42 protein-coding genes and 7 pseudogenes (1 of these 49 cut by a window edge) are annotated in these 50148 nt (G+C 45.2%); 27 read left to right on the forward strand and 22 right to left on the reverse strand.

Features of this window, described 5'->3' with window-relative positions; translation table 11 throughout:
- The 7 genes from benD to FTU50_RS04145 all read right to left on the reverse strand — a co-directional run.
- A protein-coding gene (benD, locus tag FTU50_RS04115; RefSeq protein ID WP_005178084.1) for a benzoate diol dehydrogenase BenD crosses the window boundary here: on the reverse strand, window positions 1–181 show its start. Its footprint begins 605 nt before the window's first position; only the first 181 of its 786 coding nucleotides appear in the window; the start codon lies at window positions 179–181; the stop codon falls past the left edge of the window.
- A 17-nt stretch (window positions 182–198) separates the two neighbouring features.
- Entirely contained in the window at window positions 199–1215 is a 1017-nt protein-coding gene (gene benC / locus FTU50_RS04120) for a benzoate 1,2-dioxygenase electron transfer component BenC (RefSeq protein ID WP_005178083.1), read from the reverse strand.
- Window positions 1216–1310: 95 nt separating this feature from the next.
- Window positions 1311–1802 carry a benzoate 1,2-dioxygenase small subunit gene (gene benB / locus FTU50_RS04125; protein WP_005178081.1) on the reverse strand — a complete coding sequence of 164 codons (492 nt, stop codon included), beginning with the start codon at window positions 1800–1802 and terminating at the stop codon, window positions 1311–1313.
- Entirely contained in the window at window positions 1799–3184 is a 1386-nt protein-coding gene (gene benA / locus FTU50_RS04130; protein ID WP_005178080.1) for a benzoate 1,2-dioxygenase large subunit, read from the reverse strand. Before benA ends, benB begins: the two co-directional genes overlap by 4 nt.
- A gap of 75 nt (window positions 3185–3259) precedes the next feature.
- Window positions 3260–4180 carry a catechol 1,2-dioxygenase gene (gene catA, locus FTU50_RS04135; RefSeq protein WP_005178079.1) on the reverse strand — a complete coding sequence of 307 codons (921 nt, stop codon included), beginning with the start codon at window positions 4178–4180 and terminating at the stop codon, window positions 3260–3262.
- A gap of 166 nt (window positions 4181–4346) precedes the next feature.
- Window positions 4347–4637 carry a muconolactone Delta-isomerase gene (gene catC, locus FTU50_RS04140; RefSeq protein WP_005178078.1) on the reverse strand — a complete coding sequence of 97 codons (291 nt, stop codon included), beginning with the start codon at window positions 4635–4637 and terminating at the stop codon, window positions 4347–4349.
- 11 nt (window positions 4638–4648) lie between these two features.
- Complete coding sequence (locus FTU50_RS04145; RefSeq protein WP_016658119.1) at window positions 4649–5758, reverse strand: muconate/chloromuconate family cycloisomerase; 1110 nt, start codon at window positions 5756–5758, stop codon at window positions 4649–4651.
- A 118-nt stretch (window positions 5759–5876) separates the two neighbouring features.
- On the opposite strand from FTU50_RS04145, the gene FTU50_RS04150 reads away from it, so the two are divergent.
- From FTU50_RS04150 to FTU50_RS04175, 6 genes are all read left to right on the forward strand, one after another.
- Complete coding sequence (locus tag FTU50_RS04150; RefSeq protein WP_104473128.1) at window positions 5877–6791, forward strand: LysR family transcriptional regulator; 915 nt, start codon at window positions 5877–5879, stop codon at window positions 6789–6791.
- A 291-nt stretch (window positions 6792–7082) separates the two neighbouring features.
- Window positions 7083–8465 carry an aromatic acid/H+ symport family MFS transporter gene (locus FTU50_RS04155; protein ID WP_005178072.1) on the forward strand — a complete coding sequence of 461 codons (1383 nt, stop codon included), beginning with the start codon at window positions 7083–7085 and terminating at the stop codon, window positions 8463–8465.
- 106 nt (window positions 8466–8571) lie between these two features.
- Window positions 8572–9882, forward strand: coding sequence for a DcaP family trimeric outer membrane transporter (locus tag FTU50_RS04160; RefSeq protein ID WP_104505451.1), 1311 nt, complete (start codon window positions 8572–8574; stop codon window positions 9880–9882).
- Window positions 9883–10256: 374 nt separating this feature from the next.
- Complete coding sequence (locus FTU50_RS04165) at window positions 10257–11279, forward strand: ferredoxin reductase (RefSeq protein WP_180054437.1); 1023 nt, start codon at window positions 10257–10259, stop codon at window positions 11277–11279.
- Window positions 11280–11296: 17 nt separating this feature from the next.
- Window positions 11297–12460, forward strand: a complete 1164-nt coding sequence (locus FTU50_RS04170) for a fatty acid desaturase (RefSeq protein ID WP_373685465.1) — start codon at window positions 11297–11299, stop codon at window positions 12458–12460.
- Between the two features lie 316 nt (window positions 12461–12776).
- The gene (locus tag FTU50_RS04175; protein WP_257222789.1) at window positions 12777–14180 is read left to right on the forward strand and encodes an iron-containing redox enzyme family protein; all 1404 of its coding nucleotides are present in this window, start codon (window positions 12777–12779) and stop codon (window positions 14178–14180) included.
- Between the two features lie 98 nt (window positions 14181–14278).
- On the opposite strand, the gene FTU50_RS04180 is transcribed toward FTU50_RS04175, so the two are convergent.
- From FTU50_RS04180 to FTU50_RS04190, 3 genes and pseudogenes are all read right to left on the reverse strand, one after another.
- Window positions 14279–14443 carry a hypothetical protein gene (locus tag FTU50_RS04180; RefSeq protein ID WP_016658124.1) on the reverse strand — a complete coding sequence of 55 codons (165 nt, stop codon included), beginning with the start codon at window positions 14441–14443 and terminating at the stop codon, window positions 14279–14281.
- Window positions 14444–14524: 81 nt separating this feature from the next.
- Window positions 14525–15406, reverse strand: coding sequence for an SDR family oxidoreductase (locus tag FTU50_RS04185; protein WP_228127888.1), 882 nt, complete (start codon window positions 15404–15406; stop codon window positions 14525–14527).
- A 90-nt stretch (window positions 15407–15496) separates the two neighbouring features.
- A pseudogene (locus FTU50_RS04190) lies at window positions 15497–15735 on the reverse strand (DUF2171 domain-containing protein).
- Window positions 15736–16394: 659 nt separating this feature from the next.
- Between FTU50_RS04190 and FTU50_RS04195 the strand changes: the two are divergent.
- Window positions 16395–17636, forward strand: coding sequence for an MFS transporter (locus tag FTU50_RS04195; RefSeq protein ID WP_180054441.1), 1242 nt, complete (start codon window positions 16395–16397; stop codon window positions 17634–17636).
- A gap of 438 nt (window positions 17637–18074) precedes the next feature.
- Window positions 18075–18335, forward strand: a pseudogene (locus FTU50_RS04200) (KGG domain-containing protein); the annotation flags it as partial.
- 230 nt (window positions 18336–18565) lie between these two features.
- On the opposite strand, the gene cynS reads toward FTU50_RS04200, so the two are convergent.
- Complete coding sequence (gene cynS, locus FTU50_RS04205) at window positions 18566–19015, reverse strand: cyanase (RefSeq protein ID WP_127801684.1); 450 nt, start codon at window positions 19013–19015, stop codon at window positions 18566–18568.
- Window positions 19016–19308: 293 nt separating this feature from the next.
- Here cynS and FTU50_RS04210 point away from each other — a divergent pair, with 293 nt between their 5' ends.
- Window positions 19309–20118: a formate/nitrite transporter family protein gene (locus FTU50_RS04210; RefSeq protein ID WP_005178046.1), complete on the forward strand. Its 810-nt coding sequence runs from the start codon at window positions 19309–19311 to the stop codon at window positions 20116–20118.
- 62 nt (window positions 20119–20180) lie between these two features.
- Window positions 20181–21935, forward strand: coding sequence for a bifunctional protein-serine/threonine kinase/phosphatase (locus FTU50_RS04215; RefSeq protein ID WP_180054445.1), 1755 nt, complete (start codon window positions 20181–20183; stop codon window positions 21933–21935).
- A 541-nt stretch (window positions 21936–22476) separates the two neighbouring features.
- Here the strand turns inward: FTU50_RS04215 and FTU50_RS04220 are convergent.
- From FTU50_RS04220 to FTU50_RS04240, 5 genes and pseudogenes are all read right to left on the reverse strand, one after another.
- Window positions 22477–23577, reverse strand: coding sequence for an ABC transporter permease (locus FTU50_RS04220; protein ID WP_180054447.1), 1101 nt, complete (start codon window positions 23575–23577; stop codon window positions 22477–22479).
- Entirely contained in the window at window positions 23574–24704 is a 1131-nt protein-coding gene (locus FTU50_RS04225; RefSeq protein ID WP_127800765.1) for an ABC transporter permease, read from the reverse strand. Before FTU50_RS04225 ends, FTU50_RS04220 begins: the two co-directional genes overlap by 4 nt.
- The gene (locus tag FTU50_RS04230) at window positions 24704–25834 is read right to left on the reverse strand and encodes an HlyD family secretion protein (protein WP_180054449.1); all 1131 of its coding nucleotides are present in this window, start codon (window positions 25832–25834) and stop codon (window positions 24704–24706) included. The genes FTU50_RS04225 and FTU50_RS04230 overlap by 1 nt, the downstream gene beginning before the upstream one ends.
- Before the next feature lie 11 nt (window positions 25835–25845).
- Window positions 25846–27327 (reverse strand): TolC family protein, encoded by a 1482-nt coding sequence (locus FTU50_RS04235; RefSeq protein WP_180045792.1) that lies wholly within the window; start codon window positions 27325–27327, stop codon window positions 25846–25848.
- A 171-nt stretch (window positions 27328–27498) separates the two neighbouring features.
- Window positions 27499–27987, reverse strand: a pseudogene (locus FTU50_RS04240) (IS3 family transposase); the annotation flags it as partial.
- A gap of 27 nt (window positions 27988–28014) precedes the next feature.
- Here FTU50_RS04240 and FTU50_RS04245 point away from each other — a divergent pair.
- Window positions 28015–28499, forward strand: a pseudogene (locus tag FTU50_RS04245) (IS3 family transposase); the annotation flags it as partial.
- Between the two features lie 14 nt (window positions 28500–28513).
- Here the strand turns inward: FTU50_RS04245 and FTU50_RS04250 are convergent.
- Window positions 28514–28612, reverse strand: a pseudogene (locus tag FTU50_RS04250) (IS1 family transposase); the annotation flags it as partial.
- Window positions 28613–28666: 54 nt separating this feature from the next.
- On the opposite strand from FTU50_RS04250, the pseudogene FTU50_RS15705 reads away from it, so the two are divergent.
- Window positions 28667–28804, forward strand: a pseudogene (locus FTU50_RS15705) (IS982 family transposase); the annotation flags it as partial.
- A gap of 78 nt (window positions 28805–28882) precedes the next feature.
- Here the strand turns inward: FTU50_RS15705 and FTU50_RS04255 are convergent.
- Together FTU50_RS04255 and FTU50_RS04260 are read right to left on the reverse strand one after the other, a co-directional pair.
- The gene (locus FTU50_RS04255; protein ID WP_005177911.1) at window positions 28883–29491 is read right to left on the reverse strand and encodes a MarC family protein; all 609 of its coding nucleotides are present in this window, start codon (window positions 29489–29491) and stop codon (window positions 28883–28885) included.
- Between the two features lie 12 nt (window positions 29492–29503).
- A complete protein-coding gene (locus FTU50_RS04260) occupies window positions 29504–31540 on the reverse strand; it encodes a choline transporter (RefSeq protein ID WP_180045794.1) in 2037 nt (678 codons plus the stop codon).
- A 231-nt stretch (window positions 31541–31771) separates the two neighbouring features.
- Between FTU50_RS04260 and betI the strand changes: the two genes are divergently transcribed.
- From betI to FTU50_RS04280, 4 genes are all read left to right on the forward strand, one after another.
- Window positions 31772–32356, forward strand: a complete 585-nt coding sequence (betI, locus tag FTU50_RS04265; protein WP_168406553.1) for a transcriptional regulator BetI — start codon at window positions 31772–31774, stop codon at window positions 32354–32356.
- A 17-nt stretch (window positions 32357–32373) separates the two neighbouring features.
- Window positions 32374–33849, forward strand: a complete 1476-nt coding sequence (gene betB, locus FTU50_RS04270) for a betaine-aldehyde dehydrogenase (protein WP_180045796.1) — start codon at window positions 32374–32376, stop codon at window positions 33847–33849.
- A gap of 16 nt (window positions 33850–33865) precedes the next feature.
- Window positions 33866–35533: a choline dehydrogenase gene (gene betA, locus FTU50_RS04275; RefSeq protein WP_104484587.1), complete on the forward strand. Its 1668-nt coding sequence runs from the start codon at window positions 33866–33868 to the stop codon at window positions 35531–35533.
- A gap of 157 nt (window positions 35534–35690) precedes the next feature.
- Window positions 35691–36464 carry a hypothetical protein gene (locus tag FTU50_RS04280; protein WP_152342388.1) on the forward strand — a complete coding sequence of 258 codons (774 nt, stop codon included), beginning with the start codon at window positions 35691–35693 and terminating at the stop codon, window positions 36462–36464.
- Between the two features lie 23 nt (window positions 36465–36487).
- Here FTU50_RS04280 and FTU50_RS04285 read toward each other — a convergent pair whose 3' ends face one another.
- Together FTU50_RS04285 and FTU50_RS04290 are read right to left on the reverse strand one after the other, a co-directional pair.
- Window positions 36488–37879 carry an ATP-binding protein gene (locus FTU50_RS04285; RefSeq protein ID WP_180054451.1) on the reverse strand — a complete coding sequence of 464 codons (1392 nt, stop codon included), beginning with the start codon at window positions 37877–37879 and terminating at the stop codon, window positions 36488–36490.
- Window positions 37880–37881: 2 nt separating this feature from the next.
- The gene (locus FTU50_RS04290) at window positions 37882–38553 is read right to left on the reverse strand and encodes a response regulator transcription factor (protein WP_016658141.1); all 672 of its coding nucleotides are present in this window, start codon (window positions 38551–38553) and stop codon (window positions 37882–37884) included.
- A 109-nt stretch (window positions 38554–38662) separates the two neighbouring features.
- Here FTU50_RS04290 and dsbD point away from each other — a divergent pair, with 109 nt between their 5' ends.
- From dsbD to FTU50_RS04315, 6 genes are all read left to right on the forward strand, one after another.
- Entirely contained in the window at window positions 38663–40645 is a 1983-nt protein-coding gene (gene dsbD, locus FTU50_RS04295; protein WP_180054453.1) for a protein-disulfide reductase DsbD, read from the forward strand.
- Window positions 40642–41484, forward strand: a complete 843-nt coding sequence (locus FTU50_RS04300) for a TlpA disulfide reductase family protein (protein ID WP_180045802.1) — start codon at window positions 40642–40644, stop codon at window positions 41482–41484. The genes dsbD and FTU50_RS04300 overlap by 4 nt, the downstream gene beginning before the upstream one ends.
- A 12-nt stretch (window positions 41485–41496) precedes the next feature.
- On the forward strand, window positions 41497–42237 hold the full coding sequence (gene dsbG / locus FTU50_RS04305; RefSeq protein ID WP_075175219.1) for a thiol:disulfide interchange protein DsbG: 741 nt from the start codon (window positions 41497–41499) through the stop codon (window positions 42235–42237).
- Window positions 42238–42510: 273 nt separating this feature from the next.
- Window positions 42511–42813, forward strand: a complete 303-nt coding sequence (locus FTU50_RS15500) for an Abi family protein (protein WP_252726282.1) — start codon at window positions 42511–42513, stop codon at window positions 42811–42813.
- A 35-nt stretch (window positions 42814–42848) separates the two neighbouring features.
- The gene (locus FTU50_RS15505; protein WP_373685467.1) at window positions 42849–43325 is read left to right on the forward strand and encodes an Abi family protein; all 477 of its coding nucleotides are present in this window, start codon (window positions 42849–42851) and stop codon (window positions 43323–43325) included.
- A 104-nt stretch (window positions 43326–43429) separates the two neighbouring features.
- A complete protein-coding gene (locus FTU50_RS04315; protein ID WP_180054455.1) occupies window positions 43430–43594 on the forward strand; it encodes a hypothetical protein in 165 nt (54 codons plus the stop codon).
- Between the two features lie 197 nt (window positions 43595–43791).
- Here the strand turns inward: FTU50_RS04315 and FTU50_RS04320 are convergent, their stop codons facing one another.
- A complete protein-coding gene (locus FTU50_RS04320) occupies window positions 43792–44799 on the reverse strand; it encodes an OmpA family protein (RefSeq protein ID WP_180054457.1) in 1008 nt (335 codons plus the stop codon).
- Window positions 44800–45458: 659 nt separating this feature from the next.
- On the opposite strand from FTU50_RS04320, the gene FTU50_RS04325 reads away from it, so the two are divergent.
- The 5 genes and pseudogenes from FTU50_RS04325 to FTU50_RS04345 form a co-directional block, all read left to right on the forward strand.
- Entirely contained in the window at window positions 45459–46445 is a 987-nt protein-coding gene (locus tag FTU50_RS04325; protein WP_016658148.1) for a DUF1852 domain-containing protein, read from the forward strand.
- A 28-nt stretch (window positions 46446–46473) separates the two neighbouring features.
- On the forward strand, window positions 46474–47502 hold the full coding sequence (locus FTU50_RS04330; RefSeq protein ID WP_180054459.1) for a methionine synthase: 1029 nt from the start codon (window positions 46474–46476) through the stop codon (window positions 47500–47502).
- 114 nt (window positions 47503–47616) lie between these two features.
- A complete protein-coding gene (locus tag FTU50_RS04335) occupies window positions 47617–48108 on the forward strand; it encodes a flavin reductase (RefSeq protein ID WP_180054461.1) in 492 nt (163 codons plus the stop codon).
- Window positions 48109–48149: 41 nt separating this feature from the next.
- Complete coding sequence (locus tag FTU50_RS04340) at window positions 48150–48950, forward strand: sulfite exporter TauE/SafE family protein (RefSeq protein WP_180054463.1); 801 nt, start codon at window positions 48150–48152, stop codon at window positions 48948–48950.
- A gap of 352 nt (window positions 48951–49302) precedes the next feature.
- Window positions 49303–50022, forward strand: a pseudogene (locus tag FTU50_RS04345) (TonB-dependent receptor plug domain-containing protein); the annotation flags it as partial.
- Between the last annotated feature and the right edge of the window lie 126 nt (window positions 50023–50148).

Consider the following 50148-nt stretch of genomic DNA (forward strand, 5'->3'; position numbering starts at 1 on the left):
TGACCGCATCACCACCGGCGGCCTGAATCTCTGCCAGCACTTCTGCGACATATTCAGAACGGTCGGCCATGACCACCTGGGCGCCTTCGGCTGCCACTTGCAGGGCAACCCCGCGACCGATGCCTTGGGCAGCACCAGTCACAATCACCACTTTATTTAAAAATCTTTGACGATCAGACATTGCGGGATTACTCGATTTTAGTTAGCAGAGAATTTTTCGAACAGGAAGTTGGCCGGTTTTACACCTTCACCATCTAACCAGCCGCGTACCGCTTCAACCATTGGCACTGGACCACACAGGTACACATCAACATCGCCGCCATTGAGCCATTCGTTGTCAATATGACCAGTCACATAGCCTTTACGCTCATGTGCAGATTCCGGATTCGCTACAACAGTGCGGTATTCGAACCATGGGAATTTGGCTTGCAGTTCGTTCAGTTTTTCCAGCGCAACCAGGTCAAAGTCATTGGTTACACCAAATACCAGACGCACTGGCTGATCTGAACCTTTTTCTTCCAGTACTTGCAGCATTGACATGAACGGAGCAATACCTGTACCACCCGCAAGCATCAGTACCGGGCGCACCACGTTACGTAAGTAGAAGCTACCAAATGGACCGGTAAAGGTCATTTTGTCGCCAGCTTTGGCATTTTTGCTTAAGAATTCACTCATTTTGCCGTTTGGTACGTTACGTACTACGAAACCGGTTAAACGGTTGCCCGGTTTAGAGCTGAATGAATAAGAACGGGTTTCAGCTGTTCCTGGAATACCGACATTGACATATTGACCGGCCAGGAAGTGGATATCAGGCTGACCTTCGTCAAGCTGGATATCAAAGGTAATGGTTGAGTCAGACAGGTTCTCAACGCGAGATAAAGTACCTTCGAACGCGTGAATTTCAGTTTTACATACATCTGAAGATGCCTGAATCTGGAACACCGCATCTGAAGTCGGGCGGCATTGGCAGGCAAGGATATAACCTTCTTCTGCTTCTTCAGGTGTTAATGCATCTTCAATATAGGTTTCTTCAGGCATGTCATACGTACCTGATTCACAAAACGCTCGACAGGTACCACATGCACCGTCACGGCAATCCAGAGGGATATTGATCTTTTGACGGTAAGCTGCATCGGATAGAGTTTCACCTTGTGCAACTGTAATGAAACGAGTAACACCGTCTTCAAATTGAAGTGCAACATTGTGGTTTGACATGGCTGGAATCCTATAAAAATCTTTGAAACATTTTCAACCTTCAGCCAAGTTTCCGTTTGGCTGAAGGCCACATCAGTAAGCTAAAACAGCAGGGCTTACAGATGGTAAATATCAATTACTTGGTTGATGTAGTCGTTCTTCAGAACCACATACTTGTTCACGATTTTTGGTTCTTCGCCAGAGAAATCGATCACATAACGTGACATGCCGAAGTAGCTGTAGTTGGTTTTGTAACGGAAACTTAAAGTGTTCCAGTTAAAACGCACTGTGACTAAATCACCGTTTTGCTCAACCACTTCAATATTGCTGATGTTGTGGCTGGTACGGGTATCCGGCATGGTGGCAGAAGAGCGTTCAGTTTTAATACGGAACACACGGTCTTCAAGGCCTTGACGGTCCGGGTAGTAGATCAGTGAAATTTCAGACTGTGGATCTTCAGTCAGTTTGTCATCGTCATCCCAGGCTGGCATCCAGAATTCTGCATTTGGCGCATAGCACTGTAACCAGTCGTCCCATTGCTCATCGTCTAAAAAACGTGCTTCACGGTAGAGGAATTGAGCAATATTTTCTAAAGTAATCGCGCTCATGCGTTTTCTCCTTCAGTTGCAGCAAGCTCTTTCTCGTCAGCAATCGCTTTTTTCATAAGTTTGAGCCAGAATTCGTGTTGAGCAAGGTATAAACCTTCATCTTCAGTTTTAATGCCTGAAAGTTTTGGTTTTAAACCAATTTCGTTAGCCGCATCATCCGGACCTTGGATCCAGTGTTTGGCACCACGACTCATGTCGTTCCATTCCAGGGCAATACCGGCATAACCCGCTTGACATGCACGGAACTCTTCCAAGTCATCTGGAGTTGCCATACCTGAAGCGTTGAAGAAGTCTTCATACTGACGGATACGACGTGCACGTGCATCAGCGTCTTCACCGACAGGAGCGATACAGTAAATGGTCACTTCAGTTTTGGTTGGAGACAATGGACGAAGTACACGAATCTGTGAACCGAACTGGTCCATGAAGTAGACGTTTGGATAGATACACAGGTTACGAGAACGCTCGATCATCCATTTCGCCATTGGCGCACCGAATTTCTCGGTATATTCATCTTTTTTGGCAAAGTTTGGACGGTCTTCCGGGTTGGCCCATTGTGTCCAAAGCAGCATGTGACCATTTTCGAATCCGTATGAACCGCCGCCTTGTTTACCCCAAGCACCCGCGCTCATGGCACGAATGTTGTCGCCACCTTGCTTTTCTTTACGTTGTTGAGTGGTTGCAGCATAGTTCCAGTGTACTGCAGACACGTGGTAACCATCGGCACCGTTTTCAGCAGTCAGCTTCCAGTTACCTTCATAGGTATAGGTTGATGAGCCGCGTAATACTTCCAGACCCTGGTCAGACTGACCCACGATCATGTCAATAATTTTGGTGGCTTCGCCAAGATATTCTTCTAGTGGTGGAACATCCGGGTTTAAGCTACCGAACAAGAAACCTTTGTAGTTTTCAAAACGGGCAACTTTTTTCAGGTCGTGTGAACCGTCTTGGTTGAAGCAGTCTGAATAACCTGCATCTGCCGGATCTTTTACTTTTAAAAGTTTGCCTGAGTTGTTAAATGTCCAGCCGTGGAAAGGGCAGGTATAAGTCGCTTTGTTACCGCGTTTGTAACGGCAAAGCTGCGCACCACGGTGTGAACAGGCATTGATCATGGCATTCAGTTCACCGTTACGGTTACGTGCAATGATGATCGGCTGGCGGCCCATGTGAGTGGTGTAATAATCGTTGTTATTTGGAATTTGGCTTTCATGTGCCAAGTACACCCAGTTTCCCTCGAAAATATATTTCATTTCAAGGTCAAAAATGGCCTGGTCTGTAAATACTGAACGATGTAGCTTAAATTCACCTGTTTCATAGTTTTCAACAAGTAATTCGTCAATACGATCTAAATGGCTGGTGTTAATTACTGGAATACGAGGCATGTCCGTTCTCCGACTTTCCAAATTTGGGTAAGTCACCGAAATGTCTGGGAGTAGACATTTCGGTTCCCTGTATGATTAAGCGCTTGCGCGGCGGCGTTCAACTTCAGTAGAAGGAGCACCTTCTTTATCTTTCTGAAGAACTACATCAAAACGGATGTATTTGAACGGACCTTTCAAGCCACGACGCGCGATTTCAGCTTCATCAGTCACATCTTCAGCAACGGCTACCAGACCTTCACGTGTACCGAATGCGAAGTCGTCCCATAAGTATTTGTCACCCTCAATGTTGAATTGAGTTGTCAATTTACGGTGACCCGGTGCAGAGATGAAGTAGTGCACGTGTGCAGGACGTTGACCGTGACGCGCGATCTGGTTCAATACGCCTTGTAAAGGACCTTCTGGGTTCAGGCCATAACCTACAGGCATGGTAGTTTGTGCAACGTAGTTACCTTGGTCGTCTGCTAAAATGCTGCGACGCAGGTTGAAGTGTGATTGCGACTTGTCAAAGAAAGAGTAGTTACCATGGCTGTTGGCGTGCCACATTTCTACCTTCGCGCCTGGCAGGATGTTGCCATCAGTGTCAGTCACTTGACCTTCAATGATTAATGTTGCGATTTGACCTTCTTCAGAACCGTCGTCCATACGTGCAAAACCTACTGATTCAGGTGCGCCTGCAACATATAAAGGACCTTCAATTGTACGTGGCGTACCGCCAGTCAGGCCTGCTTTGGCATCTGCTTCGTCAGCACGAAGATCAAGGAAGTGTTCCAGACCAACTGCAGAACCCATTAATGCAAATTCATCTGCTTTGGCGATGTCAATAATGGTTTCAATACCTTTCCATACTTCAGACTGGCTTAAATCCAGGTCTTCAATCGCTTGGAAAAGATCAGTTACAAGACGTACCACAACCTGTTGAACGCGTGGATTTACCGGACCCTCTGCAGTGTCGACGTTACAAGCCTTAACTACGTTTTCAATTGTTTGACGATCCATACAATTACTCCTTGAATGTATGTATATAGTTGTCGTGGCTGCCTGAATGCTTGTTTGGCTGGCTGATCTGGCTGGCCACAATCCTTGTTTATTTACCCTTTGGATTTCTAAAGTCGCTACCCCGATAGCGGCTTTAAATTCTTAAAATACCGATATGAACTGTGAATCAGGTGTCATCATCACGGACAGAAGATGGGTGGCGGTTAAGCGCCATCACTTCAATATTCATGTATGGATACAACGGCAGACCTTGCAGCAGGTTGTGCAGTTCTTCGTTGCTCTCAACATCAAAAATACTGATGTTTGAATACTGGCCTGTAATGCGCCAGATATGACGCCATTTACCTTGGCGCTGTAATTCCTGCGAATATGCCTTTTCAACGGCTTTAATTTCATTAGCGCGTTCAGCTGGCATATCGAGTGGAATATTGACATCCATGCGTACGTGGAAAAGCATGTCTAGCTCCTTTATTGACGACGTAAGCGGTCAAGCTTGTCTTCATCCAGTTCAATACCTAAACCGGCAGTGGTTGGTAACACCAATTCAAAGTTTTGATATTGCAATGGTGTTTTTAAAATTTCTTCCGTCAGTAGCAATGGACCAAACAGTTCGGTGCCGTAAGCCAGGCTTTCAAAAGTCGAGAACACATGCGCTGAAGCAATGGTTCCTACCGGGCCTTCCAGCATGGTGCCGCCGTATAGGTCGATATTGGCCAGCTTGGCAATTTTGCCAACCTCACATCCTTCAATCAGGCCGCCGGACTGCGCCACTTTAACTGCAAAAACTGATGCGCCATTGTTACGGGCAATCTGGTAAGCGCTGTTTGGACCCATTAACGATTCGTCTGCCATAATGGCAATATCGAAACGGCGGGTGAGGCGACGCATCGCATCGAGGTTTTCAATGCCGCATGGCTGTTCAATCAGGTCAACACCGCCATCTTGCAGCAGCTGAATACCTTTAATGGCTTCAAGCTCTGACCAGGCACGGTTAACGTCAACACGAATAGAAACGTCTTTGCCTAATGCTTTTTTGATTGCCAGCACGTGTTCAACATCTTCTTCAACCGGACGAGAACCGATTTTCAGCTTGAACACATTGTGACGTTTGATTTCAATCATCTTCTGCGCTTCAGCGATGTCTTTTTCAGTATTGCCTGAAGCCAATACCCAAAGCACAGGAACGCTGTCACGTAAACGGCCACCAAGAATTTCACTCAGTGGTAAACCGAGGCGCTGTGCCTGAATGTCCAGTAAAGCAGTCTGGATGGCACATTTGGCAAAACGGTTGCCGTTAATATTCTTTTTCAGGGCGCGCATGGTTTGTGCAAAGTTCAAACCAGCCAATGTTTTTAGTAAAGGTGCGAAGTAAGTATCAATATTGGTTTTTACGCTTTCTGGGCTTTCTTCACCGTAGCCTAATCCACCAATTGTGGTTGCTTCGCCCCAGCCCACAAAACCATCGTCTGTGGAGATCTTTACCAATACCAGGGTTTGCGTCTGCATTGTCGCCACCGCCATTTTGTGTGGACGAATGGTCGGAATCTCGACAAGCATGGTTTCAATGGATTTATACATCACTTTACTCTTCGCAATCTTGCGTTGTGTATCTGATGTGATATACCTTAAAAGAATAGAAACGCACTGTCGAAGATCATTTTGGCATTTTATTATATTCTAAAGGTATGGAAAGGGTATGGAACTTAGACATCTCAGATACTTTGTTGCTGTGGTAGAAGAACAGAGTTTTACCAAAGCAGCTGAAAAACTGTTTATTGCGCAACCACCTTTAAGCCGTCAGATCCAAAATCTGGAAAGTGAGCTTGGAATTCAGCTATTTGAGCGCGGTAGCCGCCCATTACAGACCACTCCGGCAGGCCAATTTTTCTATCAGCATGCCGTAAAACTTTTGTCTAATGCGGAAGAGATCAAAACCATGACCAAGCGGGTGGGAATGGTCGAGAAAACCGTGACCATTGGTTTTGTGGGCTCTTTACTTTATGGTTTACTCCCCAGAATAGTCTATTTATTCCGCCAACAACATCCTAATTTAAAGATAGAACTGGTTGAAATGACTACCACCAACCAGATTCAGGCCTTAAAGGAAGGTCGTATAGATGTCGGATTTGGTCGTTTACGCATTTCCGATCCGGCCATTCGACGTATTTTATTACGTGAAGAACCGCTCATGGTGGCAGTGCATGACAGTCATATATTTGCAACAAAGCGGCAGGGTATATACCTTTCAGATATTGTCGAAGAAAATATTTTTCTCTATCCAAACCATCCCAAACCGAATTTTTCGACCCAGGTGCGCGGCCTGTTTTCCGAATACAGTCTGGAGCCACGCAGTTTAAAAGAAGTGCGTGAAATTCAGCTGGCTTTGGGGCTGGTGGCTGCTGGTGAAGGCATGTGCATAGTCCCGGAAAGCGCGCGTACCATACAGTTGCCGCATTTGAACTATATTCCTTTACTCGATGATGCTGCTAAAAGCCCGATTTTCCTGGCGATTCGCAGTATGGATGAAAGCGAAGATATCCGCTCGCTGTTTGACAGTATTTATCAGGTCTATGATCTGGAAGCGATTAAATATGATCGTACTGTAATTTAAGGGCGTTGAAGTTTAGCTCTTTCCATCCTTTATATAGATAAAGTTGCAACAGGTCTGAACGGCGCGCTTTTGTTCAGACCTTTTTTTATGTTTCACAGCTTAAAAATAAACTTTAATTTATATTTCTTATATGAAGATAGATTGTTTAAAACATAAACAATTGTTTATAAAACTAATTTTTCCGCCTAACTTTTTAGGTATGAATATATATGCAATCGGTTTTGGACAAAAATAACGCATTGGGTCATTGTTTACAAAAATTTGGACGGTTTCACAAGCAGGAGGCTTATCGTGAATACAACAGATTCAGTAAACATCAATACGGTGGTTGATAACGCGAAATTTACGCCATTTCACTGGGGCGTACTTTTATGGTGTTTATTAATTATTATCTTCGACGGCTATGACCTGGTTATTTACGGGGTGGCTTTACCACTATTGATGCAGGAATGGTCACTTGGTGCGGTAGAGGCAGGGCTATTGGCCAGTACCGCGCTGTTCGGGATGATGTTCGGTGCCATGAGTTTCGGAACGCTCTCCGATAAACTGGGCCGGAAAAAGACCATTATGATCTGTGTGGCCATTTTCAGTGGCTTTACCTTCCTCGGTGCTTTTGCCAGTAACCCGATTGAGTTTGGTATTTTACGTTTCCTTGCCGGTTTAGGTATTGGCGGCGTGATGCCAAACGTGGTGGCACTGATGACCGAATACGCACCAAAACGGATTCGGAGTACTCTGGTTGCCGTGATGTTCAGTGGCTATGCCATTGGCGGGATGACCTCTGCCTTGTTAGGTGCATGGCTGGTGGCAGATTATGGCTGGAAAATCATGTTCTACCTAGCCGGTACACCATTATTGCTGTTACCGCTGCTGTGGAAATTCTTGCCAGAATCCCTGATGTTCCTCACCAAAAAAGGTGAAACAGAACAGGTCCGCACCTTTGTACAGAAAATTGCTCCAGAACAGAATATTGCGCCAAATACCCAGTTTGTGCTGAATGAAGTGATGGCCGGTGATGAAGCCCCATTACGTGCACTGTTCCAGCAAGGTCGTACCTTCAGTACCTTAATGTTCTGGGTTGCGTTCTTCATGTGTCTGTTAATGGTCTATGCATTGGGCAGCTGGTTACCAAAACTGATGATTCAGGCCGGTTATTCACTCGGTGCAAGTATGCTGTTCCTGTTCGCGCTGAATATTGGCGGTATGGTCGGTGCAATTGGTGGCGGTGCCTTGTCAGATCGTTTCCATCTGAAACCGGTATTGACCATTATGTTCACCGTGGGGGCAATTGCGCTAATCCTGCTTGGCTTTAACAGTCCACAGCCAGTGCTGTATACCTTAATTGCCATTGCCGGTGCAGCCACCATTGGATCACAAATTTTACTATATACTTTCGTCGCACAGTTTTACCCGACTACAGTACGTTCAACCGGTATGGGTTGGGCCTCTGGAATTGGCCGGATCGGCGCGATTGTCGGGCCTGTGCTGACTGGTGCACTGCTGACTTTAAACCTGCCACACCAGATGAATTTCATGATGATTGCCATCCCTGGTCTAATTGCAGCCGTAGCGATCTTTATGGTAAATCTGAAAGTCTCGGTAGATGGTGCCAAAGCCAAGCAGGAAAGCTTCGCCAACAGCAATGTCAAAGCAGTCAAAAGCTCTGCACATTAATCTCTGAGCAAACCGCTAGCTTGAGTTCTTCAGGCTAGCCAAACTTTAAAACAATGAAACTTTGTCAGGAACGACAAAAACGGATAGTCACAGGATAAGTGTGCCCATGAAAACAATGATGATCAAACCTTTAGTAATTGCTGTCGGTTTAACAATGAGTGTAATGGCCAATGCGCAAAGCAGCCAGGAAGTTGAGCAGCTTCGTCAGGAAGTGCAACAACTGAAAGCACTTGTTCATCAATATGCTCAACAAAATCAAACGGTTCAAGCGAATTTAAACCAACTTGCCAATACTGCGGTACAACCACCTGTTGCACAAAAAGCCAGCACTGAAAAGCGCGGCTTGGGTATGACGCTGGGTAATGCTGAATTTAACCTGTATGGAAACGTCCGTATGGATGGTTCTTATCAGATTGAAGGTGGCGCCAAAGACATGCCTTACAACCAGATTAATGGGGTCGCACTGGAAGGTAATGCAGAAAATAGCGACCGTTTCAGATCAACGCTGGCGGCAACCCGCTTAGGTTTAGACTTTAAAACCCAGGTGGGTGCAGAAGATGTCAAAGGTAAGCTGGAAGTCGACTTCCTAGGCGGTAATTTAGACAGCCTGCGTATTCGCCATGCGTATTTAACTTATGCTGACTGGTTAATTGGTCAAACCTGGTCTAACTTTGCGGTACCGGATTATATGCCGGAAACAGTCGATGCTTTGGCCTATGCCGGTGGCGCAGTTAAACGTACCCCGCAAGTGCGTTATACCGCGAAATTCAGCCCGCAAACCAATCTAGTGGTGGCTGCTGAAGACCCAAAAGATAACAGCATCACCCAGCGTTTACCGGCTTTAACTGCGCGCTTAAATCATCAGTTCGCCGATAACATGAGCGTGAGCGCACGTGCCATGGGCCATGAAAAACGCATCAATTCTGATGAAGAAATGGCGTGGGGCGTTGGCTTGGGCGCTAAATATGATGTGACCCCAAGCACGACTTTAAAAGCGGACTACTACCATGTGAAGGGTGATAGCAGCTTTGTGTCTTTTGCCAATACCGGCACCATCCAGGGTGCAAACGGTCTGGAGCAAAGCGAGTTTGATTCGATTACGGTCGGTCTGACCCAGAAGTTTAATGAAAAACTGCGCGGCACAGTGGGTTATGGCTATATGAGCTTTGATAATGATCAGAACTATAAAAATGCCTTGATTGCTTCAACACCGGCAACAGAGACACAGTCTAATGCAACTAGAGCCAACAAAGACTTATGGCAGGCATGGGCCAACGTGTTTTATAGTCCGATCAAGCCGGTTAGCTTAGGTCTGGAATATGTCTATGGTGAACGTACAGCTTTAGAAGCAGCAACGAATGGCAGTAATAAAGGTGAAGATAACCGTATTAATATGGTGGCCATCTATAACTTCTAATTACACGCTATAGATTAAAAAAGCCAGAAGGACACTTCTGGCTTTTTTGGTTTTAGACTTTTTTTGGACTTAAGTCTAATGTGGGGGGGAAATTACAGCAAAAATATCAGGCATTTTCACCGAGTCTGACAAAAGCATACGACATTTTCATGAAAAATCCTGCGCCTGCACAAAAGCAAATCAGAACAATAAAACTTCTCCCATCGAAGTCGGGACCGAAAAAGTGCAGAATCTTGTCAGACAAAACCAGCTAAAACATAAGGAAAAGACAAGTTTTGTCCTGCATTCACATGGAATCGAGATTATGAATCTATATAGTGGGCATGAACATTAAAAAAAGAACATCCGTTCACTGAAAAAATCATGAGGCCGCTATGAGCACTTCTGTAGAGTATAAACCCGAGTGGATTCGAGAAGATTTTATTGATTTTATTGCAGAAAAAATAAATCCAGTCTGGGCATTGAAAAAAGTCAAAGCCTGCGTTGTTGAAATTCAGGCATTAAGTCCAGACTTTTATAAAATTCATTTACGTCCCAACCAGAATTTTCAGGCACAGCGTTTTCAGGCCGGACAAAGTATTCTGATCACGCTGGCGATGAATGGGGTCCGCCAGCAGCGCAGCTATTCCATTGTCACTTTGCTCGATAACGGCGATGTGATTCTGGCCATCAAACGGCAAGGCAAAATGTCCAATGCCTTGACCCGGTTACCGGCAGGGGCTGTGGTGGAGCTGTCCCAGCCGCAGGGCAATTTTGTGCTGCCGGCACAAGTTCCATCTTTATGTTTTATTGCATCGGGCAGTGGGATTACCGCCATTTATTCCTTATTACAAAAAGCCGTGGTCAGCTCGACCCAGCCGATAGACCTGCTGTATTTCACCCGGGATGATGCCTTCCATGCCGAAATTAAAACCCTGGCGCTGATGTATCCGCATTTTAAATATCATCATTTTAATACTGTAGAACAGCGTCAGCATCTGTCTTTGAGCTTACTGCAAAACACGGTCGAGCAACTGGGTGAGCGACATATTTATGCCTGTGGTTCAGCCTCGATGATGCAGGCCGCCCAGCAGATTTGTCAGCAGCTGGATTTAAGCGAGCAGTTTCATTCCGAGTATTTTCAAATGACCGCAGATGCAACTCTGGAGGCGCAGCCGGTGCAATTCTTGCGCTCGCAGCAGGATTTTCAGGCCAACAGCAATTTGCTGGACAGTGCCGAAGCCGCCGGGTTAAGACCGGCCCATGGCTGTCGCATGGGAATCTGCAATACCTGTTCCTGTACCAAAGTCAGCGGCAGCGTGCGTAATCTGCTGACCGGTGAAATTGACCATAACCATAATACCCAAATCAAACTTTGCGTGACGCAGGCAATCAGTCCTGTCGTGATTAACTTATAATCTGGAGGGAACATCACATGAATATGCCTGCCGCGTTACATCCGAACAGCAAGTCAAAATATTTAACCGAGGCTCAGATTCAGGAATTTGGTGCCAAAGTGGAAGCCATCCGCCGTGAAGTCATGGACGATCTGGGGGAAAAAGATGCCCAGTATATTTATAAAATCCGTAATTTTGTCCGCTATAGTGAAATTGCCTCACGTGGGATGCTGATGTTTGGCGGCTGGATTCCGCCAGTATGGTTATTGGGGACTGGTTTACTCGTATTATCCAAAATTGTTGAAAATATGGAGCTGGGTCATAACGTCATGCATGGCCAGTTTGACTGGATGAATGATCCGACCCTGAACGGTGCCAGTTATGACTGGGACACCATTGCCACCGGAGACGACTGGAAATATACCCATAACTATATTCATCACACCTATACCAATATTGTCGACAAAGACCACGATGTCGGCTATGGCTTGCTACGGGTTAGCGAAGCACAAAAATGGGAACCGCGTTTTTTGATGAATATTCCGCTGGCCATTCAGCTGATGGTATTTTTTGAATGGTATGTGGGGCTGCAACGTCTGCATTTAGAAGATGTACTGGTTTATAAAACCAAAACCTGGAAACAGGTCTGGGATGAAGCGGCCGGTTTAAGAAAGAAAATGCGCCGTCAGGTGGTCAAAGATTATGTCTTTTTCCCGCTGCTTGCCGGGCCAAATGCCATTCCGGTTTTTGCCGGCAATGCTGTCGCCAATGTGATTCGCAGCCTGTGGGCATCCGCGGTGATCTTTAACGGCCATTTCACTGAAGATGCGGAAAATTTTGAAGCCGACAACACCGAAAATGAAAGCCGGGCTGAATGGTATATCCGCCAGATTCGCGGTTCGAGTAATTTTAGTGGCACCCAGTGGCTGCATATTTTAAGTGGAAATTTAAGCCATCAGATTGAACACCATTTATTTCCGGATATGCCGGCCAACCGTTATGCCGAAGTGGCACCAAAAATCAAGGCGCTGTGTGCAGAATATGGCATTCATTATAATGAGGCCAATTTTATCCAGCAGTTTTCCAGTGTCTGGGTGCGTCTGGCCAAGTGTTCGGTGCCAAATCACTGGCAGGACAAAATCGGGCAGGGCGGTCACCTGATTCGTACCTGTCTGGCCCAGCTGAAAGCCAAATTCCAGTAACAGCAGACTTTAGCCAGCTTTTATAAGACTAGAAGATAAGATGTCTTTTGGTCTTTTTTATTTTGCACAACTGCTGCATTTTTTACTCAAGACTCAAACTTGAGTGCAACAGCGCTACAGGAGGATGAGCTATTTTTACAGAAAAAATGCCCGGACTTGCCGATTATGTAACTGAATTATCTTTATAAATTTCTGATATCTCTGCGCTTTATTTTTGAGCAGCCGGCAAGTTAACGTGGTTTAACAAAACTGAACTATGGTGATTTTGGCGGATCTCCTAAGCTGGTTTGAGTGAAAAATAATGGAAAATAACAAGATGTCAGTTGTCTCTCAGAACAGTTATCGCTCCTTAAAACTCGAACGACAAAAAAGCTATCGGGAGCTGTTTCATTTCTTTCTGGATGAAAGCACACCAGCACCAGAAAAAGAAAAACTCTCGGCCCAGCTTTTACAGCGCGAGCTTCACCAGATAGATTCTCCATCTATTCCTTTACCCGATGAGCCAGTCCAGATCAAAGACTGGCTTTTTCAGCAGAATATGCAGAATTGTGAACGCTATCAACAGTATTTAAGCCGGCGTCAGGCCGGTGGTCAGCGTGAATACTTTCAGCATGTAGCAGCAGCCTATGACTTTCTGGTGAAAGTCGCGCCAGTAAAATATGTCGATGGTTCCTGGCTGTATAGCACCTTAAAACATTGGCCTGATCCGAATTTTCAGCATCTGATCATGATTTATCTGGAAGAGCTGGGCCTCGGTTCAGCCAAAGCCAATCACGTGTCGATGTATCAGCAATTGCTCAGCAGTCTGAATCTGCAAGATCTGGTCGAAGGACTGGAAGATGAATACTATTATCAGCCCGTGGTACAACTGGCGCTGGCCTATGCGCCGCAGCAATATCTGCCGGAAGTGATTGGTTTTAATTTAGGCTATGAACAGTTGCCGTTGCATTTGCTGATCAGTAATTATGAACTGGCTGAGCTGGGGCTGGATCATCAGTATTTTAATGTGCACATTACCATTGATAACCTGGACAATGGTCACGCGCATCGTTCAGTCGCCGCACTGGAATATGGCTATAGTCAGGCCGCCAATAAAACAGAGTTTATTGACAAACTGAAACGCGGCTATGCTCTGAATGATGTTGGCCTAGGCTCGACTGAAATTATTAAAAACAGTGATTTAACCCCGCTGATTGAAAAGATTTTCAAGAAAAAAGCCGTGGTCGGCAAGCTGATTCATAATAACCGCTGCCGCTTTGCTCAAGCATCGGTGAATGAATGGCTCAGCAATGACCAGAAAGTGGTCGAGTTCCTTCAGGTATTACAGGATAAACAGTGGATTAAACGCGGCCAGCATCCGAGTGAAAGCCGCTTCTGGCAGCTGATTCACAATGAAGAAGGCAAAATGTTCGGTGTATTTTCAGTCGCTGAACAGCAGATTATTTATGACTGGATTGCTCAAGCCTATACCGAACGCCGTGCGCCGTTTAAGGCAGTAACCCCGGTGCAGCAGGTCGATGATTATATTGTCGATTATTTCAATTCAAGCGAACAGCAGGCCTTGCAGCAGCAATTAAAACTGGCGCGTAGCGCGGAAGAAAAAATCAATCTGCTATTGCCTTACTTGGCGCCGCATCAGCATCATAATCCCACTGGTTTATGGGCCACGCGTCAACTGACCCAGTTTTTATTCCCGCAAGCACTGCAGCAGATTCAATAAAATTTGATGACTACTTGTCATCACCTAACAAAATGCCAATCCTAAGGATTGGCATTTTTATAGAAGTTTAAAAGGGTTCCAGCAGAACAGAAGGGCATTTAGTGGGATTTCTTTTTACCGCCGCCATCCTGTTTATTGACGGTAGACCAGCCAATGCGTTCTGCTTCTTCTTCGGAATGGCCTCGCTCTTTTTCCGATTCAATAATATGGCGGGCCTGACGTTTCTGCTTGTCGGTATAGGCCGACTTATCACCTCTAGACATCAGTTTCACTCCTGTATAGATCTGCATGTTTCAATAAAACTCAAAATGTTATCTACATTACTTGTGTGCCTTTAAATGCCGTTAACCATTGACAATAGTACCGCCATTAACATGAATCACCTGACCGGAAATATAGCTGGCTTCATCGGAGGCTAAAAACAGATAAGCCGGCGCAACTTCACTTGGCTGACCCATGCGGCCCATGGGGGTATCTTCACCAAAACCTTTTAGCTGTTCTTCATCAAAACTGCTTGGAATTAACGGCGTCCAGATTGGGCCGGGTGCGACACCATTCACCCGAATCCCGGTTTTATTTTTTAGCAGGTTGGTCGACAGGCTACGGGTAAAAGCGGTAATTGCCCCTTTGGTGCTGGCATAATCAATCAGCTCATTATGGCCCTGATAGCTGGTGATACTGGTGGTATTGATAATACTGTCACCGGCCTGCATTTGAGGAATCAGCAGCTGGGTCACATAAAACAGCGGGTAGAGGTTGGTTTCAAAGGTTTTATGCAGCTGTTCGGGATTAATATCTTCAATGGTTTTTTGTGGATATTGCACAGCAGCATTATTGACCAGAATATTAATATGCGGAAACTGCTGCAAAGCCAGATCGACCATCTGCTGCACTGCCGCATGTTGGCGCAGGTCACACTGAATCAGCAGACATTGACGACCTTCCTGCTCAACCAGTCGCTTGGTGTCTTGCGCATCCTGATCTTCTTCTAAATAGGGAATAATAATATTGGCACCTTCGCGGGCAAACAGCACTGCCACGGAGCGGCCGATGCCGCTATCACCGCCGGTAATTAAGGCCACCTTGTCTTTGAGTTTTTGACTGCCCTGATAATTGCTTTTAATAATTTCAGGTTCGGGCGTCATTTTATATTGCACACCGGGCTGATGCTCCTGTTTCTCTTGCGGAGATGGGCTGTCAGGATAATGATTCATGGAGTTCTCCAAATTTTAGGGTCGATTTATTGTTTTGCTCAATCAGATGAAATCGTTAGCGATAAAAAAGCACGAGTCTGGGCAGATCGTGCTTTTTAGAAGTTATACCGCTTCCCACTGACGGGTGACTTCTTCAGAATTCTTGTTCAGGATAATCTGGTTGCCACGAATTTCTTCCACCCAAGAGATCGGAATGTAATGTGCATCCCATCGCCAGAATCCTGCTTGGTCAGTTTGATTTTATCGCTGCCTTCCAGATGATCGACCGTACCGACATGGGTGCCGCATGAGGCAATAACTTCGCTATGTTTCTGAATGTTATTTAAATTAATATCAGCCATTTTTATTACTCCAATTCAGATGAAATAAATATCTCTATTTAATTTAAACGCCTCAAAGAGATAAAAATAGCTTTATTTAAAATCGAAACAACTCCGCCATAGAGTATAACAATTCACTACATGCAGATATATATTACACATTATGAAATATCTAAATGATTGAGGCTAAATTTAAATAATTAAAGCTATTGTTATATTGAAATAGATGAGTTGAGATAATCAAAAATCATATATTTATAAATCTCATTTTATTATTTTTTAAATAAAAATTATAAACTACAGAAGATCTCTAGCTACTTATTGGTTTAAACGCTTAATCCTGAAACAGCTAGCTGGTTGAGCGGTCGGAATAATCAAAACTGAAAGGGCAGGGCTGTGTATCTGTATGTAAGCCAATTTTCAGGCAATCACTAAAACTCATTAAACTGATTGAATAAAACAATCAACCTATTAAGCATTTGTTTTTAAATGATTATATAAAAATATTGCAGCTGGAATTTTTCAAAAAAACGAGAAAAATGAAGTACTTTTTGTCATTACAAAATTGTTTGTAAAATAGACAAAAAAGGGCTGTACAGTGCTGTGAATTGTGTATAATTTCGCCAACAAAAGCCCCTGCAAGTTTATAGATTTTTCTATAAGTGTGCAGGGGTTTTTCTATGGACAATTTTTTGGAATGGGATGCCCTGTTTTTAGAAGGTGGCACATACATGTTGTTTTCCAAAACCACAGTCGTCGATGCATCTGCCCAGCTCAATGCACAAGGTCTGGCAACCAAACTCAGCTTTTTTGGTCTGGGTTTAAGTACGGCATCTTGGGCACCGCTCATTCCATTTGCACAACAACGTCTTTCTTTAAACCATGCAGACCTTGGCCTGTTGCTACTCTGTATGGGGATTGGATCGATGCTGGCCATGCCTGCGGCTGGTCTGTTAATCCAGCGTATTGGCTGCCGTATTTTAATCGGGATTGCGCTGGTTGCAGCGATGATCATTTTGCCGTTACTGACGGTATTTGGTACTGCCTTAAGCATGGCAATTGTGCTGTTTATCTTTGGGACCGCGGTGGGTGCATTTGGTGTGGCCATTAATTTACAGGCGGTGATTGTTGAAAAGAACAGCCTGAAAAATATGATGTCCAGCTTCCATGGTATGTGCAGTCTGGGCGGTTTACTTGGTGTGCTGACTGTGACTGTGCTGCTGTCATTGGGTGTTTCACCGCTAATGAGTGCTTTAATCATGAGCGCGGTGCTGGCCTTTATTGCCATTCTGGCCGTTCCCAACAGCCTGTCTGAAATTGAGAAAAAATCAGACACAGCCACAGAAGACACCGCACCACCAGCGAAGCAGAAATTTCGTCCAAGTCCGATGATCCTGTTAATTGGTCTGGTCTGTTTTATTGCCTTTTTATCGGAAGGCTCGGCAATGGACTGGAGCGGGATTTATCTGGTCAGCAACTTTGGGATGGACGCTTCTTTTGCCGGTCTGGCCTATACCTTCTTTGCCATTACCATGACCATCGGCCGTTTTTCTGGACGTCGCTTACTAAGAATGTGGGGCGAGAAAAACATCATCACCTATAGCGCGCTGTGTGCGGCCTTGGGTCTAGGCATTATTGTGATGGCGCCGCACTGGGCGGTGGTCCTGCTGGGTTATGCCTTACTCGGTTTTGGCTGTTCCAATATTGTGCCAGTGATGTTCTCCCGTGTCGGACGTCAGAATATTATGCCTAAAGCAGCTGCTTTATCGCTGGTATCGACCATTGCCTATAGCGGTTCATTAAGTGGCCCGGCGCTGGTCGGTTTCCTAAGTGAAGCCATTGGCCTGAGCACCGTCTTTGCGCTGGTGGCTTTATTGCTGCTGTCGATTGCTGTTTTAAATCGCTTTACCCAGGTCGACTAAATCGGACATTCAGCTACTTATCTGTGTCTTCCTTTTCGCCAGTCAGCGCTCACTGACTGGCTTTTTTTATATTTAAGCCGCAATTCATAAGACAATGAAAGTGAAATCACGGGACTAAAGAATATATTTAAAAATTATGGACTCTATTTAAATATTTTTTATTATTAAGAAAATAAACCACCTCATCTTAACGCGTCTATTATTTCATTTTGTAAATAAAAACGGCTGAAATATAAAGATGGTAAAAAATTAAAAAAGATATTTAAAAGAATAAAATTTTACTATTTTAAATACAGCCTGTTAATTTTTTCAAAATAAAAAAGACCTGCTACATTCCAATGATCTGAAACAAAGCCTAGCTGTTTATTTTAATTTTCACTCTTATCTTAAAAGAGTCGCAACATAGACAATCAAAATAAATAACAGGAAGGGTGAATCATGGCCAATACACGTAATGAGGGTACTTCAAATCGTGGATTTGCGAGTATGGATCCAGATGAACAAAGAGAAATTGCCAGTCGTGGTGGGCGTGCAGCCCATGCCAGCGGCAATGCGCATGAATTTACATCCGAAGAAGCGCGTGAAGCCGGCCGCGCAGCCCATAATGCACATGAGTTTACGTCAGAAGAAGCACGTCGTGCCGGCGCCAGAAGTCATATAAACGACGACGATCGCCGTGGTCGTAGCTCATCTTCGGGCACGCGTAAACGCGACTGCTATGGACGCTTTACCTCGGAATAGTACAGCTTGCTAAAAACATAGGCTTAATCTGACCGGATAAAACAGCAATCGTTTTTGTCCGGGAAGATTAGGCCTATTTTTATGGGTGAATGAATGTGGTTTTGATCTTTACTTGATCATCTTTATGAATAAGGTAAGCGCAGATTTTTTGTGATTGCTTAGAGTTTTAAGCTCAACACAAACTCATCTTAATAGGATTTATAGGGCAAAAATTTCCCGGATAGCATCACATTTACCCGGTCGCCATTTTCATGGCTTTCACGTTGAATATCCATACTAAAATCAATCGCGCTCATAATCCCGTCGCCAAATTCTTCATGAATCAGCTCTTTAATGGTAGAACCATAGACATTCACCACTTCATACCAGCGGTAAATTAAAGGATCGGTCGGAACGCTGGTCGGCAGGGAGCCTTTATACGGCACAATTTGCAGCCAGGCCACGGCTTCATCACTCAGGTTAAATATCTGACCAATTTTTTCGGCCTGTTCCTTGTTCAATGCCATTTGCCCCAAACAGGCTGCCGTTACCCATTCTTTGGATAACCCAATTTCCTGCGCCACGCTGGACCACTGAATATTGTTCAGCACCTTGGCAGATAAAATCATGTCTGTCACTTGTTGGCGGTGGCTAATCATATCTATTTCCTCAACTGCTTATGGCTAAAACACTGACAAGGGAAAAGCACAATGTATGCCAGCTTAAAATCAGCTCAGATCTTGAATCTGCCTATGGCGTAAATTCATCTTTCACCCAAAGTTGGTACGTTCCTTGCTGTATCTCCACTGAACTGATGGCAACGACGCCATAAATTTTTTAAAACATGTTGGATGATTCAGGCAAAGGCGCCTAAGACGTGAAAGTCGTCTTGGGCGCTTTTTATTTGCAAATCATCTCACTGCTAAATTTTAATCGTTGAGGGGTACTCGCAATGGCTTATCTTGCACCTTCCGAATTTGCAACCAAAGTTGTGGATGCCGGTGAATCGAAACTACATATGGCAAACCGTGATGTGCTGATCCGCGCCACCATGGCCGGGGCTATTCTGGCGCTGGCAGCGGTTTTTGCGGTCACCATTGCAGTGCAAACCGGCGTGCCTTTAATTGGTGCATTATTATTCCCAGTGGGCTTTTGTATGCTGTATCTGCTGGGCTATGACCTGCTGACCGGGGTATTTGTCCTGACACCATTGGCCTGGCTAGATAAACGTCCGGGCGTGACCTGGGCCAGAATCCTGAAAAACTGGGGCGTGGTCTTTGTCGGTAACTTCACTGGCGCCCTGATTGTGGCGGTGATGATGGCCGCGGTCTATACCTACGGCTTTTCGACCGAACCGAACAAGGTCGGTCTGGCGATTGCACATATTGGTGAAGACCGGACGCTAGGCTACAAAGAATATGGCGTAGCTGGCTGGATCACGATTTTTATTCGCGGCATGCTCTGTAACTGGATGGTGTCGCTTGGCGTGATTGGTGCGATGATGTCGACCACCGTTAGCGGCAAGTTTATTGCGATGTGGATGCCGATCATGCTGTTCTTTGCCATGGGCTTTGAACATTCGGTGGTGAATATGTTCCTGTTCCCGTTTGCGATGATGATGGGCGGCGATTTCTCGGTGATGGACTACTTTATCTGGAATGAGTTACCGGTAGCGCTGGGGAACCTGGTAGGTGGTTTGGCTTTAACTGGTCTTGCGCTTTATACCACGCATGTTCGCACTGCACCAAAACGTGAGTTCTAAGTTTTAAGCACACAGGATGAATTCAGGAATCAGGGAAGATTCCAGCCAGTTGAGATCAGCGCATGTCCACTTTGCCATCTTCACACCAGACTTCACTTCAAATTCGGCTTGGGCAATATAGTGCTGCCGGCCGCAAAGAGAGCAATCAGGATTTTCATGGCGCGGCCGTTCCGGAGGGCTATCTGGCACAGCAAAAGGGCATTGCCTGCGCCATTGCCGATGGTATCAGCAGTAGCAATGTCAGTCATATCTCCAGTGAAACCGCAGTGTCCAGTTTTCTGGCCGATTACTTTTCGACGCCCGATTCCTGGAGTGTTAAAACTTCGGTCGACCGGGTGATTCGTGCCACCAATTCCTGGCTCTATGCTCAGACCCAGCAAAGTCAGGGCCGTGTCGATAAAGACCGCGGCTATGTCTGCACTTTTAGCGCGCTGGTATTCAAACATGAAACTGCACATCTGTTTCATATTGGTGATGCGCGTATTTACCGCTTGCGTGAGCAACAGCTGGAACAGCTCAGTGTTGACCATCGGGTCTGGTTATCTTCCCGGGAAAGCTATTTAAGCCGGGCTTTGGGCGTGGCGCAGAAAGTAGAGATGGATTATTTAAGTCTGCCGTTGGCACAGGATGATATTTTCCTGTTGATGACCGATGGTGTATATGAATATCTGTCGGACAGCCAAATTATCGAGGCACTTCACAGTCCCGAAACTTTAGATCTTGACCAGGTAGCAGAAACGCTGGTCCATCTGGCCGATGCGCAGGGCAGTCCTGATAATTTAACCCTGCAAATTGTGCAGGTACAGCAGCTGCCACAGCAGGCCCAGTCACAATTTCAGCCAAGTCACAACCAGCTAAGTCTGGCCCCGGATTTAAGCATAGGTCAGCAGTTTGAAGGCTACCGGATTCAAAATGTACTGCACCAGAACCATCGTAGCCGTTTATATCTGGCCTGGGATGAGACGCGGCAGCAGCAACTGGTCATTAAAATTCCGTCACTGGACTTAACTCAGGATGCACAAGCGCTGGAGCGTTTTCTACTGGAAGAGTGGGTAGCAAAACGGATTCAGCATCCACAGGTGTTAGCGGCCTATCCGCATCAGCGCAGTAAATCTTATTATTTTCAAACCTATGAATATTTATCTGGCCAGACCTTAAATACATGGTTGCATCAGCAACGCCAGCCGATTGCGCTTGAAACCGCCATCCAGATTACGGAACAGATCATTAAAGGCTTGCAGGCTTTTCACCGGCTGGACATGCTGCATCAGGATATTCGCCCTGAAAATATCATGCTGAATGCACAGTTAGAGCTAAAACTGATTGATTTTGGTGCGACCCTGGTCAAGGGGATTTCCGAATCACAGCCGCAACATGCCGCGGCTTTGGGCACCTTGGCCTTTATGGCGCCGGAATATTTTTGCTCGCGGCCGGTTTCCACCCGTTCAGACCAGTTTTCACTGGCCGTGGTACTGTATTATGTACTTAGCAAACAGTTACCCTATGGCACCGAACTGGCGCGTTGTCAGACGCTTAAACAGCTAAAAACGGTGCGTTATCATTCAATTTTAGAATATCGGCCAGATATTCCGGTGTGGGTTGATGGAGCCTTGCATAAGGCCTTGGCCCTGATGCCAAATGAACGTTATGAGGTATTGTCAGAATTTCTGTATGACCTTAAGCATCCTAACCGGTATTTTTTAAAGCCGGTTCATTCTTCCTTGCTGGATAAAAATCCTGTTAGATTCTGGCAGGCGGTTTCAGCTATGTTATTTTTATGCTTGCTGTTGTCTTTGGCGTTGATGTTTAGTGTTTAAATTAAATCAGTGATTTTTAAATGCTGGACTGATTATAAAATCAGAGCCACTTGGCTCAGCGATTGTCGTTTCAATACAGCCCCATTTTGATGATGAAATCCGCGCTTAAAATGTATTAATCCCAGCTCCCGAAGGAACTGGGATTACCTACAAAATTAAAGTGAAGAGTTATTCATAACGTCTTCAGGATTGGGTAAATGTGCCAGAAGCTTCGTTCTGATTCACCGGAATTACCTTACATATTTGGGTAATTCGTGTTAGCGGCAGTGTAAAACTGACCCCCTTGGTTAATATAGCGGTCATGGGGGAGATTAAGAACCACCACACCATGAGATCGTGACGGTACATTTGAGCCACATCTTACTAAAAAGAATCAGACCAGTATCACGCAAATAGATAGCCAGATTCTATTCCTATATTCGTGACTGGCGTTTAGCCATGAGCCGATTTATTATTGAATTCGGTGACCAGTGAAGCAATCACCTTTAAATTTATCAAAAGCAATTACATAAAATTATTTACAGGTTCAATAATATACAAGCTAGAAAGTTCCACAGTTTGAAATTAAACGTCGATAAGCCAAGAAAAAGCACAAGCTGCCGATCATTCCGAGATAAAGCAATTTAGGCAAGACTAGCTCTGTAGGTACACCCATCTGATTGAGTTGAATAAACATCTGCACAATTTGGGTGGAAGGCAGGATTTCGCCAACGACTTGCATCCAGAGAGGCATTGCAGCATGCGGCCAGGCCGCACCAGATAAAAAGAACAGTGGAATGGAAGTGAATACAATTACATGACCCGCACGTTCCGGCAGATCCAGAAAACTGGCGAATAGGCAGGTCATGCCAATTATCGTGTAGATAAAAACCGGAACAGCCAGTAGCATCCCGAACAGGTTGCCACCGCGCGGATAATCAAACAGCCAGAAGCTGAAACCGAATAAATAGAAACATCCCAGACAGCCAATAGTAAAGACCGCTAAACACATCCCAATCAATGCATTTGTGTTTAATTCTATTTTTCTTTCCCGATATACCAAAATCAGCATACTCAAACCCAGAAGAATAGTTTGGTGGATAATTAAAGGTGCAACCGCAGGAAAGACATAACTGCCATAGCCGGATAGCGGATTAAATAAAGGAATTTGATGCACAGAAAGGGCAGGTGAAAAGTCCGAGACCTCGCCAAAGCGTTCAGTATAGTCTGCCAAAGTTTGCTCAACCGATGTGGCTAAGCCCAGACCAATTTGTTTGGTCACTAAAAAGTTGGCTGTGCTTAAATACAGGCCAATGCCGCCTGTTTCACCATGCCTTAAGCTTTGCGATAAATTGTCCGGTAGCAGTAAAATGCCATCGGCTTTTTGAGATTCAACCCATTGTTTAGCTTCGGCAAAATTGCCGGTAATCGCCTCAATTTCCACATTGGGGCTTTGTGCCACCTGACCAATAATACGGGTGCTTAAGTTACTTTGTTCTTCATCGACAATAATAATCGGTAAGGCTTCAGCCTGCTGTGCCTGATAAGCGGTTGGATAAAAAAAGCTGTAAAATAAGACGGATAGAATCAGCGTGGTAAAGATCGCGCCGTGACTGACAATATCCTTGAAGCCTTGCAGATAGTAAAACCAGAGGGATTTCATTGGACTGCTCCTTTAGCTATTTTTTTAAGAAACAGATAAGCCAGCAGAGCGTAGACTAGGGCATAGATCAGCAGCATTAATCCAGCTTGCAGTGAAATATGCAATGGACTACCAATCACCCATTGTTCAGTTTGTAATTTGGCATAGGGCGTAAACGGAATAATATTGGACCAAAACTGGGTGAACAGGGGCGCATTATTTAAAGGGAGGGTCACACCTGCAAAACTCAAAGATGAACCACCATAGACCGCAATGATGCCAAAAGATTTACTTAAATCTTTGGTCGCCAGAACCACTGCACTGCTTAAAAATGCATAAGCGCTATATAGCAGAAATTGTGCCGATAGAATCAGAGCGAGCGAGCCAGCAACAAACCAGCCGCGAATTTCAATCAGCCAGAACATCCAGATCCAGGTCCATAGACTAAAAATAGCCACATAGACCAGGTTCTTAGACAGTAATGCCATCCAGATGGACGAGTTGCTAATCCAGCTTGTTAAGGTCTGTCGCTTCAGTTCCTGACCGACGGAAAATGCCACACAACAACACAGCAGTAAATGCAGAATTGCCGGAATGACATAGGGTTCCAGATAGAATTCATAATTTAGTTGCGGGTTATACAGCGGCGATATTTTGATATGCGGTGACGGTGCTTCGAGAGAAGGCAGCCGGTTGCCCAGATATTGCTGTCCGCTAAATTCAGCCAGTGCTTGCAGGGTACTGACCAGCATGGCAGAGGAAATGGTATTTCCGATACTGAAATAACTCTGGTTAAAGGCAATACTGATGTCAGCATCCCGGGCACGAACCAGACGTTGCTCGGCACCGCTGGGAATATGGATATAACCCCAAATTTTATTTTGATTTAACAGGCGCTCAATTTCAGCTGTTTGTTCCGACACTGTAGCAATTTTAAGAGTATGATTCAGCGCCACATGCTGATAAATGCTTTGACTCAGCGCACTCTGGTCTTGATCAATAATCGCAATCGGTAAATGATCCGGTTTCCCTTGAGCAAACATGCTGCTGAATAAAATAATCACCAGTGCAGGTGCGAGCGTGACCAGACACAGATCCCATTTTTCGCGGAGCAGATAGCGCAGTTCGCGCCATATACCCGTCCACATTATCGGGTCTCTTTCAGTTTAAATAACACGCTCATCCCAACTTTCAGTTCAGGAATCGCTGGTGTGGGCACAAGATGCAGCTTAAAACTTCGCACATCATAACCGCCGGTTTGGCGTGTGGTCTTAATGGTGGCAAATTCACCTTCAGCACTGATCTGCTTGATTTTAAAAGTGGCGGTTTTATCTAGGGCGGGAATATAACCTTCAATACTGCTCATTTTCTGAAACGGGGCATATTGGTCTTCACGAATATTCAGGCTCACCCACATTTGATCTTCAATCAGGCTGACCACAGGGACTGCGGTGGCTACCAGCTCCGAGACTTTGCCATAGGTTTTAGACACCGTTCCGTTTACAGGTGCTACTAATTGGGTTTCTGCCTCTAATGCATTGGCTTCATCCAGCGCAGCCTGGGCAATATCTACTTGTGCATCGGCAGAACTCTTTTGCTGCGAGGTGCTGCCACGTTTGGCACGTGCGTATTGCTGATACGCTGCTTCTGTCATTTGTGCCGCTGATTGACTGGCTGCATACAATTCATCACGGCGCTGGCGTGAAATCACACCTTCCTTAAATAAATTTGCACCACGCTCATAAGAAACTTTGGCTAAATTTTGCTGTGCTTTCAGCGATTGCCAGTTGGCATACAGGCTGGCGATATTTTCTTCTTGCGAGCCACGTTCAGCAGTCGATTGTAAGGCCAGCGCAGATTGTAAAGCCGCTGTGGCTTGCTGTTTTTTGGCCTGAATTTCCGGGCTGTTTAAGCGCACCAGCACATCGCCTTTTTTGACTCGCTGACCTTCTTCTACATAAATTTCTTCAATACGGCTTGGCACTTTGGTCGCCACCTGAACTGTTTCAGCTTCTACACGACCCTGCAATTCAAGCGGAGCCGGTTGGTAGCTTTTCCATAATCCAAATGCGATGACTGCCAGCAGAACTGGAATCAGGGCGAGCAATAAATATTTTTTCTTTTTAGCGATTTCAGGAGCTTGTTGTTGCTCGGTCGAAGTCGTCGCGTTGTTTTCTATTTCAGTTTTTGTTTCTACCTGTTGCGCAGGCGATTTTTCTGTATCGCTGGATGAAGCCGCTTCATTCACAGGATCATTGGGTTTTTGATCTTCGTTCATGTTCGGCTCCATTAGCGAATATAGTGAGTGTTGGTATGTTGGATGTAGTTCGGAAATTCTGCAATCGAGCCATGGCTTTGTAATAGTGTGGCCAGTGACATCACATATTTGTAAGCATTCAAGGCAGTTTCGGCTCGTAGTCCGCTCAGCATATTTTGTGCATCGATGACCTGTATGGCGGTGCCCATATCTTCTTTAAAGGACAATTCTTGGATGCGTAAATTTTCCTGTGCGGCTTTCAAATTTTGTGCCAGAAGTGCATCACTTTGCTGTGCGCTGAGTGCTTCGCTATAAGATTTATAAATCAGATTTTCAATTTCCTGCTGGGTGCGTGCAGTGAGCAGTTCTGTGGCAGAGCGTTTGAGTTCGGCAGCCTGAATATTTTTGTTTTTATCGATCCCAGAAAACAGGTTATAGCGTGCGGCAACTCCGACAATCCAGTTTTCATTTTGATCCAGACTATATTCACCAAAAGCAAAAACATTCGGTTTTTTCGCTGCTTGCTGGGCTTTGACATTGGCTTGAGCTAATTGAGTATCCAGCTGCATTTTTTGAATCAGCGCAGAGTTCTGACTAAAGGTTTTCAGCAGATGATTTAAGGCCTGTGGCTCGGTTTTATTGACAAATAAAGGCGTCGAAAGTTCGGTGATGCTACTTTCCTGAAGCAGATTATTCAGCTGGAACAGGGCAGCATTCAAATTGGCCTGCGTATTTTGCTGGCTGCGCTCGGCATTATTACGTGCCACTTCAAATTGCATACGCTGGCCTTTACTGATAAAACCTTGCTGTTCCATTTTTAAGGCATTGCGATAATGCTGCTGCATGGCATTCAGATTAAACAGCGCAGCTGCATGCAATTGCTTTTGGAGCTGTACATTAAAATAACTTTGAATCAGTTCAAAACGCTGCGTATCTTGCTGCTGTTTGTTGCTGAGCTGACTACGACCGACCTGAATATTGGCAATTTCTTTGGCACTACGGGTGAGGCCTCCAGTATATATTGGCATAATCACGGAAACAGTGGGGCGAATCACCTGATCTTCAAGGATGACATTAGACGTATCCGGAATCAGACCAACTCCGCTATGAATAGTATTGTTAAGTCCATCACGCAGTGGATCGGTAATACCTGCAGGTAGATCCACGCCATTACTGGCCTCCCACTCATTAAGCCGGCCATTCACGCCTTGAGAGAGTGAATTCTCCAGATTATTTTTAAATTGCTTTAATGGAATATCGACTTCACTGTGAAAGGCATAGGCACGAACATTCAGGTCGACTCGTGGCAGACCTATACCTTTCACTGCTTCAGCTTCAAGTTTTGAAGCCTGTTCCAGACTTTGATAGGCTTGGCTGCTATAAGAATTTTGCAACAACTGACGTTCAGCATCCTGAAAGCTGATGCTCTGTGCATGAGCAAAGCTGCCATACATCATAGATGCAAGCAGATTTAAACCCCAGACAAGCTGTCTTTTATTTTTCTTTAAGTTCATAAAGTCGCTAAACTGATTTAAAGCCGGTAATGTTATCCCGCTAGTATAAATCAAAGGTCCGCAGATAGAACTAGTGTAAAGTTATAGTATTGTTTCTTTTACATCTGTATGGCTTTGTTGCACAAGCCTATCTGAACCGTACCGGGTTTGTCGGAGACTTTTTTATTTAAGTTAGGCCACCTGACCTAACGGGTTAATCTTATCATAGTACATTGCTTCAAACTCAAAAGGCGATACATAACCCAGTGCACTGTGTACACGCTTTTTATTGAACCAATCTACCCAGTTTAGTGTCGCAAGTTGTACATCTGCTAAACCTTGCCAATCTGCTTTTAAATATTCAATCACCTCTGTTTTGTATAAGCCATTCACCGTTTCAGCCAGAGCATTATCGTATGAATCACCAGTTGTACCGACTGATGCTCGTAAATTTGCAGCTTCTAAACGATTGGTATAGCGAATAGAAAGATATTGAACACCTCTATCTGAATGATGAATCACATTCTTTGGCATGCCTCGATCGTGCAAGGCTTGCTCTAATGCATCGAGCACCATATCTGTATTCATCCGTGTAGATACTTTCCATCCAACAATTGCTCGTGAGAACACATCAATAATAAAGGCGGTATAGACCCAGCCTGAATTTGTTTGAATATAGGGGTGAGTAGACCAAAGGAATCTCACCCTTATATCCGCACTTATGAAGGGTGGCTATATCTCGCAGTTGTGATTGACCTGTTTTCACGTCTTGTTGTTGGCTGGTCTATGAAATCCAGAATCACGGCAGATCTGGTTTTAGATGCGTTATTGATGGCTTTGTGGCGAAGAAACCCAAAGAACAAAGTCCTAATCCATTCTGACCAAGGCAGCCAATACACCAGTCATGAATGGCAGACATTTCTCAAGCATCATAATCTTGAAAGTAGTATGAGTCGTCGACTTGCGCAGTACACTGCTCATGCTATGACAATGCTGTTGCAGAAAGCTTCTTCCAGCTATTAAAGCGGGAACGAATTAAAAAGAAAATCTATGCGACCAGGACTGAAGCAAGGTCGGATATCTTTGAATATATTGAGATGTTCTATAATTCAAAACGCAGATATGGTTCCAATGGTCAGCGTTCTCCATTAGATTATGAAAAGGCCCATCAAAAGATGATTATGTGTGTCTAGAATTTTGGTGGCTATTCACATTGATAGTTTTGCTTGCCATATAGTTTGAGGCCATTTTTCTTTATACTGTCACTTAGACAGGTTGGACATTTGATTTCTAGTGTTATTTGCATCTCACTATCTTATCAAAAGCCAACCTGTTTTTTTCAGCATACTTTTTGAAACACCACCAAAAAACCAGGTTGAAAAAGTCAGCTTTAAGCTTGTCTGAAGAAATGACCATTGTCATTTTATTTCATCAATCCGGTTTTAGATTCTTCAAATATTTTTATTGCCAAATGATCGTTCCATTCTGGAAATCTGCTTTATTGTTTGAACCCCAATAAGCCAACTTTCCAAAATATGCTAAAAGGCTAAGTGGATTTCATCGAACTCAGGTTATTTTAGCTCTGCATAATTCCGCTGACACCGGTCACAATCATATCAATGGCAATGGTCCCAATCAGCAAGGCAGCCAGACGCCCGACAATATCGACATACAAATCAATATAATTGGAATGTTTATGCTGCAAATGATCATGCGCATATTTCATTAAAATAAGCAGGCTACAGGTCAGAAATAGCGTCACAAAAATCACCAGCACCAGTTGCCACAGGCTTAGCTGAATTCCGGTAATGACCGCGGCGCTGATGGTTCCCGGGCCAATCATAAACGGCATGGCAATGGTGCCGGCCAAATGATGTGGCGCACCGCGCATCACCCCAATGGTATCGGCGCCTTCAAACACATAGCGATAACCAATCACCAGAAAAATAATCCCGCCAAAAATCTGGAAAGATTCAAAACGGACATGCAGGACATCATGAAAAAAGGCTTCACCGGTTTTGGCGAAAATAATAAACACCACAAAGCTGATTAGACTGCCCTGAATCAGGGCGCGATTAAACACTCGGGCCTCGGAATTACGGATAATGCCGAGCATATAAATACTCATTAAAAACGGGTTTAATAATGAGAAAAACAGTGCAAAGGCGTGAAGCGATTCAGACATCCTACAGATTCCTTATTGATCCGGGTCTGGAAAGAGCGGGCGCTTGCCTGGACTAATCCGGTTGATGTGCAAGAACATCAAATGGCGCTCGTATTTATCCAGAATGTCGTTAATGACCTGTTCCTTGCTATAACCCACCAGATCATTGCCTTGCGAGCCTTCAAACAGATAGGTTTCCAGACGGTAATAGTATTTCTTGGTGCGTTTGCCGCGTGAACTGAAGTTGGGTGTGTCATAACGGATTGGCCAGATCTGGTAAACGAAGTTTTCTTCTTCATCCAGCTGAATGGTTAAATCCAGATGTGACAGTTCCGGTTCATCATCCAGGGCTTTTTCCGCCAGATCGACCTGAATGCCTTTGTTGATGAATTCTGTGGCCACCGCATGCATTGCCGGTTTACAGACCTCTTCCAGCATTTGCTGGGTTTGCGATAAATTGGCATGCAGCATTACCCGGCTGAGGCGTTTTTTCCAGTTAAAGATGTCGACATTGCCGACCACGGGTGCCGCATTCATGCTGGTACTGGCCTGACGGAAATCTTCCAGTCTTAATGACTTGTACAGACCCGCCATCACAAAGAAAATCACAAAGCTAAAAGGCAGCCCCATAATAATGGTGGTGTTTTGCAGTGCAGTCACGCCATTGGCCATCAGCATGGCCAAAGTCAGTAAACCAATCGCCAGTGCCCAGAAGACACTTAACCAGCGCGGCGAATCATGTTCAATATTGCTAAATTTGGTGGTGAAATTCCCCAGTACCAGTGCGCCTGAATCGGCAGAAGTCACATAAAACAGCAAACCGGTAATGGTAGCGACGCCGGCCAGAAATGGGAACCACGGATATTGGGCAAGCAGGTCATAGAAACCATGTGCCGGATTGGCCAATACGGTGGTGGCCAGCTGGGTATTGCCATCAAAAATTACGCTGTGCAGGGCGCTATTTCCAAAAATTGACAGCCAGGTCAGGGTAAACAGCAGGGGAATAATTAAGGTACCGGCCACAAATTCACGGATGGTTCGGCCACGGGAAATTCGCGCCAGGAACAGGCCGACAAATGGCGACCAGGCAATCCACCAGGCCCAGAAAAACAGGGTCCAGCTGTTCATCCATTCTTTCGGTTGCTGAAACGGAAAACTGGTTAAGGACAGTTGCGGGAACTGGCTAATATAGTCGCCAAAGTTCTGGATTAACGCTGCCAGTAAAAACTCGGTATTGCCCATCACCAGAATAAACAGCAGCAGACCAATCGACACATAAATATTGACTTCAGACAGAATCCGGAGGCCTTTATTTACCCCAGAAGCCACTGAAATTGCAGTAATAATGACTGCAACGGCAATCAGCGCCGACTGGATCAGCAGGTTTTCTGGCACATCAAACAGTACATGCAGGCCGTAGTTGAGCTGAACCACACCAATCCCGCAGGTGGTGGCAATACCAAAAATGGTGCCCAAAACGGCCGCGGTATCAACACTATGTCCAATCCAGCCATTAACACGCTTGCCAAAAATCGGATAAAGCGCCGAGCGGATGGTTAGCGGCAGGTTATAACGATAACTAAAATAACCCAAAGCCACGCCAACCAAGGCATACATGCTCCAGCCAGTTAATCCATAGTGGAACAGGGTCCAGACCATTGACTGGCGCGCAGCCTCAAAAGTCTGGCCTTCGCCGACAGGCGGATTCATATAGTGAGACAGCGGTTCGGCCACCGAGAAGAACATCAGGTCAATCCCGATTCCGGCCGAGAACAGCATTGCCGACCAGCTCAGCAGGCTAAATTCCGGCTTGGAATGTTTGGGACCTAATTTGATGTCGCCATAACGCGACAGGGCAATAAACAGTACAAAGACCAGATATAAGGTGGCCGCCAGCAGGTAATACCAGCTAAAGGTCCGGCTGACCCAGTTCAAGATTTGGGTAATGAGCTGATTCGCCTGGTCATTAAATAAAATCGTAACCAGCGAAAACAGCAGGATGAGTGTTGCCGAAAGAAAAAAGACAACTTTGTTCAGACTATCGGTCGTCTGTTCAGTTTTCTTTTGCATAAATCTGTGACCATATTTTTTTAATTCGGATCTACAGCGCAGTGTGTTTTGGCTTAACCAGACTCTATAGGCATGGTTCTCATTACAAACATTTGCAAATGAAAAACAAACTGAGCTGTACATCAGGAAGCAGACGGGACTATAATTTATTTTAATTGAACGTTCAATTAAAATAACGTTTTTATATGTTACCTTGTCTTGTGCATGATTTTTATTAGTCAGGTCGATCTTATGCCTAAAGTTGGTATGCAACCGATTCGTCGTCAACAGCTGATTGATGCCACCTTATCTGCCATTAATGAACTGGGTTTTGCTGAAGCATCTATCAGCCAGATTGCCCAGCGGGCAGGTGTGTCTACAGGCATCATCAGTCATTATTTTCAGGGCAAGCATGGCCTGATTGAAGCGACCATGCGTTATTTGCTGCAACAGCTGGGCGATGCCATTTCGGCCAGTTTAAATACCGCAGAAAACACGCCGGAGCAGCGCCTGATTGCAATTGTGCGTGCCAATTTCTCGGCCGAACAGACTGACAAAGCGGCCATGAAAACTTGGCTGGCATTCTGGGCCAACAGTATGCATCAACCTGACTTGCATCGTTTGCAGCAGGTTAACCATTACCGCCTGCATTCCAATATCAAGCATGAGTTTGCCAAACAGCTGGACCGCGATCAGGCCGAACGCGCCGCACAGGGTCTGGCCGCACTGATTGACGGTTTCTGGTTACGCGGTTCCTTAATGACCACTGAACTGGATGCCGATTTACCTATTCAGATTTGTGCCGACTATATCCGTCAGCAACTCAATATTCATTAAATTACGAGGAGAACCGATTGATGCAATTCAATACACAACGACCTTATATTCACGGTCAGTTTGTCGATGCTTCATCCTCTGAAACATTCCAAAGTATTAATCCGGCCAATGCTGAGGTGTTGGCCACCATTCAGGCATGTAACCAGGCCGATGTTGATCGGGCAGTACAGTCTGCCAAACAGGGACAAAAAGTCTGGGCAGTCATGACCGCCATGCAGCGTTCCCGCATTTTAAATCAGGCCGTAGCCATTTTACGGGCACGCAATGATGAGCTGGCGGAAATTGAAAGCCTGGACAGTGGCAAGCCTTTAAGTGAAACCCGGAGCGTTGATATTGTAACCGGGGCCGATGTGCTGGAATATTATGCCGGCATTTTACCAGCACTCGAAGGCCAGCAAATTCCGTTAAGAGAAAGTTCTTTTATTTATACCCGCCGTGAACCGCTTGGTGTGGTGGCCGGTATTGGCGCCTGGAATTATCCAATCCAGATTGCGTTATGGAAATCTGCACCGGCCTTGGCCGCAGGCAATGCCATGGTGTTTAAAGCCAGTGAAATTACCCCACTGACCGCGTTAAAACTGGCCGAAATTTATAGTGAAGCCGGAGTACCAGACGGCGTCTTTAATGTGGTGACCGGTGGTGGCGATGTGGGTAGCTACCTCACTGAGCATCCAGAGATTGCCAAAGTATCCTTTACCGGCGGTGTGAGTACCGGTAAAAAAGTAATGGCACAGGCGGCGGCGTCCAGCTTAAAAGAAGTCACCATGGAACTTGGTGGAAAATCACCGTTAATTATCTGTGAAGATGCCGATCTGGATCTGGCTGCCGATATTGCCATGATGGCCAATTTCTACAGTTCTGGACAGGTGTGTACCAATGGAACCCGGGTGTTCATTCCTAGTGCATTAAAAGCCGCTTTTGAAGAAAAGATTCTGCAGCGCATTCCCTATGTGCGCATGGGTCAGCCTTTAGACCCGAACACTAATTTCGGGCCACTATCCAGCTTTGCCCATATGGAAAAAGTATTGCATTACATTGAGCTGGGCAAACAGCAGGGCGCTCGTCTGTTAACAGGCGGGCAGCGCGCAGCGGCAGCTGAATTTGCACACGGGGCTTTTGTCGAACCCACAGTATTTACTGATTGTCATGATGAAATGTGCATTGTTCAGGAAGAAATTTTTGGCCCGGTTATGAGTATTTTAAGTTATGACAGCGAAGATGAAGTAATCCGCAGAGCCAATGCCACCACCTATGGTCTGGCTGCTGGTGTGGTCAGTCCGGATTTAAGCCGTGCCCATCGTATTATTCATCAGATTGAAGCGGGGATTTGCTGGCTGAATACCTGGGGCGAATCTCCGGCAGAAATGCCGGTTGGTGGCTATAAACAGTCCGGTGTTGGCCGTGAAAATGGTCTGGTGACCTTACAGCACTATACCCAGACCAAATCGGTTCAGGTGGAACTGAGTCCTTTCCAATCTGTATTTTCAGCTTAAGGGAGGATCATGCTGCATGAATTATGACTATATTATTATTGGCGCAGGTTCTGCCGGGAATGTGCTGGCGGCTCGATTAACCGAAGATCCGGACACGACGGTGTTGCTCCTGGAAGCAGGTGGGCCGGACTACCGGCTGGATTTTCGTACCCAGATGCCTGCCGCGCTGGCTTATCCCTTACAGGGCCGGCGTTATAACTGGGCCTATCTGACCGATCCGGAACCGTATATGAATAACCGCCGTATGGAATGTGGTCGCGGTAAAGGCTTGGGCGGTTCCTCCCTGATTAACGGCATGTGTTATATCCGCGGCAATGCGATGGATCTGGAACAATGGGCCAGTTTGAAAGGACTGGAACATTGGAGCTATGCCGACTGCCTGCCTTATTATAAAAAGGCCGAAACCCGTGATATTGGCGGCAATGACTATCATGGCGACAGTGGTCCGGTACAGGTCGCCACCCCGAAAGCCGGAAATAACGAGCTGTTTCATGCCATGGTCGATGCTGCGGTACAGGCTGGCTATCCACGTACCGATGATTTAAATGGCTATCAGCAGGAAGGATTTGGCCCGATGGACCGTACCGTAACCCCACAGGGACGCCGTTCCAGCACGGCGCGTGGTTATCTGGATATGGCCAGACAGCGCCCGAATTTAACCATTCGCACCCATGCCATGACCAATAAAATTCTATTTAATGGCAAGCAGGCTATAGGCGTCGAATATTTTCAGGGACAAAGTACCGCGCAGCCACTCCAAGTCTTTGCTGAAAAAGAAGTGCTGCTCTGTGGGGGTGCCATTGCTTCCCCGCAAATTCTGCAGCGTTCCGGTGTCGGTAATGCCCAGCATCTAAAAAGCCTGGAGATTCCGGTGGTTCATGATTTACCGGGCGTGGGCGAAAACCTGCAAGATCATCTGGAAATGTATTTACAGTATCAGTGCAAAAAACCGGTCAGCTTATATCCAGCCTTAAAATGGTATAACCAGCCAAAAATTGGCGCAGAATGGCTGTTTTTAGGTCAGGGTGTGGGTGCCAGTAACCAGTTTGAAGCCGGTGGCTTTATCCGCACCTCCGATGAGTTTGCCTGGCCGAATATCCAGTATCACTTTTTACCGGTCGCCATTAACTACAATGGCAGTAATGCCATTCAGCAGCATGGTTTTCAGGCGCATGTCGGTTCCATGCGCTCTCCATCCCGCGGTCGGGTCAAACTGCGCTCCAAAGATCCGTTTCAGCATCCAAGTATCCTGTTCAATTATATGAGTACCGAACAGGACTGGCGCGAGTTCCGTGATGCCATCCGCATTACCCGGGACATCATGCATCAACCGGCTTTAGATGCCTATCGCGGCGAAGAAATCAGCCCGGGCAAACAGGTACAAAGTGATGCCGAGCTGGACGAATTTATCCGTAACCACGCTGAAACTGCGTTCCATCCATCTTGCAGCTGCAAAATGGGTGAAGATGATATGGCCGTGGTCGATGGCTACGGGCGGGTACATGGACTGCAAAACCTGCGAGTGATTGATGCTTCCATCATGCCGCTGATTATTACCGGCAACCTGAATGCCACCACCATTATGATGGCCGAAAAACTGGCCGATCATATTCGTGCCAAACCGGCGCTGGCCAAATCTACGGCGCCATTTTACCGGGCCAATACGCCAGTCCGGTCAATCTAGCCGCAACAGAACGCTTTGATCTCTTAGATCATTTTGATGTGCATTTTTATACACATCCTTTTTCTTAGTTAAAACCAGATACCCAACCATCCGCACAGCTCACGGTCCGATGGTTGGCTGGGATTTTTTACATTTAATCAGGTTAAATTTTAAAACAATGATTCCATTTACAAGAACGGTGGTCGCCGCCGGGTGTCTGTCATGTATCAGCATGTCCAGCTGGGCCAATGATGCATCGTCTTCCTCTATTGATGTGTCTGGTCAGCTGACCGCAGTATCTAAATATGTGTCGCGCGGTCTGACCAATGCACCAGAAAATGAAGACCTGGCTTTGCAGGCCTCTTTAACCCTGGGTTACGGAAATTTTTATGCTGCTTATTGGGGCAGTACACTGGGTTATTCATACCGCGATTTACAACAAGGCCGGCAATACAGCACCGATAAAATGGAACATGATTTTATTGTCGGGCATGTGTCAGATTTTAAAGGCCTCACTTGGGATCTGTGGAATGCGACCTATTATTATCCGGGTGGGGACAGCACCACCTCCAATGAACTGGGCCTGCGTGTCAGTAAAAACCTGAATGAGCAAGCTACACTAACCTTCGGCGTGTCGACCTATTTATATGATGTGGTGTATATGAATCAGGGTGATACCTATGTCAGCCTGAACTATGCCCATCAGCTCAGCGACAAATTAACTGGAAATCTGGCCGTTGCCGGTTCCTATTTTAATGACTCCGGCAAATATGAAGGCCAGGAATTTTTAGATACCCAGACCGATACTGCTTTTCGTTTTGCCTCGGTCGGGCTGGATTATGCAGTTGCGCCGAATGTGAATGTCTTTTCCGACTTCATTCTGGGTGGCTATGACCGCAGTAAAATCAAACAGAAAAATCAGGCGGTTTGGGGCCTAAGATATAGCTTCTAATCTAGTCCCCAAGCATCAACCCTTTAATTGAGCGTGGAAGAGGGCTGTTCCGGCCGAATGCGAATGCTTAAACCCTGAGGAAGGTTCAGGCTTAAATCCATCTGGTAGTGATGATGTTGGAGCAGCGCTTTCACCAAAGCCAGCCCTAAACCATGACCCTGTTGCTGGGCAGATTTACGCCAGAAGCGCCGGGTCATCTGGGTCAGTTCAGCGCCAGTCAGCCCCTGACCATCATCTTGTACCAGCAGTTGCTGATTATGCATGGTAATTGCAATTCGGCTTAAACCTTGGGCATGTAGCAGGGCATTTTCCAGCAGATTTTTCAGAATCGTCTGCAAGCTCAGCGGTGGTAGTTGCAGGGTCTGCAGACTTTCCCAATCGACCTGTAATACACAATTTAAATGCGGATAAACCGGACTTAATTCCTCCATCACTTGCCTCAAAACCGGCGCGACTTCGGTGGTTTCCGAATCTGTGGCGGCTTGCGCTGCTTCATGATCGGTCTGGCTCAGTAATAACAATTGTTCCAGCAACTGCTGATAGCGCCAGATACTGCTTTCCGCCTGTTTCAGGTTTTCAATCAGCTTGCTGGCCTGCGCCGGATTCTGCTCGACCATCATCCGGCTGAGTTGTACATGGGTTTTAATTGCAGTTAAAGGACTACGCAGTTCATGCGCGGCATAGGCGGTAAACAGTTTTTCATTTTCCAGACTATGGTGCAGGTTCTGAATCAGCTGATTGGAATTATCGACAAAAGGCTGGACTTCTTTGGGAATTTTACGCGCATCTAGATGTTGCAGATAATGCGCCGCATCTGACAGCGAATGCTGTTTATCTGCCAGTTGCTGGGCCATATCATCTAAAGGGCGGAATTCTTTACGCAGAATATGAATCACCAGCGCCATACAGATCAGTAGCGATAACACCAGCGGAATCAGCACCGATTGCAGAATCTGTTGCAATAACGACGCTCTAAGCACCAGCCGTTCTGCGGCCACCACCTGAATGTCGCCTTTACGCAGCACATAACTGCGCCATTCCACACCATTTTCCTGCCAGGTGCTAAAACCCGGTTGCTGTCCGGTCAGCTGCACCGGCGCACCGCGGGTACGAGCCACCACATACGGTCCCAAGGTAATATCCGAACTAAACACCGACACCTCACAGGCAATCAGGTTTTGCGCATGATACTGTTCGGCCACCTGTTTTAAGGAATCGGGATTAATTTCCTGGAGCGGCAAATGCTGAATCAGCCGCGCCACCATTTGTGCAGAGGCAAACAGGCGCTGATCCAGCGTATCTTGCAGCCGCTGCTGCAAATCATAATATAGCCAGCAAAACACCAGACTCCACAGGCTAAGAAACACCATCATAAACATGCTGACCAGCCGCCATTTTAAACTGTAGTTCTGCATGTTCAGCTCTCGGTTTCCGGCACTTTAAACATATAACCAACACCACGAATGGTCTGAATCAGCTGCGGCTCTAGTTTCTGACGTAAATGATAAATATGCACATTTAGCGCATTGCTCTCGATACTGTCCTGATAGCCATACAGTTTATCGAGCAGCTGTTCATTTTTTAAAATCTGGTTGGGATGGCTCATCAGGGTTTCCAGCAGGCTGTATTCACGCCGTGACAGAGTCACCGGCTGCTGCTGGAACGTGACTTCCTGGGTATCGCGGTTCAGCTGTAAATCACCCAGTTGCAACAAGTTGGAAGAAAAACCTCGATTACGCCGTGCCAGCGCATGAATACGGGCAATCAGCTCGTCCAGTTCAAAGGGTTTGGTCAGGTAGTCATCGGCCCCCAGATTTAAGGCTTCTACACATTGCCGGGTTTGATGCCGGGCGGTTAAAACCAGTACCGGCAGATGAATTTCATCCTGGCGCCACTGCTGCAGCAGTTCCAGACCGTCCTGATCAGGCAGGCCCAAATCCAGCAGGCACAGGTCGACCGCACTTTGCCGGATAAAATAATCAGCAGCGCGTGCAGTGGCCACATGCTCGACTGAAATATTTAAATAGTCCAGCGCTGAACAGATACTTTGGGCAATATAAGGATCATCTTCGACCAGAACCACAAACATAGTTACTCTCCACCTGAAATCCTATTTTATAAATAATGAGCTATGTTAATGTTCTCTTAATTTAATCTTTTTAATAATGAATCGGGTTTTCTACAGAAAAATGGACGTCATGATTACGCGTGTAAGTGCTTTGCTTGTGGTTCTTTGTGCATTCTGGCCAGTTTGGTCACAGGCGCAGGAGTTCTTGCCACCCGATCAAGCGTTTCAGTTTCAGGCGCGTTCTATTAGCGATGATCAGGCGGAACTGCGCTGGACCATCGCCGAGGATTATTATTTATATCATGATCAGCTACAGGTGCGTAGCGATGCTGGTGCGCTAAAATTACAGCTGCCGGTCCCGGAAGATAAGAACGATCCGACCTTTGGCCAGACCAAGGTGCATTATCATCAGGTCAAGACTACAATTAAGGTCGCGCCAAACCAGCAATTTAAAATTCAGTGGCAGGGCTGTGCCGAAAGCGGTTTATGTTATCCGGTGCAACGCGCCACCATTCAGACCGATGCGCAAGGCTTGTTGCCCCAGTCAGATGCACCTTCAAGCGAACGGCGTTTATTAAGCGCTGCCAAACCGGTCGCGCTGGATGCACCGGCTAAAATTGAAGCAGCACCAAGTAAGCCTGAAAAAACAGCACTGACAACTGCGCCAATTACAGCTGAAGAAGTAGTCATTGAAGATGAAGCGATTGCAGCAGTAGAGAATACAAAGCCAACAAAACTCACCGACGCTGTCGCTGCTTCAGAAATTTCAGTCGTAGCATCCAATCCGGTGCCGGCCAGTGAAATCGCAGGCGAGACGCAAACGGCAGCAGCCGCGTCATTACAATCTGAATGGAACAATGACCAGTATTTTTTCAATTTACTCTCGGAACATCATTTATTTTTTAATCTGCTGATTTTTTTAGGTTTTGGTATTTTACTGGCCTTTTTACCTTGTTCTTTGCCACTGATTCCAATTCTATCCGGTATTCTGGTACAACGTCATCGCGGTTATCGTGCTGCGTTGATTGCGCTGGCTTTTGTACTGGGTATGGCCGCAGTGTATGCGGTGATGGGACTGGCGGTTGCACAACTGGGCTATAGTTTCCAGCGCTGGTTCCAAAGCCCGATCTTTATTGGCATCTTTGCGGTGCTGTTTATTTTATTTGCCTTGAACCTGTTTGGGGTGTATCAGCTGTCCTTACCACAGGGTTTATTGCAACGACTGGACCGATGGCAGCAAAAACAGCAGGGCGGTACGCTGGTGGGTGCTGCGTTAATGGGGATGATTTCCGCGCTGATTGTAGGTCCGTGTATGAGCGCGCCTTTGGCCGGTGCTTTGCTGTTCGTATCGCAACTGGATCAGCCAGTACTTGGCGCGACCTATCTGTTTGTACTGGGTCTGGGCCTCGGGATTCCTTTATTTATTGCCGCTGTATTTGGCGCCAAATATTTACCGAAACCGGGTTTGTGGATGAACCGGTTGAAATTCAGTTTCGGCTTTTTAATGCTGGCGCTGGCGGTTTATTTCGCCCGCCCATTGCTGCCGACCGTGGCCTATTTCCTGTTGATGGGTATTATTTTTCTGGCGCTGGCGATTTACTGCTTCGATTTAATCCGCAGACATCTGCAAGGGAAAATTTCGCGTGTTGGCGTTATTGTGCTGGCGCTGGCCATGACCGCTATTGGTATTTGGCATATTCAACATGGCCTTCAGCAGATGGGTGCAGTCCATGCCCAACAAACACTCAGCTGGCAAAAGGTGCATACCCAGCAGGAACTGGCACAGCTGCTACAGCAAAACAGTGGACGCAGTATCGTGATTGATGTCTATGCCGACTGGTGTGTGGCCTGTCAACCGGTAGAAAATGAAGTCCTGCCCCGTACCGATGTACAGGCCGCCTTGCAGGATGTGGTACGGATTAAACTGGATTTAACCGAGTATCATCCATCTCAAGATGAATTACTGCGTGACTGGCAGATTCTTGGTCCACCGACCATGATTTTCCTGGACAGTCAGCAGCAGGAACAGCGTACTTTACGTTTAACTGGTACCTTTAGCGCGACCCAACTTATTCAGCGCTTACAGCAACTTCAGCAGGCAAAAACACCATGATGGTTTCTGCAACGGCGCTGCATATAGGCCCACTGATGTTGCCGTGGCAGATTGTGCTGCTGCTCACCGGATTAGTGCTGGTGTATGGGACAGGGCGATATTTCAGACAGAAACAGCAATGGCCTGAACCTAGCTGGCGCATCTTTAGTGACAGCTTGTGGACGTCATTCTGGGTGGGATTAATTGCCGCACGACTGGTTTTTGTGCTGATGCATGCCGATCATTATCTGGCGACACCACTGGATATAATCAAGATTCAGGACAAAGGCTTTCATTTTTATGGTGGATTGATTGCCGGCATTGGGTGGTTTTTATGGAAAAACCGGGCATTGGCCAATCTGCCTAAAGCGATATTGATCGCGCTATTTGTTGCGATCCAGCTTTGTCTGAACTGGGGTATTCAATCAGTCTTGCCACAGCAGAATCAGTATCCTGACCTGCAATTTCAAAATTTACAGCAGCAACAGGTGCCGCTACAGCACTGGGTTGGCAAACCGACCGTCATCAACCTGTGGGCCAGCTGGTGTCCGCCGTGTCACCGGGAAATGCCGGTTTTACATCAGGCCCAGCAGGATTATCCGGACATTCATTTTGTAATGCTGAATCAGGGCGAAACGACTGACACCGTACAGGATTATCTGCGTCAGCATGGTTTTAATTTCCAGCATGTCCTGTTTGATCCTCAAGGTGACATGGCCACCCAGATGAATATGTATGGCTTGCCAAGCACCTTGTTCTTTAATGCGCAAGGACAGCTCGTGCATCGGCATATGGGAGAACTGACCCAGCCGATGCTGCGTCGCTATATCAATGATCTTTCTGCTCCATCTTCAAAATAACAGGAAATTCTCATGAAAATGATTTATCCCGCTGCGTTGTTCCTGCTGCTGTTAAATACGACAGCATTTGCCCAGACTGATCTGAAAAAACAGATTGAGCAGGAAGGCTTTAAATTTATCAAACAGATTGAAGCGCCAGAAAAAATGACCGGATGGGCCGGGCATATGCAGCAAAGTCCGGCAACCGTGTTTATTTCCAATGACCAGAAATATTACATTATTGGCGATTTGCACAATGCCAAGGGTGAGAACCTGACCATCAAAGCGCTTGAAACCCATGTCAAAGACGCCGTGCTGGATGATGTCTGGAAAAGTCTGGAAAACTCCACCTGGATTCAGGACGGACAAAAAGATGCGCCGCGGATTGTATATGTATTTTCAGACCCGAATTGTCCGTATTGCCATACCTTCTGGCAAAAGGCACGTCCGTGGGTGAAGGCGGGGAAGGTACAGCTTAGACATATTCAGGTGGCAGTCATTCGTGATGAGAGTCGCGGGCAAGTGGCAACCATGCTGATGGCTAAAAATCCACAGCAGGTGTTTACCAGTTACAATGCCAACAAAGGGCAAAACAAGTTAAAAATTACCAAAAATATCCCTGCTGATATTGCTGCAAAAATAGATGCCAACCAGGAACTAATGGCTAAATATGGTTTCTTTGCCACGCCGTCAATGGTGTGGAAAAACCAGCAAGGCGAGTTTAAGTCCGCCCAAGGGATGACGGAGGATTTAAGAGAGATTTTTGAAAAGTAAAAGGTTCATGAACAATGGCAGATGTTGTTTAAGTTAGCGCTTGGGGTGTAAAAAATCTTCCCCTTGTGGAATGCTGTTCCTCACCTCTTTAATAAAGAGGGGTTAGGGGAGATTAGATATAAAAAAGACCGTCGCTAAGGGCAGTTTTTGATCATAACTTGCTAATAATGACAATTGTCGCTATTATGTACTTAATACAGCCGCCACGCTTAGTTCTTCTTTTGAAGTCCGCGCAACCTTGGCGGTTTTTTTATGCCTCGATTTTAGTGAATTATGTTAAAACCTTATAATAAAAAGCCTTTATCATATGCTGAGCAAGTGCATCATCTACAGTCTAAAGGATTGAGTATTCATAATGTTGCTTGGGCTGAAGGAATATTGGCAAAATATGGTTATTATCGCTTAAGTGCATATTGGTATCCTTACCGAATAAGGTCAGGAAATAATGTCTTAGATCGATTCAAGCCGGGCACTTCGTTTGAAAAAATTGTGCAATTATATGAATTTGATACTGAATTACGATTACAAATATTTGGTGCTATAGAAATTATAGAAACGTTTTACGAACGAAATTAACGTACTATCTCGGTCATCAATATGGTGCATTTGGTATATACAGCGCACAAAATTTTTATCCCAAATTTAACCATAGAAAATTTTTAGAAACATGCAACAAAGAAGTTGAACGCTCTAAAGATACGTTCATCCAGCATTTTCAACAAAATTATGATGGTTTTCCTCAAATCCCAATCTGGATGTTGACAGAAGTTTTAAGTTTTGGTTCATTGTCATTTTTATATAGTGGTTTAATAAATAATAAGGCAAACAATAAAGAAGATAAGAAAGCTATCGCACAGCATTTTTCTTTGCATCATGAAAAATTAGCTGAATGGTTGCATATATTGACCTATGTGAGAAATATTTGTGCCCATCATGGAAGGTTATGGAATAAAGAATTAGCAATTAAATCTAAAGCTGACAAAGATCCAAATTGGCAATCACCGATTACACCGACGAATAAACGTATCTTCTATGTACTCTTAATCTTAAAAACCTTGCTAAGACCGACAGGATTTGATTCAGAGTGATGCTATCAATTGAATAAACTCTTAAAACCTATTGTGAAAGATGAAAATTGGCGTGTTGCGATGGGTTTTCCTGATAATTGGGAAGAACATCCTATTTGGAGCTTATGAAATATGGTAAAAAAATACCAGAATTTTTAGAAGGTCGTAGCCCTGATCGTCAAAATCGCATTTTGGAAAATACAAAAATAATCTTAAAAGATTGTGTTATGGATGAGGTTTATTTGTTACAACTAGCAAAAAAGCGAAAAGTGAAGAAACTATCAGGATAACTTTAGATGACTTAAGAGTTCGAGTTCACAAAAACCGCACTTAAAAGTTTGATAAGCTGAAACCGCGTATCGCTTAGTCTATCAAGTCATTGACGCCAAAATTGTGGTGCTTGTCTTAGACGTTGACCGCCGTGACACCATTTATAAAAAGATGTAAAAAAGACCGCTATATTGCGGTCTTTTTAGTATTTAGACTTTTATAATTTCACCAACTCCACCCGACGGTTTTTCGCCTTACCATCTTCAGTCGCATTATCTGCAACAGGCTGAGTATCCCCAAAACCTTTGGCTGTCAGACGATTTGTATCAATGCCTGCTTTGGTTAGAGCAGTCACCACAGCTTGCGCACGTTGCTCAGACAATTTTAAATTATGCGCCGCATCGCCTGTATTATCAGTATGTCCGTAAATGCCAAGTTTTAAATCATCGTTATCTTTCAGTAAAGCAATAATCTGATCTATTTGTTCTCGTGAGTCTGGCAAAATATCGGCTTGATCTGTGGCAAAGTTAATTTGCACACTCACTTTACTGTCCTGATCCAGACTTTGTTTCAGTGCACTCGACGTCAGTGCTTTGGCAGTGATATTTAAGGGCTGACTTTCCGCTACCATTAAACCCATATAGTGACCAGATTGCGCCAAATGGAACCAAATATTTTTATCCGCTTGTCGAATCACATACGTTTGCGCAGGGTAATTATAAATATCAGCCAAACCTGAACCATGTTGCACCCGAATGGCATCAGGCAGACTGTTGGCAAGCTCTTTGGGGATTTGACTATTGGCAACTTCTACACCGCCAAGCTGTTTAATTACCGCATCAAGATTACGCTGTATTTCTAAATAACTGCCTTCTTTATAATCTGATTTAGCGGTAATACCCGAACTAAACAGTTTTCCTTCAACCCAGTGAAAGTCATGTCCTGTCCAAAACGGCACACGTTCAAACTTTCGATTTTCATCATTCTGATAGCGATAACCCTGTGGTAACTCAATATAAGGAAACTTGCCAAGCACTGCGGTCGAAATGGGGATGTTATTCAGATCAAAATCTGAGCTGGCTTTGGCAGTTTCATTTGAATCCGATGTGATTTCAGAAGTACTGACTTCAGTTTCAGCCTGATCAGAAGCCGGTTTGGTACAGCCATACATAAGTGCCAGTACACAACTTAAACTTAGCCCCAAAATTGTTTTTTGAAAAGTCATCAGATATTTCCTTATTTTACTGATCTCAATATTCTGCTTATATTTTAAACAGTATAGCTGAGCCGGTTTAAATTTTCATTTCTTATAGAAGCTGAAAGTCGCAAAGTCGTTTCTCAAGGAAATTGGGCTACAGAAGAACACTGCATCTATTCGTTTAATAGGAAGGTAAATCACTGATCATTTACAAGCTAAACCCCTTGATTTTTCCTCATCTTCAACTGAGCCAAATTCATGTTGATGCTTTTATAGACATTTTTATATAAGCGTCGTTTGACCTAAACAGACCAGATCCAAATATTTAGGCGAGCCAATTTTTTATTCCATCAAGAAGCTCATTTTCTTCAACAAAATGTGAAGATATTTAGCTACAATAAAAATTATAAATAATTGTTTTTATTAAAATTAAAAAAATCTATTTTGATTCTAAATCTAGCTTTTTGGCCTTTTTCCAGCAAGAAAAATTGGACTCGATTGATGACTCATAGGGCAGTCTATTTTTCTATATTTTCGCCTTAAATAACGCTATTCAAATCAAAACATGAATTTAATTCACTATTAACTTAGATTAAATCATTTTTATTCATCTTAGGGTTCACGTATAACTAAAACCAGAAAGACAATCAGATTTTTATTTTTAGATATTTAAAGCGGTGGAACAGATGAGTCAACAGTTTGCATGTTCAATTAAACGTATTCGTTTTGATGAAAACTATCAACCAGCGGACAGTACCCGTTTAACAACCAACTTTGCCAATCTGGCGCGTGGCGAAAGCCGTGAACAGAACCTGCGTAACACGCTGCGCATGATCAATAACCGTTTTAATGCCTTGGCACATTGGGATAATCCGAAGGGTGACCGTTATTCACTGGAAATTGATATTGTGTCTGCAGATCTTGATGTCGAAGGCAATGGTAACGCCTTTCCAGCCATTGAAATGCTGAAATCGACGATTGTTGATCATCGTACCAATCAGCGTATTGAAGGCATGATCGGAAACAGTTTTTCATCGTATGTACGTGATTATGACTTTAGCGTGCTTTTATTGTCCCAAGGCCATAAAGCCGGGGAAATGCCTGACAACTTTGGTGATTTGCACGGCAAGCTGTATCAGTACGTGGTGAATTCCGAGGCGTTCCAGTCACAGTTTAATAAACAGCCGGTGATCTGCCTGAGCGTATCGACCACCAAAACCTATTATCGTACCGCCAATATTCATCCGGTGTTAGGGGTTGAATATCAGCAAAATGAATACTCAAGAACAGATCATTATTTCGCAAAAATGGGTTTAACTGTTCGCTATTTTAAACCGGAAAATAGTGCTGCACCTTTGGCGTTCTATTTTAGCGGTGATTTATTGGCGGATTATACCGATCTTGAATTAATCAGCGCGATTAGCACCATGGAAAGCTTCCAGAAGATTTATCGTCCTGAAATTTATAATGCCAACTCGACTGCAGGTCAGGTCTATCAACCTAGTCTTGAGTACCCGGATTATTCCTTAACGCAAATTGTCTATGACCGTGTCGAGCGTAGCCAGCTGGCCGTAAAACAGGGCAAATGGACAGAAGAACACTTTATTAAACCGTATCAGCACATTCTGGAACAGTGGGCTGCCAGCTACGCCGTAGCAACCAACGCTGCTTAATTCAACGTATAGAGATAGAAGATTAAAGATGAGCATTTTACTCCCAACCTCAACCGCAGGCAGCTTACCGAAACCATCCTGGCTGGCAGAACCGGAAAAACTCTGGTCGCCATGGAAACTTGAAGGCGATGCACTGCGTGAAGCCAAACAGGATGCCTTGAGCCTGTCACTGCATGAACAGTTACTGGCCGGAATTGATATTGTCAGCGATGGTGAGCAGACCCGTCAGCATTTTGTCACCACCTTTATTGAACATCTCGAAGGTGTGGATTTTGAAAAACGGGAAACGGTGCGTATTCGTAACCGTTATGATGCCAGCGTACCTTCGGTGATCGGTGAGGTGGCCCGGAAACAGCCGGTGTTTGTGGAAGATGCCAAGTTTTTACGCAGCCAGACCACTCAGCCAATTAAATGGGCTTTGCCGGGTCCAATGACCATGATTGATACCCTGTACGATGGTCATTACAAAAGCCGTGAAAAACTGGCTTGGGAATTTGCCAAAATCCTGAATCAGGAGGCAAGGGAACTCGAAGCTGCTGGAGTTGATATTATCCAGTTTGATGAACCTGCTTTTAACGTGTTCTTTGATGAGGTCAATGACTGGGGCGTGGCCACGCTGGAACGCGCACTGGAAGGTCTGAAATGCGAAACCGCCGTGCATATCTGTTATGGCTATGGCATTAAAGCCAATACCGACTGGAAAAAAACCTTAGGCTCCGAGTGGCGTCAATATGAAGCCGTGTTCCCGAAACTGCAACAATCCAAAATTGATATTGTATCGCTGGAATGCCAAAACTCGCGGGTACCGATGGACCTGATTGAGCTAATCCGCGGTAAAAAAGTCATGGTTGGCGCTATTGATGTGGCCACCAGCCAGATTGAAACCGCAGATGAAGTGGCCAATACCCTGCGTAAAGCTTTGCAATTTGTTGATGCCGACAAGCTTTATCCATCGACCAACTGTGGTATGACGCCGTTATCGCGTCAGGTGGCGCAAGGCAAACTTCGTGCTTTAAGTGCCGGCGCCGCTATTGTGCGTCAAGAACTGAGTGCTTAACGCGCAGGCACATCATGTGGCAGAGCTGATGGGAATGGATGGAAAACACCTGATCCGGCCCATCCGCTTAACAACCATTTCAAGCATAACCCAAGAACATGAAGGAATCCGGTGATGATTGAAGCAGCAGACTTTAGAAATGCCATGTCTTTGCTCAGCAGCGCGGTCAATGTGGTGACCACGGCAGGGGCATCCGGTGTGCATGGATTTACCGCATCTGCCGTGTGTAGTGTAACCGATACACCACCGACCTTATTGGTTTGCATGAATCAGACCTCACGCTCACACGCCCATTTTATTGAAAATAAAGTCTTGAGCGTGAATGTGCTAGGCGCGCAGCATCAACAAATCTCCAATGTCTTTGCCTCCAAAATGAATTCTGAAGAGCGCTTTCAATATGGAACCTGGACCGAACTGGAAACCGGCGCACCGGTGTTAGCAGATGCTTTGACCAGTTTTGATTGCGAGATTGAGCAGATTCAGCAGGTGGGTACGCATAGTATTTTTATGTGCCGTGTGGTGGCCATTCAGCACAGTCAACAAGAACATGGTCTGGTGTATTTTAATCGTGCCTATCATCAGGTTGGTGAGCTGGAACCTGCTTAAGGCGCCTTGTTTTTAATTTCAAATTATTCAGAAAGTATTTTGTGGAAATTATCATTTTTTTAATCATCGGGGCATGCGCAGGCTTTGCCGCTGGGCTGTTTGGGGTCGGTGGCGGAACAATCATTGTACCACTGTTATATATCGTGTTTATGCAGATGGGTTATAGTCCGGATGTGATTATGCATTTGGCTTTAGGTACATCGCTAGCAACTATTGTGGTCACCTCTATCAGTTCATTGATGGCGCACCATAAGAACGAGGCAGTGCTGTGGCCAGTCTTTAGACATCTAGCTCCGCCTATGGCCATTGGATGCTTTTTTGGTGCAGGGATTGCCGGTTTAATTTCGGGCTTACATTTGCAGATTGTGGTAGGAATCTTTCTGATCTGGGTAGCGTATACAATGTTCATAGGTAGCAAAAAGCCGGTAGAGCAGGGGAAAACCTTACCCTCAACCGGTCAACAAATCGCTGCAGGCTCAGGAATTGGTTTTGCTTCAGCCATATTTGGGATTGGCGGTGGCAGCTTGACCGTACCGTATCTGAACCGTTATGGCGTGGTCATGCAACAAGCTGTAGGCACATCTGCGGCCTGTGGTTTACCCATTGCAGTTGCTGGCGCTTTAGGCTTTATGATTTTTGGGATGCATGCGCAGGTCAATGTGCCCAATACTATTGGCTTTGTTCATATTTATGCTTTTCTTGGTATTAGCATTATGAGTTTCTTTACTGCCAAACTTGGGGCGAAAACAGCACATGCATTATCGCCACAAATCCTGAAAAAATGTTTCGCCGTGTTATTGGTGATTGTGGGCTGTTTCTTTCTGGTTAAGGGTTTGGGTTAAGCTGAAGGCAATTGGAAGATAACGAATACGCTCATAATAGTGGTTTGATTATAGAGCGTATGCTTCTCAGCAGATTCATGATCTAAATAATTATCTTTAGAAGGAGCTTCCTGTTCAATTTGGATTACTTAATTTACTTAGAAGAAGTCGGTTACCTCAATTAAAAATAGATCAATAAATATTAATTTTTTTCATTTCAAAGCAGTGTTCATTGTCTGTTTTATGAAATTTTTCCTGTGAAGTTTCAAGCCAGGAAAGTACTCAATAAAATTTTTAAATAATAATTTTACATCATTAATAATAATGATTATCATTTGCAACAAAATTAACAATTGCAATCTAGGGAATGAAAATGCGGCGATCTCAATTTAATCTTTGTCTTCTCACAATCGCTATTTCTATGCATCTTTATGCAAAAGAGAGTAGCCCAGCAGCTGCACCAGAAAAACCGGATATCACTCAACTTTCAACAATGGTGATGACCGCCACACGTACACCTAAAACAATCGCCGAGATCGCAGGGACAGTACAAACCATTCATGGCGAAGCAATTGTTCAACAAGCTGGCGCAGGTCGAAAAGTCGCGGATATTTTAGCGCAGCTTGTACCATCTTTAGCACCTAGTAGTGGAACTACAAGTAATTATGGTCAGACCATGCGTGGACGTAATGTACTGGTCATGATTGATGGAGTTTCACAGACAGGTTCACGGGATGTTGCTCGTCAACTGAATAGTATTAGTCCAAATATGATTGACCATATTGAGGTGGTTTCCGGCGCATCCAGTATTTATGGTTCAGGTGCTACGGGTGGCATTATTAATATTATTACCAAACGCGCAGATAAATCTGAACCCGTAAGTTTTCAAACCAAGCTGGGCATCACATCAGCCGATAATTTCCGCCGTGACGGTTTAACTTACCAAGTAGGTCAAACTGCCTCATTTAGTAATGATCAAGTGGATGGATTTTTAGGCCTAGATTATACGCGCCGAGGTTCTCAATTTGATGGTCGAGGAGAGCGTATTTCATTAAGTCCTTGGCAGGGTAGCACAATGGATACCGATACCCTGGCAGAGTAAAACTTGAAGTGCGACATAAACCACCTAATTAATTTAAAGGGTTTATGGAGTATATAAAATTGTCATACCATCATCTTAGCTTTGAAGATCGTACTGCATTAATGCTTGAGTCAAGAA

Origin of the sequence: Acinetobacter sp. YH12112, from assembly GCF_013418945.1 — a bacterium.
Classification (GTDB): domain Bacteria; phylum Pseudomonadota; class Gammaproteobacteria; order Pseudomonadales; family Moraxellaceae; genus Acinetobacter; species Acinetobacter indicus.

Coding starts and splice junctions, on each gene's coding strand:
- FTU50_RS04230 (WP_180054449.1), bottom strand. CDS start 25,834: ATGAACGAAGATCAAAAACCCAATGATCCTGTGAATGAAGCGGCTTCA.
- FTU50_RS04280 (WP_152342388.1), top strand. CDS start 35,691: ATGATTCCATTTACAAGAACGGTGGTCGCCGCCGGGTGTCTGTCATGT.
- FTU50_RS04315 (WP_180054455.1), top strand. CDS start 43,430: ATGAAATATGGTAAAAAAATACCAGAATTTTTAGAAGGTCGTAGCCCT.
- dsbD (WP_180054453.1), top strand. CDS start 38,663: ATGATTACGCGTGTAAGTGCTTTGCTTGTGGTTCTTTGTGCATTCTGG.
- FTU50_RS04335 (WP_180054461.1), top strand. CDS start 47,617: ATGATTGAAGCAGCAGACTTTAGAAATGCCATGTCTTTGCTCAGCAGC.
- FTU50_RS04325 (WP_016658148.1), top strand. CDS start 45,459: ATGAGTCAACAGTTTGCATGTTCAATTAAACGTATTCGTTTTGATGAA.
- FTU50_RS04165 (WP_180054437.1), top strand. CDS start 10,257: ATGAGCACTTCTGTAGAGTATAAACCCGAGTGGATTCGAGAAGATTTT.
- catA (WP_005178079.1), bottom strand. CDS start 4,180: ATGGATCGTCAAACAATTGAAAACGTAGTTAAGGCTTGTAACGTCGAC.
- FTU50_RS04210 (WP_005178046.1), top strand. CDS start 19,309: ATGGCTTATCTTGCACCTTCCGAATTTGCAACCAAAGTTGTGGATGCC.
- FTU50_RS04175 (WP_257222789.1), top strand. CDS start 12,777: ATGTCAGTTGTCTCTCAGAACAGTTATCGCTCCTTAAAACTCGAACGA.
- benC (WP_005178083.1), bottom strand. CDS start 1,215: ATGTCAAACCACAATGTTGCACTTCAATTTGAAGACGGTGTTACTCGT.
- FTU50_RS04290 (WP_016658141.1), bottom strand. CDS start 38,553: ATGTTTGTGGTTCTGGTCGAAGATGATCCTTATATTGCCCAAAGTATC.
- FTU50_RS04285 (WP_180054451.1), bottom strand. CDS start 37,879: ATGCAGAACTACAGTTTAAAATGGCGGCTGGTCAGCATGTTTATGATG.
- FTU50_RS04195 (WP_180054441.1), top strand. CDS start 16,395: ATGGACAATTTTTTGGAATGGGATGCCCTGTTTTTAGAAGGTGGCACA.
- FTU50_RS04180 (WP_016658124.1), bottom strand. CDS start 14,443: ATGTCTAGAGGTGATAAGTCGGCCTATACCGACAAGCAGAAACGTCAG.
- catC (WP_005178078.1), bottom strand. CDS start 4,637: ATGCTTTTCCACGTACGCATGGATGTCAATATTCCACTCGATATGCCA.
- FTU50_RS04260 (WP_180045794.1), bottom strand. CDS start 31,540: ATGCAAAAGAAAACTGAACAGACGACCGATAGTCTGAACAAAGTTGTC.
- FTU50_RS15500 (WP_252726282.1), top strand. CDS start 42,511: ATGTTAAAACCTTATAATAAAAAGCCTTTATCATATGCTGAGCAAGTG.
- FTU50_RS04255 (WP_005177911.1), bottom strand. CDS start 29,491: ATGTCTGAATCGCTTCACGCCTTTGCACTGTTTTTCTCATTATTAAAC.
- FTU50_RS04235 (WP_180045792.1), bottom strand. CDS start 27,327: ATGAACTTAAAGAAAAATAAAAGACAGCTTGTCTGGGGTTTAAATCTG.
- FTU50_RS04330 (WP_180054459.1), top strand. CDS start 46,474: ATGAGCATTTTACTCCCAACCTCAACCGCAGGCAGCTTACCGAAACCA.
- betA (WP_104484587.1), top strand. CDS start 33,866: ATGAATTATGACTATATTATTATTGGCGCAGGTTCTGCCGGGAATGTG.
- betI (WP_168406553.1), top strand. CDS start 31,772: ATGCCTAAAGTTGGTATGCAACCGATTCGTCGTCAACAGCTGATTGAT.
- FTU50_RS04225 (WP_127800765.1), bottom strand. CDS start 24,704: ATGTGGACGGGTATATGGCGCGAACTGCGCTATCTGCTCCGCGAAAAA.
- FTU50_RS04170 (WP_373685465.1), top strand. CDS start 11,297: ATGAATATGCCTGCCGCGTTACATCCGAACAGCAAGTCAAAATATTTA.
- FTU50_RS04320 (WP_180054457.1), bottom strand. CDS start 44,799: ATGACTTTTCAAAAAACAATTTTGGGGCTAAGTTTAAGTTGTGTACTG.
- dsbG (WP_075175219.1), top strand. CDS start 41,497: ATGAAAATGATTTATCCCGCTGCGTTGTTCCTGCTGCTGTTAAATACG.
- FTU50_RS04145 (WP_016658119.1), bottom strand. CDS start 5,758: ATGTATAAATCCATTGAAACCATGCTTGTCGAGATTCCGACCATTCGT.
- FTU50_RS04215 (WP_180054445.1), top strand. CDS start 20,181: ATGTCCACTTTGCCATCTTCACACCAGACTTCACTTCAAATTCGGCTT.
- FTU50_RS04150 (WP_104473128.1), top strand. CDS start 5,877: ATGGAACTTAGACATCTCAGATACTTTGTTGCTGTGGTAGAAGAACAG.
- cynS (WP_127801684.1), bottom strand. CDS start 19,015: ATGATTAGCCACCGCCAACAAGTGACAGACATGATTTTATCTGCCAAG.
- FTU50_RS04300 (WP_180045802.1), top strand. CDS start 40,642: ATGATGGTTTCTGCAACGGCGCTGCATATAGGCCCACTGATGTTGCCG.
- benB (WP_005178081.1), bottom strand. CDS start 1,802: ATGAGCGCGATTACTTTAGAAAATATTGCTCAATTCCTCTACCGTGAA.
- FTU50_RS04220 (WP_180054447.1), bottom strand. CDS start 23,577: ATGAAATCCCTCTGGTTTTACTATCTGCAAGGCTTCAAGGATATTGTC.
- benA (WP_005178080.1), bottom strand. CDS start 3,184: ATGCCTCGTATTCCAGTAATTAACACCAGCCATTTAGATCGTATTGAC.
- FTU50_RS04160 (WP_104505451.1), top strand. CDS start 8,572: ATGAAAACAATGATGATCAAACCTTTAGTAATTGCTGTCGGTTTAACA.